The organism is Cognatiyoonia sediminum, from assembly GCF_900129845.1.
Lineage (GTDB): Bacteria > Pseudomonadota > Alphaproteobacteria > Rhodobacterales > Rhodobacteraceae > Cognatiyoonia > Cognatiyoonia sediminum.
The window spans coordinates 1-55,304 of record NZ_FQXB01000004.1; the positions used below are offsets into that span (position 1 = coordinate 1).

Annotated in this window: 63 protein-coding genes (1 of these 63 running past the window's edge); 33 read left to right on the forward strand and 30 right to left on the reverse strand. The window is 55.4% G+C overall.

Translation table 11 applies throughout. The annotated features are described in order from the left end of the window. A partial coding sequence (locus BUA85_RS12210) for an integrase core domain-containing protein (protein WP_131802810.1) occupies positions 1-210 on the forward strand: 210 nt, incomplete at its 5' end. A 386-nt stretch (positions 211-596) separates the two neighbouring features. On the opposite strand, the gene BUA85_RS12215 is transcribed toward BUA85_RS12210, so the two are convergent. Next, complete coding sequence (locus tag BUA85_RS12215) at positions 597-1,280, reverse strand: VPLPA-CTERM sorting domain-containing protein (RefSeq protein WP_072901536.1); 684 nt, start codon at positions 1,278-1,280, stop codon at positions 597-599. A gap of 320 nt (positions 1,281-1,600) precedes the next feature. On the opposite strand from BUA85_RS12215, the gene BUA85_RS12220 reads away from it, so the two are divergent. After that, a complete protein-coding gene (locus tag BUA85_RS12220; RefSeq protein WP_131802811.1) occupies positions 1,601-1,954 on the forward strand; it encodes a hypothetical protein in 354 nt (117 codons plus the stop codon). On the opposite strand, the gene BUA85_RS12225 is transcribed toward BUA85_RS12220, so the two are convergent. Both BUA85_RS12225 and BUA85_RS12230 read right to left on the reverse strand, forming a co-directional pair. Beyond that, entirely contained in the window at positions 1,938-2,636 is a 699-nt protein-coding gene (locus tag BUA85_RS12225) for a winged helix-turn-helix domain-containing protein (RefSeq protein WP_423219910.1), read from the reverse strand. The genes BUA85_RS12220 and BUA85_RS12225 overlap by 17 nt on opposite strands. Further along, complete coding sequence (locus tag BUA85_RS12230) at positions 2,614-2,895, reverse strand: hypothetical protein (RefSeq protein ID WP_072901540.1); 282 nt, start codon at positions 2,893-2,895, stop codon at positions 2,614-2,616. The genes BUA85_RS12225 and BUA85_RS12230 overlap by 23 nt, the downstream gene beginning before the upstream one ends. Before the next feature lie 163 nt (positions 2,896-3,058). On the opposite strand from BUA85_RS12230, the gene BUA85_RS12235 reads away from it, so the two are divergent. From BUA85_RS12235 to BUA85_RS12255, 5 genes are all read left to right on the forward strand, one after another. Continuing rightward, positions 3,059-3,505 carry a hypothetical protein gene (locus BUA85_RS12235; protein ID WP_072901542.1) on the forward strand — a complete coding sequence of 149 codons (447 nt, stop codon included), beginning with the start codon at positions 3,059-3,061 and terminating at the stop codon, positions 3,503-3,505. A gap of 127 nt (positions 3,506-3,632) precedes the next feature. Beyond that, positions 3,633-4,271 (forward strand): ribonuclease HII, encoded by a 639-nt coding sequence (locus BUA85_RS12240; protein WP_072901876.1) that lies wholly within the window; start codon positions 3,633-3,635, stop codon positions 4,269-4,271. Positions 4,272-4,359: 88 nt separating this feature from the next. After that, a complete protein-coding gene (locus BUA85_RS12245) occupies positions 4,360-5,472 on the forward strand; it encodes a site-specific DNA-methyltransferase (RefSeq protein WP_072901544.1) in 1,113 nt (370 codons plus the stop codon). A 144-nt stretch (positions 5,473-5,616) separates the two neighbouring features. Next, positions 5,617-6,177, forward strand: coding sequence for a TetR/AcrR family transcriptional regulator (locus tag BUA85_RS12250; protein WP_072901546.1), 561 nt, complete (start codon positions 5,617-5,619; stop codon positions 6,175-6,177). Positions 6,178-6,180: 3 nt separating this feature from the next. Beyond that, positions 6,181-6,843, forward strand: coding sequence for a cupin domain-containing protein (locus BUA85_RS12255; protein ID WP_072901548.1), 663 nt, complete (start codon positions 6,181-6,183; stop codon positions 6,841-6,843). Here the strand turns inward: BUA85_RS12255 and BUA85_RS12260 are convergent. Together BUA85_RS12260 and mutY are read right to left on the reverse strand one after the other, a co-directional pair. Beyond that, complete coding sequence (locus tag BUA85_RS12260) at positions 6,840-7,982, reverse strand: alkane 1-monooxygenase (RefSeq protein ID WP_110559098.1); 1,143 nt, start codon at positions 7,980-7,982, stop codon at positions 6,840-6,842. The genes BUA85_RS12255 and BUA85_RS12260 overlap by 4 nt on opposite strands. Positions 7,983-8,031: 49 nt before the next feature. Further along, positions 8,032-9,084: an A/G-specific adenine glycosylase gene (gene mutY / locus BUA85_RS12265; protein ID WP_072901550.1), complete on the reverse strand. Its 1,053-nt coding sequence runs from the start codon at positions 9,082-9,084 to the stop codon at positions 8,032-8,034. Positions 9,085-9,152: 68 nt separating this feature from the next. On the opposite strand from mutY, the gene BUA85_RS12270 reads away from it, so the two are divergent. The 3 genes from BUA85_RS12270 to BUA85_RS12280 are packed head-to-tail and all read left to right on the forward strand — an operon-like array spanning position 9,153 to position 11,460. Further along, the gene (locus BUA85_RS12270) at positions 9,153-9,671 is read left to right on the forward strand and encodes a DUF721 domain-containing protein (protein WP_072901880.1); all 519 of its coding nucleotides are present in this window, start codon (positions 9,153-9,155) and stop codon (positions 9,669-9,671) included. A 2-nt stretch (positions 9,672-9,673) separates the two neighbouring features. Continuing rightward, a complete protein-coding gene (locus BUA85_RS12275) occupies positions 9,674-10,339 on the forward strand; it encodes a DsbA family protein (protein ID WP_072901552.1) in 666 nt (221 codons plus the stop codon). Further along, entirely contained in the window at positions 10,339-11,460 is a 1,122-nt protein-coding gene (locus BUA85_RS12280) for a CaiB/BaiF CoA transferase family protein (protein WP_072901554.1), read from the forward strand. Before BUA85_RS12275 ends, BUA85_RS12280 begins: the two co-directional genes overlap by 1 nt. Here the strand turns inward: BUA85_RS12280 and lpxK are convergent. From lpxK to BUA85_RS12310, 6 genes are all read right to left on the reverse strand, one after another. Then, complete coding sequence (gene lpxK / locus BUA85_RS12285; protein ID WP_072901556.1) at positions 11,457-12,416, reverse strand: tetraacyldisaccharide 4'-kinase; 960 nt, start codon at positions 12,414-12,416, stop codon at positions 11,457-11,459. The two genes, BUA85_RS12280 and lpxK, sit on opposite strands and share 4 nt — an antisense overlap. Further along, positions 12,409-13,497 carry a 3-deoxy-D-manno-octulosonic acid transferase gene (locus BUA85_RS12290; protein WP_072901558.1) on the reverse strand — a complete coding sequence of 363 codons (1,089 nt, stop codon included), beginning with the start codon at positions 13,495-13,497 and terminating at the stop codon, positions 12,409-12,411. Before BUA85_RS12290 ends, lpxK begins: the two co-directional genes overlap by 8 nt. A 26-nt stretch (positions 13,498-13,523) precedes the next feature. Next, positions 13,524-13,766, reverse strand: a complete 243-nt coding sequence (locus BUA85_RS12295; RefSeq protein ID WP_207548156.1) for a DUF4170 domain-containing protein — start codon at positions 13,764-13,766, stop codon at positions 13,524-13,526. 61 nt (positions 13,767-13,827) lie between these two features. Beyond that, positions 13,828-14,601 (reverse strand): 3'(2'),5'-bisphosphate nucleotidase CysQ, encoded by a 774-nt coding sequence (locus BUA85_RS12300; RefSeq protein ID WP_072901561.1) that lies wholly within the window; start codon positions 14,599-14,601, stop codon positions 13,828-13,830. Further along, complete coding sequence (locus tag BUA85_RS12305) at positions 14,588-15,934, reverse strand: TldD/PmbA family protein (RefSeq protein ID WP_072901562.1); 1,347 nt, start codon at positions 15,932-15,934, stop codon at positions 14,588-14,590. The genes BUA85_RS12300 and BUA85_RS12305 overlap by 14 nt, the downstream gene beginning before the upstream one ends. A 106-nt stretch (positions 15,935-16,040) precedes the next feature. After that, positions 16,041-17,540 (reverse strand): DUF2125 domain-containing protein, encoded by a 1,500-nt coding sequence (locus BUA85_RS12310; RefSeq protein ID WP_083526281.1) that lies wholly within the window; start codon positions 17,538-17,540, stop codon positions 16,041-16,043. A gap of 116 nt (positions 17,541-17,656) precedes the next feature. On the opposite strand from BUA85_RS12310, the gene BUA85_RS12315 reads away from it, so the two are divergent. From BUA85_RS12315 to BUA85_RS12325, 3 genes are read left to right on the forward strand one after another with little or no spacing between them, the layout of a single operon-like run. Continuing rightward, the gene (locus tag BUA85_RS12315; RefSeq protein ID WP_072901565.1) at positions 17,657-18,415 is read left to right on the forward strand and encodes an SDR family oxidoreductase; all 759 of its coding nucleotides are present in this window, start codon (positions 17,657-17,659) and stop codon (positions 18,413-18,415) included. Continuing rightward, positions 18,412-19,014 carry an enoyl-CoA hydratase/isomerase family protein gene (locus BUA85_RS12320; protein WP_072901567.1) on the forward strand — a complete coding sequence of 201 codons (603 nt, stop codon included), beginning with the start codon at positions 18,412-18,414 and terminating at the stop codon, positions 19,012-19,014. The genes BUA85_RS12315 and BUA85_RS12320 overlap by 4 nt, the downstream gene beginning before the upstream one ends. 47 nt (positions 19,015-19,061) lie before the next feature. Then, complete coding sequence (locus BUA85_RS12325) at positions 19,062-20,222, forward strand: TIGR03862 family flavoprotein (RefSeq protein ID WP_072901569.1); 1,161 nt, start codon at positions 19,062-19,064, stop codon at positions 20,220-20,222. Here the strand turns inward: BUA85_RS12325 and holA are convergent. From holA to BUA85_RS12350, 5 genes are all read right to left on the reverse strand, one after another. Further along, on the reverse strand, positions 20,219-21,241 hold the full coding sequence (holA, locus tag BUA85_RS12330; RefSeq protein ID WP_072901570.1) for a DNA polymerase III subunit delta: 1,023 nt from the start codon (positions 21,239-21,241) through the stop codon (positions 20,219-20,221). The two genes, BUA85_RS12325 and holA, sit on opposite strands and share 4 nt — an antisense overlap. Beyond that, positions 21,238-21,744, reverse strand: a complete 507-nt coding sequence (gene lptE, locus BUA85_RS12335; protein WP_165611618.1) for an LPS assembly lipoprotein LptE — start codon at positions 21,742-21,744, stop codon at positions 21,238-21,240. Before lptE ends, holA begins: the two co-directional genes overlap by 4 nt. After that, on the reverse strand, positions 21,734-24,268 hold the full coding sequence (leuS, locus tag BUA85_RS12340) for a leucine--tRNA ligase (protein ID WP_072901574.1): 2,535 nt from the start codon (positions 24,266-24,268) through the stop codon (positions 21,734-21,736). The genes lptE and leuS overlap by 11 nt, the downstream gene beginning before the upstream one ends. 70 nt (positions 24,269-24,338) lie before the next feature. Next, positions 24,339-24,770, reverse strand: a complete 432-nt coding sequence (locus BUA85_RS12345; RefSeq protein WP_072901576.1) for a DUF3576 domain-containing protein — start codon at positions 24,768-24,770, stop codon at positions 24,339-24,341. 131 nt (positions 24,771-24,901) lie between these two features. Further along, positions 24,902-25,978 carry a porin gene (locus BUA85_RS12350; RefSeq protein WP_072901577.1) on the reverse strand — a complete coding sequence of 359 codons (1,077 nt, stop codon included), beginning with the start codon at positions 25,976-25,978 and terminating at the stop codon, positions 24,902-24,904. A gap of 233 nt (positions 25,979-26,211) precedes the next feature. On the opposite strand from BUA85_RS12350, the gene BUA85_RS12355 reads away from it, so the two are divergent. After that, positions 26,212-26,865: a YggS family pyridoxal phosphate-dependent enzyme gene (locus BUA85_RS12355; protein ID WP_072901579.1), complete on the forward strand. Its 654-nt coding sequence runs from the start codon at positions 26,212-26,214 to the stop codon at positions 26,863-26,865. Then, on the forward strand, positions 26,862-27,509 hold the full coding sequence (locus BUA85_RS12360; protein WP_072901581.1) for an RluA family pseudouridine synthase: 648 nt from the start codon (positions 26,862-26,864) through the stop codon (positions 27,507-27,509). The genes BUA85_RS12355 and BUA85_RS12360 overlap by 4 nt, the downstream gene beginning before the upstream one ends. A gap of 12 nt (positions 27,510-27,521) precedes the next feature. Here the strand turns inward: BUA85_RS12360 and BUA85_RS12365 are convergent, their stop codons facing one another. Next, complete coding sequence (locus BUA85_RS12365) at positions 27,522-28,889, reverse strand: MmgE/PrpD family protein (RefSeq protein WP_072901582.1); 1,368 nt, start codon at positions 28,887-28,889, stop codon at positions 27,522-27,524. A gap of 4 nt (positions 28,890-28,893) precedes the next feature. Beyond that, positions 28,894-30,333, reverse strand: a complete 1,440-nt coding sequence (locus tag BUA85_RS12370) for an aldehyde dehydrogenase family protein (protein WP_072901584.1) — start codon at positions 30,331-30,333, stop codon at positions 28,894-28,896. Between the two features lie 122 nt (positions 30,334-30,455). Here BUA85_RS12370 and BUA85_RS12375 point away from each other — a divergent pair, with 122 nt between their 5' ends. After that, positions 30,456-31,109 (forward strand): peroxiredoxin, encoded by a 654-nt coding sequence (locus BUA85_RS12375; protein ID WP_072901586.1) that lies wholly within the window; start codon positions 30,456-30,458, stop codon positions 31,107-31,109. A gap of 55 nt (positions 31,110-31,164) precedes the next feature. Here the strand turns inward: BUA85_RS12375 and BUA85_RS12380 are convergent, their stop codons facing one another. After that, on the reverse strand, positions 31,165-31,716 hold the full coding sequence (locus BUA85_RS12380; protein ID WP_072901881.1) for a L,D-transpeptidase: 552 nt from the start codon (positions 31,714-31,716) through the stop codon (positions 31,165-31,167). A gap of 132 nt (positions 31,717-31,848) precedes the next feature. On the opposite strand from BUA85_RS12380, the gene BUA85_RS12385 reads away from it, so the two are divergent. Then, positions 31,849-32,682: a glycosyltransferase gene (locus BUA85_RS12385; protein ID WP_072901588.1), complete on the forward strand. Its 834-nt coding sequence runs from the start codon at positions 31,849-31,851 to the stop codon at positions 32,680-32,682. 58 nt (positions 32,683-32,740) lie between these two features. Here BUA85_RS12385 and pnp read toward each other — a convergent pair whose 3' ends face one another. The 3 genes from pnp to BUA85_RS12400 form a co-directional block, all read right to left on the reverse strand. Then, positions 32,741-34,876 (reverse strand): polyribonucleotide nucleotidyltransferase, encoded by a 2,136-nt coding sequence (gene pnp, locus BUA85_RS12390; RefSeq protein WP_072901590.1) that lies wholly within the window; start codon positions 34,874-34,876, stop codon positions 32,741-32,743. Positions 34,877-35,039: 163 nt separating this feature from the next. Beyond that, complete coding sequence (locus tag BUA85_RS12395) at positions 35,040-35,996, reverse strand: isopenicillin N synthase family dioxygenase (RefSeq protein WP_072901592.1); 957 nt, start codon at positions 35,994-35,996, stop codon at positions 35,040-35,042. Between the two features lie 150 nt (positions 35,997-36,146). Then, positions 36,147-37,040, reverse strand: coding sequence for a LysR family transcriptional regulator (locus BUA85_RS12400; RefSeq protein ID WP_072901593.1), 894 nt, complete (start codon positions 37,038-37,040; stop codon positions 36,147-36,149). A 105-nt stretch (positions 37,041-37,145) separates the two neighbouring features. On the opposite strand from BUA85_RS12400, the gene BUA85_RS12405 reads away from it, so the two are divergent. The 7 genes from BUA85_RS12405 (at position 37,146) to BUA85_RS12435 (ending at position 42,452) form a co-directional block, all read left to right on the forward strand. Beyond that, complete coding sequence (locus tag BUA85_RS12405; protein ID WP_083526282.1) at positions 37,146-38,087, forward strand: haloalkane dehalogenase; 942 nt, start codon at positions 37,146-37,148, stop codon at positions 38,085-38,087. Between the two features lie 62 nt (positions 38,088-38,149). Then, positions 38,150-38,542 (forward strand): hypothetical protein, encoded by a 393-nt coding sequence (locus tag BUA85_RS12410; protein ID WP_072901595.1) that lies wholly within the window; start codon positions 38,150-38,152, stop codon positions 38,540-38,542. Positions 38,543-38,705: 163 nt separating this feature from the next. Beyond that, on the forward strand, positions 38,706-39,368 hold the full coding sequence (gene zrgA / locus BUA85_RS12415) for a zinc uptake protein ZrgA (RefSeq protein ID WP_072901597.1): 663 nt from the start codon (positions 38,706-38,708) through the stop codon (positions 39,366-39,368). Position 39,369: 1 nt separating this feature from the next. Then, positions 39,370-40,062, forward strand: a complete 693-nt coding sequence (locus BUA85_RS12420) for an ABC transporter ATP-binding protein (RefSeq protein ID WP_072901599.1) — start codon at positions 39,370-39,372, stop codon at positions 40,060-40,062. Continuing rightward, on the forward strand, positions 40,059-41,309 hold the full coding sequence (locus BUA85_RS12425; protein WP_072901601.1) for an ABC transporter permease: 1,251 nt from the start codon (positions 40,059-40,061) through the stop codon (positions 41,307-41,309). Before BUA85_RS12420 ends, BUA85_RS12425 begins: the two co-directional genes overlap by 4 nt. Before the next feature lie 13 nt (positions 41,310-41,322). Continuing rightward, a complete protein-coding gene (locus BUA85_RS12430) occupies positions 41,323-41,823 on the forward strand; it encodes a DUF3299 domain-containing protein (RefSeq protein WP_072901603.1) in 501 nt (166 codons plus the stop codon). 146 nt (positions 41,824-41,969) lie between these two features. Then, on the forward strand, positions 41,970-42,452 hold the full coding sequence (locus tag BUA85_RS12435) for a hypothetical protein (protein ID WP_072901605.1): 483 nt from the start codon (positions 41,970-41,972) through the stop codon (positions 42,450-42,452). A gap of 60 nt (positions 42,453-42,512) precedes the next feature. Here the strand turns inward: BUA85_RS12435 and rpsO are convergent, their stop codons facing one another. The 7 genes from rpsO to rbfA all read right to left on the reverse strand — a co-directional run bounded on the left by rpsO (position 42,513) and on the right by rbfA (position 46,362). After that, positions 42,513-42,782, reverse strand: a complete 270-nt coding sequence (gene rpsO / locus BUA85_RS12440) for a 30S ribosomal protein S15 (protein WP_072901884.1) — start codon at positions 42,780-42,782, stop codon at positions 42,513-42,515. Between the two features lie 135 nt (positions 42,783-42,917). Next, positions 42,918-43,322, reverse strand: a complete 405-nt coding sequence (locus BUA85_RS12445) for a calcium-binding protein (RefSeq protein WP_083526283.1) — start codon at positions 43,320-43,322, stop codon at positions 42,918-42,920. After that, positions 43,273-43,794, reverse strand: a complete 522-nt coding sequence (locus BUA85_RS12450; RefSeq protein WP_072901609.1) for a calcium-binding protein — start codon at positions 43,792-43,794, stop codon at positions 43,273-43,275. The genes BUA85_RS12445 and BUA85_RS12450 overlap by 50 nt, the downstream gene beginning before the upstream one ends. An 89-nt stretch (positions 43,795-43,883) precedes the next feature. Then, positions 43,884-44,393: a DUF1643 domain-containing protein gene (locus BUA85_RS12455; RefSeq protein ID WP_072901610.1), complete on the reverse strand. Its 510-nt coding sequence runs from the start codon at positions 44,391-44,393 to the stop codon at positions 43,884-43,886. Further along, positions 44,390-45,304, reverse strand: a complete 915-nt coding sequence (gene truB, locus BUA85_RS12460; protein WP_072901612.1) for a tRNA pseudouridine(55) synthase TruB — start codon at positions 45,302-45,304, stop codon at positions 44,390-44,392. Before truB ends, BUA85_RS12455 begins: the two co-directional genes overlap by 4 nt. 52 nt (positions 45,305-45,356) lie before the next feature. Further along, positions 45,357-45,938, reverse strand: coding sequence for a dimethylsulfonioproprionate lyase family protein (locus tag BUA85_RS12465; RefSeq protein ID WP_072901613.1), 582 nt, complete (start codon positions 45,936-45,938; stop codon positions 45,357-45,359). 28 nt (positions 45,939-45,966) lie between these two features. Then, positions 45,967-46,362, reverse strand: coding sequence for a 30S ribosome-binding factor RbfA (gene rbfA, locus BUA85_RS12470; protein WP_072901615.1), 396 nt, complete (start codon positions 46,360-46,362; stop codon positions 45,967-45,969). A gap of 97 nt (positions 46,363-46,459) precedes the next feature. On the opposite strand from rbfA, the gene dapB reads away from it, so the two are divergent. Further along, complete coding sequence (gene dapB, locus BUA85_RS12475) at positions 46,460-47,269, forward strand: 4-hydroxy-tetrahydrodipicolinate reductase (RefSeq protein WP_072901886.1); 810 nt, start codon at positions 46,460-46,462, stop codon at positions 47,267-47,269. Between the two features lie 50 nt (positions 47,270-47,319). After that, positions 47,320-47,685 (forward strand): dihydrodipicolinate reductase, encoded by a 366-nt coding sequence (locus BUA85_RS12480; protein WP_072901617.1) that lies wholly within the window; start codon positions 47,320-47,322, stop codon positions 47,683-47,685. Positions 47,686-47,700: 15 nt separating this feature from the next. On the opposite strand, the gene BUA85_RS12485 is transcribed toward BUA85_RS12480, so the two are convergent. Next, complete coding sequence (locus tag BUA85_RS12485) at positions 47,701-47,877, reverse strand: DUF1674 domain-containing protein (protein ID WP_072901618.1); 177 nt, start codon at positions 47,875-47,877, stop codon at positions 47,701-47,703. Positions 47,878-47,947: 70 nt separating this feature from the next. On the opposite strand from BUA85_RS12485, the gene BUA85_RS12490 reads away from it, so the two are divergent. The 7 genes from BUA85_RS12490 to BUA85_RS12520 all read left to right on the forward strand — a co-directional run. Next, a complete protein-coding gene (locus BUA85_RS12490) occupies positions 47,948-49,222 on the forward strand; it encodes an RsmB/NOP family class I SAM-dependent RNA methyltransferase (RefSeq protein WP_072901620.1) in 1,275 nt (424 codons plus the stop codon). A 114-nt stretch (positions 49,223-49,336) separates the two neighbouring features. Continuing rightward, complete coding sequence (locus BUA85_RS12495) at positions 49,337-51,049, forward strand: heparinase II/III family protein (protein WP_072901622.1); 1,713 nt, start codon at positions 49,337-49,339, stop codon at positions 51,047-51,049. A gap of 19 nt (positions 51,050-51,068) precedes the next feature. After that, a complete protein-coding gene (gene purH / locus BUA85_RS12500) occupies positions 51,069-52,658 on the forward strand; it encodes a bifunctional phosphoribosylaminoimidazolecarboxamide formyltransferase/IMP cyclohydrolase (RefSeq protein ID WP_072901624.1) in 1,590 nt (529 codons plus the stop codon). A gap of 6 nt (positions 52,659-52,664) precedes the next feature. Beyond that, entirely contained in the window at positions 52,665-53,150 is a 486-nt protein-coding gene (gene lspA / locus BUA85_RS12505; RefSeq protein WP_072901627.1) for a signal peptidase II, read from the forward strand. 62 nt (positions 53,151-53,212) lie between these two features. Further along, positions 53,213-53,713: a DUF3035 domain-containing protein gene (locus BUA85_RS12510; RefSeq protein WP_072901629.1), complete on the forward strand. Its 501-nt coding sequence runs from the start codon at positions 53,213-53,215 to the stop codon at positions 53,711-53,713. An 89-nt stretch (positions 53,714-53,802) separates the two neighbouring features. Next, complete coding sequence (locus BUA85_RS12515; protein WP_072901630.1) at positions 53,803-55,134, forward strand: M16 family metallopeptidase; 1,332 nt, start codon at positions 53,803-53,805, stop codon at positions 55,132-55,134. Next, on the forward strand, positions 55,134-55,304 hold the start of the coding sequence (locus BUA85_RS12520) for a M16 family metallopeptidase (RefSeq protein WP_072901632.1). The gene runs 1,140 nt beyond the window's last position; 171 of the gene's 1,311 nt are visible here — the first part of the coding sequence; it begins with the start codon at positions 55,134-55,136; its stop codon lies off the right edge, out of view. The genes BUA85_RS12515 and BUA85_RS12520 overlap by 1 nt, the downstream gene beginning before the upstream one ends.

Here is a 55,304-nt window from a genome sequence, read left to right on the forward strand (position 1 = left end):
TGGGAAAACGGATATTGCGAAAGCTTCAATGCACGGCTTCGGGACGAGCTGCTTAACGGCGAGGTTTTCTACTCGCTCAGGGAGGCGCAAATCCTTATCGAAGAATGGAGGAAGCACTACAACACCAAACGACCACACAGTGCCTTAGGCTACCGCCCACCGGCCCCGGAAACCATCGTCCCGATGGAACCCAGGCCAATAATGCACTAACATTTAAACTGGCCCAATTAGGTGGGGCTGATCAGTGCCGTCTACCACATAAAGCTACGCCACTAAATTGTCGCCTACTTCATTTAACTCTGGTTTTTGCCTCCGTTTCTGGGTTTCAGTCATCGAATACTGCCGGGGTCGCCACAGTACAGATGCCTATAGAAACCACATTTCTCATTCGTACTTTGGTCAAAAGGTCCGAGCCGTTCATTTAAGCCTATGTTGGGTCGGTTCGGCGGCAATGGGAGGTCATTTAAGTCTCAATCCTTAAGGACTAGGTTACCGGTAACGGACGATTGCGGCTTTAACGTCAGAGGCTATACAAAAAAAGGCCGCCTAAGAAGGCGGCCCACAAATTCTAACAGGTCATCTTCAGGAAAGACCGATCATTCCTTCGACTTGCGACGACGACCAACGATGGTCATCCCGCCGACGCCAGCAAGCAACATCCAACCGGCCGCTGGGAGTGGAACAGGGTTTGGCTCACCCACGATGTCGGGACGAAGAACCACGTCAATACCGGCCAATGCACCGTCTGCTTGTCCTGCGTTGTCGTTCGTCAAACCTGAAGTAAACACGAACGAAGAACCGATGAGGGTCAGTCCCGTCAACTCTGCATAACCACCGTTCGCTCCCGCATCAAAGGAGACACTATCCGTTCCACCGCCGCTTGCAGTTACGATGCCGGTTTCTCCAGATCCATTGCTGTTAGGGAAAAGGTCAAGGAAGGCAAATGCTTGAAGCACAACTTCTACGAGGTTGTTCGTTCCGGCTTCAAAAAAACTTACGGTGATTGAATCAGATGTCGCTGTAATTTCATCGTTGTCCACACCGAACCCGTCAGCCACGAAATCCAGCCCCAGACTGTTTGTTGGGGCTGCTCCACCGAAACCTTCGTTGTTGTTTGGAGCGCTTGGGCTTCCAGTTACTACGTAGTCTAGCCCCAAGATGCTTCCAGAAAGAGCCGGGCTTCCTGTCGGACCTTCAGTAAAATCGATAACAGCTGCTTGTGCTGTTGTGAACGGCAATGTGCAAATCGCTGCTGCTGCCAAGATAGACTTAGTCTTCATGCTAATCTCCCACTCACTACCAAATTCGGCTCGTTAACGCTCACAAAACTTGGATTTGTACACAGAATTTCAAAGCTAGCGACTCGCGGCCGCCAAACAAATGCCCTTTTAATGACACATTTCCGCCCCATTTGGAAGGGCACTGATTTCCACCTTGAGAAGGATTAGAATCGATTGCGGTCGCCAAAGCCGAAACGGTAAATTCTTCGTTTGACGGAACGAAATTCAATTTTCCGGCTGGATCGGAGATTCGACGCAAGCTAGACTCATGACACGCACACGGGAGATAAGTGCGGTGAGGTTAGAGTAGTACAATGTGGATGAGTGATCTCGATCATATGATCGCATACTCTGTGGCCGCGCTTGCGAGCGGGGACCAGAATAGAATTCAGTCCTTGGTGAGGGATCTGGCGGAGGATTGGCCAGCCCAATCGGCTTTGACGGTGAGCTTTGCGTTGACATCTGCAGCGGCGGAACTTGAAGGGCCGTCGATCGAAGATCAAGATGCGGCGAATTCAGCTTACCGTTTGGCGGCGTTGGTTGCGGCGGATGTCATGGCGATTGAAGCCATGGGGCAGTCGAACGCCAAGACAACGCATCTCTTGCAGTTTTGGCAGCGGGTTGATCCCTATTTTATCAAAACCGCTGGGCCGCAATTCATACCATCTTTATGACATCTTTATCGATGGCCAGAACATAGCCTTTACGGGCGACGTTCTTGACCAGCAGTTCGCTGACCATCTGATTACCTAACGTATCGCGGAGGCGTTTGATCCGAGTGGCTCCAGCGGCTTCATCGCAATCGGCGGCATTGCGGCCGGATATCACGCCTTCGATCTCGGCACCCGTCATCATTTCATCGTCCATGCGCGCTTCGGCCAGAACGGAGAGCGTTTCCATCGCTGCATCTGTCAGCTTGAATTCAAAGTCGTTGAGGTAGACGGCTTTCTGATCTCGGCTGATTGTCAGCGAATTGACCTCAATCCCCTGCCGTTCGATCCGGCTCAGGCGGCGGTTCATCGCGATCAGCATCACCAGGAAGGCAATGGCTGCGATCAGAAGTGCGGTCGCAAAGACCAACAAAACGAAAATCACGAACCGGTAGGAGGACAGCGTATCCGAAAACGCGGTGCCGGATTGGGCGAGGATTTCGAGCAATTTGATCTCGGCATTGCCTGTTAGGGTGTCGTTCTCGACAAACAACTGTTCGACCCGCGCGTCAAAGGCGTTGGCGTCAGGTAGGTTGATGAACAAAAGGACCGCCGCGACCAACAGGATCGCCACGATGGCGGCGATACCAGTAACAACAGTGCGGTTTCCGATTTCGCGGGATTCAGTAGCGGAGGTAGTTGTCACCGGCGCTATCCTTTCTTTCGTCCAAGCCTGCGTCATCAAAGACTGATAATACATTCAAGAGCGTCCAACCTTGGCTGGCGAGGCGACCTTGCAATTGCCGTTCGGCAGAGCGGACCGTGCAATCGCCTGAAATCTCGGCCACGCCGTAGTGCAGGCGCAGCGGGTCATCTTGCTTGGCCTTATAGTCCGCATAGCATGCCGCTTGCGCAGCCGTGGCTGACAAGCCTGTGACCAGAATGGAAAAAAGAAGCTGTTTCATAGGGATCAGATGACCTGTGACGGGCGTGTTATTCAATATCCGCTGATCCTATCGCGCTTGCCATCGCATAACCATCCCCCGTTATTGAGTGGCAGAGCGGGCGAGCCGCATCTTCATCCCATGACCCAAACGCACATGGTGCCCGAATAGGAAAGGTATTGGGATGTATAAGACGATGATTGCAGGTGTGACTGCGCTTTCACTCACTGTCGCCAGCGCTCAGCCCGCGCAGGCAAACGGATTTTCGGATGAAGATGTCGGCAAGCTACTGTTCGGTTTGATCGCTACATACGCGATTGGATCAGCGATTAAGAACCATAATGATCGTTCACGTTCAGAGCCGCAGCAAGTCGAACGCGCGGCGCCTGTTCATCAGGGTTGGGTGCATCGCCCAAATAGGAACGTGCTGCCTCGGCAATGTTTGCAGCGCGTCGGTACTAATTTTGGTGAACATCGGATTTTCAACCGCCGCTGCTTGCGACAGGAGTACGCCTTTGTATCCGACTTACCGCGCCGCTGCGCTGTTCGGTTGTTCACTTACCGTGGTCCGGTGCGCGGCTACGACCCTAGGTGCCTGAGAGAGAGCGGCTTCCGCGCGCGTCGGCACTAACCGTTGCGAGGAGGGGCGCGGCTCAATGCCCCAGTTGCCGCGCCCGAACTGGGCAGAAGGTTGAGACATGGCCTTCTGCCCCTTTTTCTTGTCTTGCGTCTGGCCACTCAATCTGGTGACAAAAGGTATGGCAGCCACCACACCGACCTTTGACTATGAATATGCCGCGCAACAGCGGGGTTTCCTACGGATCGCAGGTTTGGATGAAGTGGGTAGGGGGCCATTGGCCGGGCCTGTCGTGGCCGCCGCCGCAGTGCTTGACCCTGACAATATCCCCGACGGTTTGAACGACAGTAAGAAATTGTCAGCCAAACGTCGGGATGTCCTTTTTGATGAGTTGATGGATTGCGCAGACATTTCCATCGCAGAAGCAAGCGTCGCTGAAATAGACGAACACAACATCCTTCGGGCGTCCCACATTGCGATGGTCCGCGCGCTTGGCGGTCTGAAATCCCCAGCCGAATTTGTATTGATCGATGGCAATATGATCCCGCGCGGTCTGAACACCCCATCAGCGACCTTGGTTAAGGGTGATGCCAAATCACTTTCGATTGCTGCGGCTTCAATTGTGGCGAAAGTGTGGCGTGACCGTTTGATGGTGGATTTGGCGCAACAGCACCCCGGCTACGGATGGGAAAGAAACGCGGGATATCCGACAAAAGAACACAAAGCGGGACTCAAAAGCCACGGTGTCACTCCACATCATCGGCGTAGTTTCGCACCCGTACACAATATCTTGTATCAAGACAAAATCGTAACCGATTGATTCAATAAAGTTATTTACAGCGAATCGCCTCTGACTCACATTGGGGTCAACGAACGAGCGGTAAAGGCCGCCGGGACAGAGGCATAAGATGGTTACGAAAACAAAAGCGGCGAAGGCGGCGACGCTTCCGCTCAACCAAATTTTAGACGGTGACTGCATTGAGGTCATGAACAGCCTTCCGGCTGAATCCATTGACCTGATCTTTGCAGACCCTCCTTATAACTTGCAGCTACGTGGCGATCTGCATCGCCCCGACAACTCCAAGGTCGACGCGGTTGATAACGACTGGGATCAGTTCGACAGCTTCAAGATTTATGACCGCTTCACAAAGGATTGGCTGGCCGCTGCGCGTCGACTGTTGAAACCAAACGGTGCGATCTGGGTAATCGGCAGTTATCACAATGTCTTCCGCATGGGGGCAGAGCTACAGAACCAAGGGTTCTGGATCCTCAATGATGTGGTTTGGCGCAAGTCGAACCCGATGCCGAACTTCCGTGGCAAGCGTTTTACGAATGCGCATGAGACAATGATCTGGGCGTCGAAGCAGGAAGCCAGCAAATACACCTTCAATTATGAAGCACTCAAGGCTTTGAACGAGGGTGTGCAGATGCGGTCTGACTGGGTGCTGCCGATTTGTACGGGCCATGAGCGTTTGAAGGACGAAAACGGCGACAAGGCGCATCCGACGCAGAAGCCTGAAAGCCTGCTGCATCGCGTCTTGGTTGGGTCCACCAACCCTGGCGATGTGATCCTTGATCCGTTCTTTGGCACAGGCACCACGGGTGCTGTGGCCAAGATGTTGGGCCGTGATTTCATTGGGATCGAGCGTGAAGAAGCCTACCGTAAAGTCGCGACAAAACGTTTGTCGAAAATTCGCAAGTTTGACAAAGAAGCGCTTGAGGTAACGCAATCCAAACGCGCCGAACCCCGCGTTGCGTTCGGTGTACTCGTCGAGCGCGGCATGCTGCGCCCAGGTGAAGAGCTTTGGTCTCAGAACGGCCGCCACAAGGCAAAGGTACGTGCGGATGGCACGCTAATTGGGGATGACATCAAAGGATCGATCCATCAGGTCGGGGCGCATCTGGAAGGCGCGCCAAGCTGCAATGGCTGGACCTACTGGCAGTTCAAGCGTGATGGGCAAAAGGTGCCAATTGATCTGCTGCGCCAGCAGATCCGTGCAGAGATGGCTCAGCAACACTAAACTTTTTCGAATACCGCCGGTGCCTGTGGTCCGCCTGTCCGCTGGACAGGTCCACATGCACATAACTTCACCCCGCCCATTGTGGCGGGGTTTTTTCTCGTCTCAGAGGTTGCATACTGCCAATCTACCTACTAGTTGGTAGCCATGAACACACAAGACTTACTCCTAATCGAAGCCGAACGCCTTGTTCGAACCCGCGGATTTGACGCGATGAGCTTTGCTGACCTCGCCACAGCTGCCAACATCCGCAAAGCCAGCGTGCATTATCATTTCCCAACCAAGGCCGATCTCGCCGTGAAAATGATCAGTCGGTATCGGACGGATGTAGCAAAAGAACTGGAGGCGATTGCAGATGCGGCCGCCACCTCTGCTGACCGTGCAACTGGCTTCCTGACGCTCTACTTAGTTGCGTTGCAAAAGGGGGAGGCGGTCTGCCTTTGCGTCGCGATGAGTGCTGGGAAGAATAGTTTCGATAGCAAAACCTTGACCGAACTCGATGCGTTTCAGGACATGGCACTGCGCTGGCTCATCGAGATGTTTCGTACCAACGACGGCACGATCGCCGATGTTCAAGACCCAGAAAGAGAAGCAGACGCGCTGTTTGCCCTCGTTGAAGGCGCGCAATTAGTCGCGCGATCTCACACCGACGTTTCAAAATTCACCGACGCGACCGCGCTTTTTGCGACTCGTCTAAGAAAGGAATAACCCATGCGCCTTAGAGATAACTTTGCCGAACGCGTTGTTGTCACTCCGGACGATTACGAATGGGTCGCGTCGCCCGCGAACGGCGTTGACCGCATGATGCTGGATCGGATCGGGGATGAAGTGGCCCGCGCCACAACGATTGTGCGCTTTGCCCCGAACAGCCAGTTCGATACCCATGAACATGGCGGGGGTGAAGAGTTTCTGGTGCTCGAGGGCGTGTTTTCCGACGAACACAACGATTATCCCGCGGGTACTTACGTCCGTAATCCGATTGGGACGGCCCACACGCCTCACATCGGGCCAGAAGGTGCGACGATCCTCGTCAAACTGCATCAGTTCGATGAAGACGACACCGCGCATTTCCATATCAATACGCGTGAGGCTGAGTTTCGTCCCGGCGTTGCACTCGGCCTTTCAGTCCTGCCGTTGCACAGCCATACTTCGGAAAACGTGGCCCTTGTGCGCTGGGCGCCGGGTACGAAGTTCTCAGCCCATCAACATTGGGGCGGGGAAGAGATTTTCGTGATTGAAGGCACGTTTCAGGATGAGCACGGCGATTATCCGGCGGGAAGCTGGATCCGCAGCCCGCACATGTCGAAACATGATCCTTGGTCAGATGAAGGGTGTTTGATCTACGTTAAGACGGGTCACTTGCCGCAGGCTTAACGCGGCATAGGATTAGCGGCTGTTTTGTACGGCGTCCAATCTTCTATCTCGGGATAGTACCGTGCGCGCCACGCCTTGACCTTTGGGTTCATCACCTTGCGCCACAGGGTTGGGGAGAGGGCTGCGATTGTCATCACAGGGTAGCCGAAGGGCAGTTGCGGTGCTTCATCCTCATCATAGGTTTGCAGCAACGGAAACCGCCGGTCCGGTTTGAAGTGATGATCGGAATGACGCTGCAAGTTGATCAGGAGCCAGTTCGATGCCCGATGAGCAGAGTTCCACGAATGGTGTGGCTGGACGTGTTCGTATTTGCCGTCACCGAGGTGTTTGCGCGTCAGGCCATAGTGTTCGATGTAGTTGACCAGTTCCAATTGAAAAAACGCGACAAAGGCTTGCGTTGCAAAGAGCAGAACACCCCACCAGCCGGCGATCAAAACGGATAGGACTAGGAAGGCAGCCTGTAACCCCCAATAACGCCAAAACGGATTGCTGCGGTCGGTCCAAGGCAGATTCTTCCGCGCCAGCATCGCTTTCTCGGCATTAAACGCCGAAGCGTAACATTGGCACAGGACGCGGGGGAAATAGCGCCAGAAGCCTTCGCCATAGCGGGCGGTGACAGGGTCTTTGGGCGTGGCGACATAGCGGTGATGCACCAAAAGATGCTCTGACCGGAAATGAGAATAAAGGACGGAGGCCAAAAGAATGTCTGCCATCCAGCGTTCCAACTTCGGTCGCTGGTGCATCAATTCGTGGCTGTAATTGATGCCGATCGTACCCGAAATCACGCCGATCCCGATGAAGAGGCCCCATTGCTCCCAACCGTTCAGATGATCTGTCGAGGTCGCATAGATCATTGCGCCGAAAATGGTCATCACTTGGACAGGTGCCCAGATGATTGTGATGGCTTTGTACCAGAAGAGCTCTGTCTCTGGCGTCTGCGGATCCGCGTTTTCCTTGTAGAGACCGACGATCAGATCGAGGACGGAGAAGAGATACCACGTTGCGACAGGCACCAGAATGAGTGTCCAGCCACCGTTGATAGCGCTTATCATCACCAGGGGAATGAGGGCCAACGACAACCAAAACGGCGCTGCACTGGCGAGTCCGGAGTATGGTCTTGTCGATGGCATAGATGTCATTGGTTGACTTCCCTGATTATCGAGAGGCTACGATCAAACGTTCATTCACTCAATCAGGGCGTAACGTCACATGCGCCAGATCGAACACCTTGCGCATCACGGTCGGGAGGGCCGAAGGTGCAAACTCTGTATGTGGGATGAAATGGCCCATCGTTGGTTTTGCATCGGAAGGTGCCCATCCAACCATGATTTTCAGACGCAAATGAAAATGTGTGAAGGTATGGCGTGCTTCTTCGCGAAGTTCCGACCACTCCAAATCTAACGGCGGGTTAAGGCTTGGGTCTTCGTTCCACTCAGACCCCGGCCAACCAAGCATGCCGCCAAGAAGGCCCTTCTCCGGTCGGGTCTCTAGCAACCAGGCTCCATCCTCACGTCGCGCTACATAGGCGATGCCAAGGCGGATTGGCTTTGCTTTTTTTGGTAGTTTTCTGGGTAGCTCCGCAGCGGTGCCAGCAAGCCGACCTTGGCAATCATCCCGCCACGCGCAAATCCCACAAGCGGGGTTCTTGGGTGTGCAGATCGTAGCACCCAGATCCATGACGGCTTGCGCGTAGTCGCCGGGGCGTTCGTTTGGCGTATAGCTTTCTGCCAAGGTCATAAGTTCTGGTTTTGCGGTCGGTAGGGGTGTTTGCACGTTGTGCTTGCGCGCCATGACCCGCTCGACGTTCCCGTCCAACACGGTCTCTGGCAAATCAAAGGCGATGGCACTGACAGCGGCGGCGGTATAGGGGCCGATGCCGGGCAGTTTGAGCAATTCCGCATGGTCCGCTGGAAATTCCCCTCCATAATCTGCGACAACCACCCGCGCGCATTTCAGAAGGTTCCGCGCCCGCGCGTAGTATCCAAGACCGGCCCATGCCGCCATGACATCTGCATCTTCTGCCGCCGCCAAATCCTGAACCGTTGGCCAGAGGCGGATGAATTTCACAAAGTAATCCTTCACGGCTTTGACGGTCGTCTGCTGCAACATGATTTCGGACATCCAAACGTGATAGGGGTTCGGACGGATCCCCTTCTTGCGTTCCGATGGCCCCACACGCCACGGCATGACCCGCGCATGAGTATCGTACCAACTTAAAAGTTCAGCAGTCTGGTCACGCAATCTTTACCGGTCCTTCGAAACTGCCGCAGTGGCTTGGCGTCCTCTCTGCCTTAGACTAGAACAGAATGATGCGTTCGCCACGTCATAACGGAACCACGTACGGGTTTTCTCGTGCGGTGACGCTGATGCAATCCCGCATTCGCAAGGCGAGTGAGGGTCGGGGGTTTTCTGAATCTCGGCTTCTGACCCATTGGGCAGAGATTGTGGGCGAAGACACGGCCAAAGTGTCTAATCCAGTGGATATTAAGTATTCCCGCGGCGGAATGGGTGCCACTTTGACCCTTTTGACCACGGGGGCATCTGCCCCGATGCTTGAGATGCAAAAGGAGCAAATCCGCAAAAAGGTGAACCGATGCTACGGCTACAACGCGATTTCGCGCGTTCGGATTACGCAATCCGCGCCGACAGGATTCGCCGATGGTAAGGTCGCCTTTCAACACGCGCCCAAGGCTGCTAAAGCGCCCGATCGAGAGGCTGAGGGCCGCGCGCGCGAGGCCACGACTGGCGTTGAAAGCGAAGAGTTGCGACAGGCGCTTGAACGGCTCGGCGCAAATGTTATTTCAAAAGATAAGACACATAAGAGGTAGAGATGGATCGTAGAACTCTTTTAGGCACTGGCGCTGCAGCGATTGCCCTTGGCGGCGGTTTTTTGTGGACCCAGCGCGGCCAGCAAGGCGCAGGATCGAACCTTCTGGTTGGCATGGCCAACGCGCAAACGGCTGAGGCTGTTGAGATTCCGGATATGGTTCTCGGTTCTGCCGATGCGCCGGTGGAAGTGATCGAATACGCGTCATACACTTGCCCGCATTGCGCTTCCTTCCACGCCAATCAGTTCAAGCAGTTGAAAGAGAATTATATCGACACTGGCAAGGTTCGCTTCGTTTATCGCGAGGTTTATTTTGACCGCTTCGGCCTTTGGGCGTCGATGGTTGCGCGCTGCGGCGAGGGCGCTCGCTTCTTTGAGATTTCAGATATGATCTATGAAAAGCAGCGCGAATGGACGGCGTCAGGTGATCCGGCGACCATCGCAGATGAGCTGCAAAAGATCGGTAAGATCGCAGGTCTGGATCAAGCGACACTCGACGCTTGCATGCAAGACGGCGCATTCGCACAGAGCCTTGTTGGCTGGTTCCAGGAAAACGCGGATCGCGACGGGATCAACTCGACACCAAGTTTCCTGATCGACGGCGAAAAATACGCAAACATGTCATACGCTGATTTCGCTTCTGTTCTTGATGGAAAGATCAACGGTTAATGCGACCACTCGCCGGTCTGAAAGTTGTTGAACTGGCACGTATTCTGGCCGGCCCTTGGGCCGGTCAAACTTTGTCTGACCTTGGCGCTGAGGTCATCAAAGTGGAAGCACCTACAGGCGACGATACCCGCCAATGGGGCCCGCCTTTCATAGAACGGGACGGCGATACCTCTGCTGCCTACTTCCACAGTTGCAATCGCGGCAAAGCCTCCGTTGCGATTGATTTTCGGACGGATGAGGGCAAAGCTCAGCTGATCGAACTGATCAAAGACGCCGACATTCTGATCGAGAATTTCAAAGTTGGCGGGTTGAAGAAATATGGCCTCGACTACGACAGTTTGGCAGCAGAAAACCCAAGGCTGATTTACTGTTCGATCACGGGTTTTGGGCAGGATGGCCCCTATGCCTATCGGGCGGGGTACGATTACATCATCCAAGGCATGTCTGGCCTCATGTCTGTGACAGGTGAACCAGATGGCCAACCGCAAAAGGTTGGCGTCGCGGTGACGGACATATTCTCGGGCCTCTATGCGGCGACGTCGATTTTGGCTGCCGTTCAACAACGGAACGCAACCGGCAAGGGGCAGCATATTGATGTTGCGCTTTTTGATGTGGCCACTGCTGTGATGGCCAATCAGGCGATGAACTACTTGGCCACAGATGTTGCCCCCAAACGGCTCGGCAACGCGCATCCGAATATCGTTCCCTATCAGGTGTTCGATTGCAAAGACGGCTTTGCCATCGTGGCTGCGGGGAATGACGGCCAGTATCGGGCGTTTTGTGACCTGCTGGGTGTTAATGACTTGGGTACCGATGACCGTTTCGCAACCAATCCAATGCGATTGGAAAACCGCGATGCGCTGACGGATTTGTTGACGGTTGAAACCCAAAAGATCACGCGTGATGATCTTCTCTCGCGGTGTGAAGCGAATGGCGTTCCTGCGGGGCCGATCAACGATATGGCGGACGTTTTCGCCGACCCTCAAATCCAGCATCGTGGCTTGCGTTTGGAGTTGGATGGGGTGCCTTCGGTGGCGTTCCCAGTGAAGTTTTCGGATGCTGATGTCAGTCGTGAAAAAGCGTCACCCAAGATCGGTGAAGACCAGCATCTGCTAGATTAAAGGCCTTCTTGCTGGAATGCCGAATCCAAAGACGACCAATCTTCGACCTCCAACCGAATGGGAACCGTAAGCACTTTTGACCGGAAGTCGTCTGGCAAGCGAACGGCGTCTTTCTCGGTTGTCACCAACTGGGCGACCTGCGCTTTTGCTTCGGTCTCTAGTCGACGCATCAAGGCAGGCGTTAGAGGTTGGTGGTCGTCGAGAGGTTCGGACTTGATGATCTCAACGCCTAATTCGCGCAACGTGGCAAAGAACTTCGACGGGTTACCAATGCCTGCAAAGGCCAAGACCCTTAGGCCTGTCCATGTCATGCCTGTTTGCAGAGGGATCAAATGGCCTTTGGCAACGGGTTTCCCTTCCAAACCGTCGATTTCGCCTTTGCCAATGGTGAGAACTACATCGGCGCGTCTCAAACCTGCCCCTATCGGTTCCCTCAACGGGCCAGCCGGAATGACGCGCTTGTTCCCAAAACCACGGGTCGCATCAACGACGACGATGCTGATGGCTTTGGCAACGGTTGGGTTTTGAAACCCGTCGTCCAGCAGGATCGCTGTGGCGCCCGCCTCTACTGCGGCTTGAACTCCCAGCGCCCTGTCTTTGGCAACCCATGTTGGGGCGAAGGCAGATAAAAGCAAAGGTTCATCGCCGGTTTGGTCCGCGCTGTGGGTGCCTTCTTTAACCAAAACGGGGCCGGCGAGCGACCCGCCATAGCCGCGGCTGACGATATGAACGACGTGTCCCCGTTTTTGGAGGTGCTGAGCGATTGCGATGGCTGTCGGAGTCTTACCAGTTCCACCCGCATTGATGTTCCCAATGCAGATCACTGGAACTTGGGCAGTATATTGCGGCTGTTGCGCAACCCGACGGGAAGTGAGCGCCGCGTAAATCGACCCCAGCGGGGCCAAGAGCGCACTTTGCCAGCCCGGAGCGCGATACCAGAAATTCGGTTCACGCATCCAGAATGCTCCCAAGGTGTGACCTGATCTGGTTCATGACATCTGCCCCGCGAGAGGTGACTTCCCATCCGTTGCGGGCGCAATGGGCCGCCCGGTCTGCGGAGAGCATAACAGAAATAGCCGAGCCTAAGTCTTTAGGCGAATTGCATATGACGGATGCGTTGGCGTCGACCAATTGCTCAAAATGATTTGCGAAGTTTCCATAGTGTGACCCGTGGATCGAAACGGATCCAACGGTCGCCGCTGAAAAAGGGTCAATTCGGGCTCCTTCGTCGAAGCTTCCACCTATGACAGTTAGAGGCGCCATCCTAAACCAGAGCCCAGCTGTCTCGCACCCGCTTGCCACGTGGAATTGAGTGCTTTCAGTTGGCATTTCACCATCAGATTCCACTGTTACAGCGAAGCTTGCCGATCTGAGTAAATGCGCAATGCCGTCTGGGTTGTCGCTTGGAATGACGATCCCCAGCAATCGGTGCGCGCGTTTGGAGGCTTCGCGTTGCGCCGCGGCAAGTGTGTTCACTTCCGCCTCGCCAACGTGTGCCGCCACCCACATAGGACGCGGGCCAAGGCGTTGTGACAGCTCATGCCGCTGTTCCTCGTCATGTGGCAGCACATCGCCAGAGGATTGTAGCGGCCCGCTTGCGGTAATTCGGTCTTCGCGGACGCCAGCTCGGGTCAGGCCTTCTGCGGATTCTGACGTTCGAGCGAAAACATGGGAGAACTGAGACAACAGCGCTCTTGTTTTGCCGGGAAACCAGCCGCGGCCCATTCTTGGTAGCATCGCGATGCCTGCATCAGCGACGACGACATTAATGTTCCGCGCAAGAGCGGCGGCTAGGGTCGTCGGATCAAATTGTCCTCCAACCCAAAACAAGGCCCTTGGTTCAAGGTCATCCAAGAAGCGAGCGACGTCCTTGCTACGAACCGGATGCCCCATTGAGGTACCGGCTGAGTTTGGGAGCGTGACTTCAAACCAGACGGGATAACCGTCCTCTTGTAGTGCTTCCTCAAGCTCAAGCAGAACTGGAAGCTTGGTGGCGTCGTTACAACGGACCCATATTGCGAAACGGTCAGAAGACATTTTTGACGCTACTCAAGCTAATAGCTTTAACCTAATTCTTCGGTGGAGGATGCCGCCGCTTCTTCATCCCGCAAGCGGTGCAGGTGCGCAATAAAATACCGCATATGTGCGTTATCAACGGTGCGCTGCGCGGCCCCTTTCCAAGCGTTATAGGCCGCTTCGTAGTTCGGGAAAATGCCGACGATATCGATGGCGTCGACATCTTTGAAAGCGTTCTTTGTTGGGTCGATCAGCTCTCCGCCGAACACCAGATGAAGGCGTTGTGTCATGTTTGGCCTCATGATTGGACTGTTGAGGGTAAGTTAGACTTTGGCCATAGATGTCACAAGCTCAGACCAGTTGTGAGACCAATTTTGGAACGACCGGACCGCCTGCAAGCACGCCAGAAAGTTTCGGCTGTGGGTTGTTGTAGATGAGGGCGGAACCGGTTTGATCGAATGCTTGCCCGCCTGCTTCTTCGACAATCAAAGTGCCTGCCGCCACATCCCATTCCCATGTTGGCCGGAGGGTAATCATGGCATCAAACCGACCTGAGGCAACCGCGCAAAGCCGGTAGGCCAGTGACGATCGAAAGCTGGTATTGAAGGGGGGTGCTTTGCCGCCGATCCAAAATTCGGGTCTTAGGTTTGGTTTGGCGGTGAGGACGGTTGCGTCTTTGATCCGGTCAACTGGCGCAACTTTGATGGGTTTCCCATTCAGAAATGCGCCACCGCCCTTTGTCGCCCAAAACGTGAGCCCCTTCTGAGGCATTTCCACCACGCCAGCGGTTGGAGTGCCATTCTCCACAATCGCCAACGAATGCGCCCAATTTTCGGATCGATCGATAAAGGCGCGGGTGCCGTCGATTGGATCAACGATGAACAGCTTGTCTTTGGCGAGACGCTCTGACCCGTCTTCGGTTTCTTCGGACAACCAACCAAAGTCAGGGCGAGCGGAGGTTAGGGCAGATTGGAGGTGGGCATTCACCGAAAGGTCCGCTTCCGTAACTGGACCTGCGTTGTCGTCTTTTTCCCAGATCTTCGGGTCCGCACCGAAATGCGATAGCGCGATCTCTCCCGCTTCTTTCGCAGCACGCAACAGAAGGTCGAGATCACTCTCCGGCAAGTGTCAACCCTTCGACCAGGATTGAGGGAACCACACGTGACAGGTGAGGTTGCGCGTCATTGGCAGGCGTGATGTTCATCAGCATATCGCGCAGGTTTCCGGCGACGGTGCATTCGTTCACCGGATAGGTGATCTCGCCGTTCTCCACCCAAAACCCGCTTGCGCCTCGAGAATAGTCGCCGGTGTTCGGGTTGATGGTTGAACCGATCATACTGGTGATCAAAAGGCCGGTGCCCATCTCAAACAGCAATTCTGACCTGCTTTTGTCGCCTTGGGTCAAAGCAATATTGCTGAGGCCCGGGCTAGGCGGAGAGCCGGTTCCGCGCACGGCTGAGGCTGTGCTGTCCATTCCCAATTTGCGTGCATTGGCAAGGTCGAGTGTCCAACCTTGAAGGACGCCGTTTTTCACGACTGCCCGCCGCTGTGTTGGCAATCCTTCCGCATCAAACAGGCGCGATGAAAACGCGCGGACGCGATGCGGGTCTTCGATGATGGATAGCTCTTTCGGTAAAACCTGTTCACCCAAGGCATCACGCAACCAGCTAGACCCGCGGGCGATGGCGGCACCATTCACGGCTTGTAGGAGATGCCCTACCAAAGAGGAGGCGATCCTTTCATCGAACAAAACGGGATAGGCTCCGGTTTTGGGTTTCCTTGCGCCGTACCGTTCTACCGCGCGAGCAGCGGCGCGGGTTCCGATTTCTTCCGCGTTGCGCATATCGGCACGAAAGACGCGACTGTCGTAGTCGTAGTCCCGCTCCATCGCCGTTCCTTCGCCACTGATCGCAACGCAGGATAGGCCGCTGTCAGTGCGCGCATAGCCTGCTGAAAAGCCGTTGCTGGCGGTCATGTGCACGCGACGTCTGCCATAGCCAGCGGAGGCCGATTGTACTTGTGAGATACCATCGTTCTTTAACGCCGCAGCTTCTGCACGCAAGGCGAAGTCTTGCAGTTGTGCGGGGTCAGGCTCTTCGGATGGATCGAAGAGTTCCAGTGTGTCGGTGTCCAATGAAGTTGCCAGTTGCGAGGCGTCGGCCAAACCCAGATTGGGATCATCGGGTGCTTCTTTCGCCATCGCGACCGCGCGTTCCGACATTTCAGAAATCGTTTCTGGATTCACATCTGAGGAGGACACGTTTGCTTGCTTTTGACCGACAAGAACACGCAACCCAATATCGATTCCCTCCGACCGTTCCGCGTGCTCCAACGCACCGTTGAGCACAGAAATCGAAACTGAAGTGCCATCGACGGCCAAAGCGTCGCAACTATCAGCACCGGCCTTCAACGCGGCGTCGATCATGGATTGGGTAATGTCAGAGAGGCTTCGTGTCATAAGGCGTCCTTTGTTCCCTTAGGAGGTAGTCCGCCGTCAACATCTGCGCAAGCCTTAGCGCTAGCGAATGTAACCCCCGCCCCAAATGAGGCGGAGGTCTGTTTAGTTATTGAATGCGCTGACCATTGGCCAAGATGTGGCCTTGCTCATTCACTTCGATGGTTGATGTCAGTTCATCTTCACCAACTGTGCGAGCGAACATGCCCATCATCATGCGACCCATCATCGCCTGATCTTCTGGCAAGTAGCCCATAGCAACGAGTGTATCGATCAACTGGTTCGCGCCCTTCAGATTAACAGTGACCGACCCTTCTGGACGTGGAACGCCAGGGATTGTGGACAGGTCTGAATTGTCGAAGGTAAAGGCCCCTTCACCAGTCAAGAGCGCACCTGCAGCTGATAGCGTCAGGTCGTTCAGGTTCAGCGAGTAAATCTCACCTGGAACGGCTCCCATCGCCATCGCCTCAGCCTGTTCTGGATCGGTGAGGTCGAAGAAGAGTTTTGCTTCACCGGTGACATCAACGCTCACAGTCACAGGGTCGTGTGACAGCGAGTTGGTTGGGTCTGCGAGCATCCAGATTTCGTCGTTCACGGCCAGATCGGTGATGTTGAATTGAAGGCCAAAGTCAGCAGGCTCTTCTGTTTCACCCAAAGGCATTTGCAGGCCCACTCCATAGCCGCCTAATGAGACATTGATCGGGAAAGGGAAGTCAGGTGAGGTGACGGAAACTGCAATATCACTTGCCGCAACACCGTAGCTCAATGCTTCTTCATCGACGGAGAATGTCACTTCGCCTGGGCCGGTGCCAACGGTGCCGTTCGCGGAGTCAGGACCATCTTGCACATCAAACAGCAGGGTGGTGCCGTCGTAGTTATATGATCCGGCCATCTCCAATCCTTTGGCGAAGATGTCTTCTGGGTTCTCCAGATCGATGTCCGTTGGGATTGCTAGATCAGCCTGCGCGCCAAGGCCATCGATCTTACCGCTCATCAGGAATTTGCCGCCCGTTTCTGGATCGGTTACGTCCACGAGGATATCCAAGGCAGTTGCGGATAGATCGTAAGTGATGTTGTTGATATCACCTGAGGTCGTTGAATAGTTGCCAGCCAGCCCGTTGGCTACAAACCGCATGTCGCCTTCAATCACTTCGCCGTTGTCTTCGATCTGATCGATCTGGACTCCATATTGGTCGGCAGTTACCGCGTAATTTATTGCGTCGGGGTCGCCACTTGCCACCATCTGAAAGCCATTTTGTACGATGGACATGTTAACAGTGGTGCCGAACTCATCTGTGATGACGAATGGGAAGTTCTCAGACATTGTGATGAGGACCGTACCGTCACCTTGTTCAACCAGTTCGATCGAGTCCAAAGTTCCCGTGACTGACGATTGCCCGTCGTCCATGCTGAACGTTAAATCGGATATAGACACCGTCCCATCGGATTCGGTTTCGCTGCCGATTGTGACGCCGCCCTCACCGTAAAGGGTGAATTGTTCTTGCCAGTCGGCCCATACTTCGGCCGCGGTGACATCGGCGACAGCAGCGCTGCCGGTTAAGAGTGCTGCCATGCATACGGAGGCCTTTAGTGCTTTGAAATGAGTCATTTGAATATCCCTTACTCCAACTGCTGAACATCGTTTCCTGCCTTGCCTATTTGGTCAAGGTACGAAATTCTTGACCCCGACTTATGCAGTAACTGTGCAGATCAAAAGGCAAACAGATGAAAAACTTCGGATTGAACGGCAAAACGGTGGTCATTACGGGGGCCAGCAAAGGGATCGGTGCATCGGCTGCAAGGGCCTTTGCAGACGGGGGTGCAAACGTTGTTTTGTTGGCCAGATCGACGGATTTGATCACCGCACTGGCTGGTGAACTTGGCGAAAATACGATGGCGATTGCCTGCGATGTTTCGGACTATGCGTCCGTTTCATCGGCGTTTGCGTCGGCGAAGGACAAGTTCGGCCAGATTGATATTTTGATCGGGAATGCAGGTGTCGTCGACCCAATTGGCCATCTCGCTGATACGGACCCCGCTGCTTGGTGCAAGCTGATCGACATCAACCTTAAGGGTGTGATGCATGGTATGCATGCGGCGCTCCCTGATATGGTGGCGCAGGGAGGTGGGACGATCATCACGGTGTCCTCCGGCGCTGCGCATGGTCCTGTAGAGGGATGGACAGCCTACTGTAGTTCCAAAGCTGGCGCCTACATGCTGACTCGCGCGGCAGATAAGGAATACCGTGAACGGGGTATTCGTGTCTTGGGCTTGTCACCTGGAACGGTCGCGACAGACATGCAACGCGAGATCAAAGCTTCGGGAATCAATCCGGTCAGTCAATTGGACTGGTCCGATCATATTCCACCAGAATGGCCTGCGAAGGCTTTGATGTGGATGTGCACATCTGAGGCTGACGGTTTCTTAGGAGATGACGTCAGTTTGCGGGACGAGGACATCCGCCGTCAGGTGGGTTTGGTGTGATCAAACAAGAGATTGAGGGCAACCTGACGATCCTCACCTTGGATCGACCAGATAAAGCCAATGCCCTCACAGCAGATATGCTGGCCGCGTTAAGGGACGCCGTGCGCGCCGCCTCTGACCAGAATGCGCTGATCCTTACGGGCGTGGGTAAAGTGTTCAGCGCAGGCGCAGATTTGGAGGCGGCCAAGGCGGGATTGGCCACTAGCCCCCTTTGGGAAGAGCTGTCGGCAGCCATTGCAGAGTACAGGGGTCTCAGCATTGCCGCTTTGAACGGAACTGTTGCGGGTGGTGCCTTTGGTATGGTTCTGACCTGCGATCTGCGGATTGCTGTGCCTTCGGCGAAGTTTTTCTACCCCGTGATGAAACTTGGCTTTTTGCCACAGCCGTCCGATCCGGTTCGGCTGCGCATGCTCGTTGGCTCGCAATCTGCAAAGCGTATTCTGATGGCGGGGGAAAAGCTCACCGCGCAGGAAGCGCTGGACATCAACTTGGTGGATCACCTCGTTGAGTGCGATGTAGTTGCTAAAGCGAAGGATTTGGCATGTGACGCCTTGGCCGCCAAACATAGCCATGTGGCGGCCATCAAAGCCATGATCTAACGCACGCGGAAGTGACAAATTTTGGCGCCTTTGCGCCCTGAGAGGGAATGTTGCGACAAAAGTCAGCCTTGATCATTGGCGGCGGGCCCGCTGGTCTGATGGCAGCAGAGGAACTCTCGACTGCTGGTATCGCTGTGACCATCGCCGACGCCATGCCCTCCATTGGGCGCAAGTTTTTGATGGCAGGGAAATCGGGTTTAAACCTGACGAAATCAGAAGATTATGACAGCTTCCTTGCGGCTTACGGCGACGCAAATCAGACTCTCGAAAAGGCGATCCAAGCTTTCGGGCCAGACGATGTGGTTAGCTGGGCGGAAGATTTGGGGCAGGCGACATTCACTGGCTCAACAGGTCGTGTGTTTCCGAAAGCGATGAAGGCATCGCCCCTTCTGCGCGCTTGGATCGCGCGCGTCGGGCCTACGATCCTTACCCGACACCGGTGGGTTGGCTTTGATGGAGATGCAGCCCTTTTTGAAACGCCCGAAGGCCCGAAGGCAATCGCGGCTGATACCACGATCCTTGCCATGGGCGGAGGCAGTTGGGCGCGGCTTGGGTCTGATGGTAGATGGGCGGATCAATTTGAAGGCCTCATGACACCATTCCGACCGTCCAACTGCGGCTTCATCGTTGATTGGTCGCCGCATATGACCAAACACCTTGGCACACCGATCAAGGGAACGAAGCTCACTTCCGGCGCGCTCACCAGCCGTGGCGAGTGGGTGATTTCGGAACGTGGTATCGAAGGGGGTGGGGTCTATACGGTTTCGCGGGAAATGCGTGACGGTCATTCGCTTACGGTTGATCTACTGCCAGATAGAAATGTCGATGAAATTCGTTTGGCGCTCAGCAAAGCCCGTTCGAAAGACAGTCTGACCACGACACTTCGAAAGGTTCTGAAATTAGACCCCGCGAAAATCGCGCTCTTTTCTGAATTTGGCAGACCTTTTCCTGATGACATCGCACCGCTGCTAAAGTTTTTGCCGATCCAGCATTTAGGTCCAAGACCAATAGACGAGGCCATCTCCACCGCCGGCGGGCTTAGGTTTGATGCGTTGACCGATGACCTGATGCTCAAATCCCGTCCGGGCGTATTTTGCGCCGGTGAGATGTTGGATTGGGATGCGCCCACCGGTGGCTACCTTTTGACCGCCTGTTTCGCGACGGGGCGAATGGCGGGGCGGGCTGCTGTGAGCTACTTGAAGGGCTAGCGGCGGCCCATCATTGCGAGCCGGATCAACGTCCGTTCCATCAAGGCCAGCTGTGGCGCCGTGCTCGCTGATCGCAATTGCAAGTCGGTATCGGTCAAGGCAGTCAACGCCCGCTCCAACCGATCACGGCCCCAATTCCCCGCCTGTCGCGCGATCTTGTCACGACGTGGACCAAAGACGGGAGGCCGCAGCTTCCCGGCACCAGACCCCGGTCCGCCGGGATCAGAGGCCACTACGTGCAAACGCCGGAAATGCCGCATCGCCCCGATACACAAGGCCACCGGCGTCACGCCCTGCGCATAAAGGTTGCGCAGCGCTGGGCCGATTTGATCGGACCGGCCAAAGGTCACAACGTCCAGCACATCATCAATGTCGACCTCCGCCCCAGATGGCGCGCAGGCGGTGATGTCTTCAACTGTCAGCTCGCTGGTATCGCCACGCTTATAGAGTGAGACTTTCTCCATCGTTTGACGGAAATCACCGGGTTCAAGGCTTTGCGATAGAACCATAATCGCATCCATCACATCGCGATTGGGTACGCTCAAACCATTCTCTGCCAACGTGGCCTCAATCTCATCCCGTGTCGGTGGATCGTCGTAAATCCCAATGGCGACGGCGTTTGAATGGCCTTCAACAACCTTCCGCAAGGCCGATTTTGCTGTAAGTTGCCCTGCAGTGATGAGAACCTGCGCATCCCCCGCCTGCCAATCCGCCAAAGCGGCATCGATGATCTTCGAAAGGCCATCGGTTGCGTCCTCGACAAAGGCCACGCGGTGGCCGGGAAAGAACCCCTGCGCTTTAATTGCGTCGCTCAACAAGGCGGGGTCTTTGCGCAAGTCGGCACCGTTGATCCGCGTCAAACGCATCTCTTCGTCGCCATTGGGCCCAACCAAGGCTGAAATCACATCCTGCCGCTTGGTCGCGACCCGCATCGGATCAGCGCCAAAGATGAGAATGGCACTATGGTCTGGATTTGGGGTTTTCAGATACCCCGCGGCCTCTCTTCCAGTCAGCTTCAAGGCAGCGACCCCGAAGCCAGAATCAAACCTGCCGCGATCCTGTCGGCCAGAATTTGTGCCAACCTCTCCACCGCATCGCGTTCAGCGGCTTGGGTGGCGACAGTTGTGCCGGTCGCGGAGTAACTTGTCGTCGCTCTCACATCGTCGCCGGTTGAGTAGGTTTGGTCTGCATTCGTCAAATCCCAGCGCGCGGTTCCTTGAATATCCAAACGGGTGATATCGCCTGCTTCATTGATCGCTGCTGAGCCTTGGCTTGATGAAAGGTCGATATTTACGGAGTAATTTTCGGCTGAACCGCTCACTGCCCCAAAACGATCCTCAAGCGTTGTCCTGACGCGGAAACCCAGCTCGGTCGCGGGCGCGGTGAACGCAACAGAGTTTTGTAGCTTTCCGCCTGATCCACCTGGGCCATAGACGGGCGTAAACCCACATGCCCCAAGTGCGAGAACCCCGATCAGAAGGCCGCGCCGTAAGGCGAAAGGGTGGGTTCGGTTAGATGACAATATTCACAATCCGTCCGGGCACTACGATGATCTTCTTCGGCGTCGCCCCATCCAAGGCACGCACCACACCTTCTTGTTCCAGCGCGAGTTTTTCAATCTCTTCCTTTGCCAGATCCTTTGCGACGGCGATTTCTGACCGACGTTTGCCGTTGACCTGAATTGGCAACGTCACGGTGTCCTCGACCAACATCGCCTCATCCGCAAAAGGCCAAGGCGTGTTTGCAATCAGGCCTTCACCGCCGAACATCTGCCAAATTTCTTCGGACAAATGCGGTGTGAAAGGCGACATTAGATGTGCCAAGGTCACCATGGCCTGACGCTTCGCATCACCACCAGCCTTGGCCTTTTGAACCACGTTTGCATAGGCGTAAAGCTTTGCAATCGCTGCATTAAATCCGAAACTTTCAACGCCGTTGGTGACGTCTTGGATGGCTTTGTGCATCGCCCGCAGCAACTCTTCATCATCAGCCCCCGCGCCGCCATCAAGTGCCGCGATCTCTGTCGCCATGCGGTGAATGCGATTGAGGAACTTAAAGGCTGCGTCTGCGCCGGATGCCGTCCACTCCACGTCCCGTTCCGGAGGGCTGTCGGACAAAACAAACCAGCGCGCGGTATCTGCGCCGTAGGCGCTGATGATGTTCACCGGATCGACGACATTCTTTTTTGACTTCGACATCTTGGCTGACGGGATGATCTCCACCTCTGACCCATCTGCCAATTTTCCGTCCGTCACATCTTTGGGCAGATGGTAGACAGGCCGGTTTTGGTCGTCGCGGGTTTGGTAAATCTCATGCGTGACCATCCCTTGTGTAAATAGCGCATCAAACGGCTCTGACGCTGATGCGGGCAAATGCCCAGTCACATTCATCGCCCGCGCAAAGAATCGTGAGTACAGAAGATGCAAAATCGCATGTTCGATGCCGCCGATGTATTGATCGACGTTCATCCAATACTCTGCCTCTTCCGCCACGGTCGGCGTATCGGCCCAAGGGGCTGTGAACCGCGCATAGTACCACGATGAATCCACAAACGTGTCCATTGTGTCGGTTTCCCGACGCGCTGCATTACCGCATTTCGGGCACTGGACTTGTCGCCAAGTGTCATGTCGGTCCAACGGGTTGCCCGGTTGATCGAAGCTTACGTCATCTGGAAGTCTTATTGGCAGGTTTTCTTTCTTCTCCGGCACCACGCCACAGCTGTCACAATGCACCACTGGGATCGGACAGCCCCAATAGCGCTGACGGCTCAAGCCCCAATCGCGCAATCGGAATTGAGTTTTGCCCTGACCCCATCCAGCCTTTTCGGCAAAATCGATGGTGGCATCGATGGCCTCTTGTCCGGTGGCTTCGGACAGGCCAGCGAAATGATCAACCCAACGGACAACTTGATCTTTTGGCGGAACAAAAGCTTCTATTGCGACGGGCGTGTCGTCATCCAACGCAAAGAAGGTGTCGATCACGGGAAGATCGTATTTCCGGCAGAAGTCCAGATCTCGTTGATCATGGGCGGGGCAGGCAAAAATTGCGCCGGTGCCGTAGTCCATCAAAATGAAGTTTGCGATCCAAATGGGCAGGTGCCAATCAGGATTCAGCGGATGCTGGACGGTCAAACCCGTGTCGAACCCGAGCTTTTCGCCAGTTTCCAGTTCTTCGGCTGTCGTCCCACCTTTCGCGCATTCCGCACGGAAGGCTGCAACCTCTGGATTGTTCTCTGCCAGCTCCTTCGCCAATGGGTGATCCGGCGAAATCCCAACAAAGGACGCGCCATTCAAAGTGTCGGGACGTGTTGTGTAGACCTCAATCGGATCACCGCCATCGGTGCGGGCAAAGCTGAACTGCAAACCGCGGGATTTCCCGATCCAGTTCTCCTGCATCAAGCGCACTTTGGCAGGCCAGTTTTCCAACCCGTCCAACCCGTCCAACAGCTCTTCGGAATAGTCTGAAATCTTGAAGAACCACTGCGTCAGCTCGCGCCGTTCCACATCCGCGCCAGAGCGCCAACCCTTGCCATCAATGACCTGTTCGTTGGCCAGAACGGTCATGTCGACCGGATCCCAGTTCACCACGGCGTTCTTGCGGTAGACCAATCCTTTTTCCCACATATCAAGGAACATGGCTTGCTGTTGACCATAGTATTCAGGGTCGCAGGTCGCAAACTCACGGTTCCAATCTAGCGACCAACCCATCGGCTTCATCTGTGCTTTCATGTCCTCAATGTTTTGGTAGGTCCAATCCTTCGGATGCCCTCCACTCGCCATCGCCGCGTTTTCCGCTGGCATCCCGAAAGCATCCCACCCCATCGGATGAAGGACGTTGTGGCCCGTCGAAATCTTATACCGCGCGATCACGTCGCCCATGGTGTAGTTGCGCACGTGCCCCATGTGGATACGACCCGACGGGTAGGGGAACATCTCAAGCACGTAGTATTTTGGTTTGTCGTCGCTACGTGTGGCTTTGAACGTCTCGGCCGCGTCCCACGCGTCCTGCCATTTCGGTTCGATTTCGGAGGGTGTGTATGTCGACATGTCTCAGGTCTCAAAGGCAAACGCCGGGCATCGGGCCCGGCGGTATGGTCAGGGCAAGGGCTGCGTTATTCTATAGTTGTCCATCGCCGGAACGCAGCTGGCGCGCACGGGACAGGATAGCGTCTTCGACGGCGCGTTGCGTTTCCGCGGCTACGGGTCCGCTGCGCGTTTGGAGCGCAACGTTTAGGGCGCGCGCATCAAGTGCAGGATCGGTGATGTAGACTGTGGCGCGATATGCGCGTGATCCACCTGGCGGGGTGCCATAACCAGTTGAAATCACGCCGGTAAAGGGGTCGACGCTTTGGACAGGAAGGAAGTTTAGAACATCCAATGCTGCGGCCCAAAGATAGCGGTTCACAGCGACGGTTTCGGCACCGCTGACGCGGCTGGCTTGCTGCGTTGCGCTCTCGGTGCTCGAGCTACCAAACAAGCTGCAAGATGGAAGGGCCAATAAGGCAACGGCGGCTGCCGCTACGGTTATTTTTCTAGGTGCAAAGGTCACACAACCCCCCCGACTTCAAACAATTGCAAAATATCTAACGAAGCTGGGTGTCAGCCACAAGAGAAACGATTGTTCCAAAAAGAAAGAGCGGCCCCGAAGGACCGCTCTAACATCTGTTCTTTCAACTTCAATTAGAAGGAGAAGGAAACTTCTACAGTTGCACCAGCGTTGTACTCTGGATCACCGATTTCGTCGTTTGCGCCGTTGTTGTCGTCGTCAGCGTAAGAAACGAGAAGTGTTGCACCGGAACCGAGGTCCAGTTCACCAGCTACGTAGTAAGCGTCACCGCTGTCTACGAGACCAGCAAGAACTGTCAGGCCGTTACCTACGTCGTAGGAACCTTCAACGGAGAAGCTGTCGCCACCGTCTGTGCCATCGTCGTCATATGCTGCAGAAACGGAGATTGGGCCGTTTACATAGTCAGCAGATACGCCAAACTCGTCTGTGCCACCGTCGTTCATTGTGTAGTAACCACCAACAGTCACTGGACCTACTGGGTAGGATACAGAGATACCTGTGGATGTGATTGCTGGACCGTCGATGCCCGCATCACGATCTGCGTAAGCGATAGTGATGTCAGCGCCACCGAGAGATGTGCTTCCGGAAATACCGAAGATTGTTGGTGTTGGACCAAACTCTTCCTGGTATGCGAAGTCGATTGTGAAGCCGCTAAGAGCGCCGTTCACGTGGATCTGCATCGCGTCGATCTGCTCACCTGTCAGGTCGTTGCCAGCACCGTTGTCAACACCGTAAGAAATCTGAGCTGTGAACCCAGCAACGGTTGCCGACCCGACCAGCATGGCTTCGAAGCCAGCTACGTCAAAGTGACGATCCTGATCATTGAACGATACAGCTTGCATGCCAGAAACGTCAGCAAAATTTGCTTCTGCAACAGGATCTGTGTCACCGAAAGTCAAGCTTGCGCCGCCACCAGCGATTGTCACTGTGAAGTCAGATGCCATGACGTCGCCGCCAAGGTTGCCGTCAGCAATGTCCAGACCGAAAGATGCAGTTGCTGTCAGACCGTTGTCCAGACCAGCTGTGCCAGTTACGTCAAGGCTGGAATCCCAGTAGAAGCCGCCTTGTGCTTCGTCGTTGTAACCAAGTGTTGCTTCGCCAGTAAAGCTGATTGGCGAGGCATGACCGCCTGCAGATGCAGCGCCAGCAAAGGCGACAAGTGCAGTCGATGTAAGAAGGATGCTTTTCATGGATTTTTCCCTCGTGTTTGCATTCCCAAAGATACCGGTAAGTCCGGCATTGAGTGTTTACTGATCCCTAAAGCCCGCACACTCAAGTGAATTACGGAGTCTTTTTTCCCGTCCGAGTTAAATGGTGCACGAAGGTCACACACAATTTTCAAAGGATTTACCGTCAATTCCGCTAGACATTTGCAATTTTTGAGGCATTTCAGGAATCAACGTTTAAAAACAGGAGCCTGCAGGTGCCGCTCAAAGATATACAGGAACGTATGAAAGTCGCCGCCCAATCTGCGGGTCGGAAAGTGGACGACATAAGGTTGATTGCAGTTTCTAAGGTGCAACCGAATGAACGGGTCGAATCCGTGCTGGAAGAAGGGCACCGGGTCTTTGGAGAGAATCGGGTACAGGAAGCGGCCTCCAAGTGGCCAGATTTTTGTGAGCGGTATGACAATATCGATTTGCACCTTATCGGGCCGCTGCAATCTAATAAGGTCCGGCAGGCGATGGAGCTGGCCAATGCGATCCATACGTTAGACCGCCCGAAGCTCGCAAAAACCATTGTGCGGATTGCTCAGGAGACGGGCAATTGCCCAGAGCTCTTTATTCAGGTGAACACGGGCGAGGAGCCGCAGAAAGCAGGCATTGCCCCAAAAGAAACGGATCAGTTTGTCGCCGAATGTCGCGGTCTGAACCTACCCATCGTCGGTTTGATGTGCATCCCACCAATTGATGAAGAACCGAGCCTGCATTTTGCATTGCTTGCGAAAATTGCAGAACGCAATGGGTTGACTGGCCTGTCTATGGGGATGAGCAGCGACTTCGAACGCGCCATCGCTTTGGGTGCGACTCATATCCGCGTCGGTTCCGCCATCTTCGGGGAACGCGTTCCTACATGAGCGACGCATACAATCCACCCGGTGACCCACTTGTCCTTCTACATGATGATCACGAGGTTTTGCTGGTGGATAAACCCTCCGGTCTTCTATCGGTCCCGGGCAAGGGCGCGCATCTACAGGATTGCCTGATCATGCGCGTTCAAGCAGTCTTTCCTACGGCCCTTTTGGTGCACCGATTGGACCGCGATACCTCTGGCGTGATGATTTTTGCGCTGACTCCCCATGCGCAACGCCACCTTGGTTTGCAGTTTGAGAAGCGCCAGACAAAGAAAACTTATGTTGCGCGCGTCTGGGGGTGTCTGGAGGAGGAAACCGGAACAGTCGATCTGCCCTTGATCGTCGATTGGCCTAACCGTCCAAAACAGATGGTCGATCATGAGAACGGGAAACAGGCCGTGACCGACTGGCGCGTGATCCGATATTCAGCCGAGGAAACTCGTGTGCGGTTGATGCCGAAAACCGGCCGGTCCCACCAATTGCGCGTGCACATGCAGGCCATCGGCCATCCGATTCTGGGTGATCCGTTCTATTCCGAAGGCGCGGCACGTGACCATCCTCGCTTGATGCTCCATTCCGAAACCCTGCAATTCCGCCATCCCGACGGTGGCAAGGGGATGCGGATAACTGCGAAGTGTCCGTTTTAGAAAGTGCAGTCGTTAAGCTGTGGGGGCGTTTATCGGCGTCAAACAAAGCTCAAACAGCTCATCGACCCCCGCAGCATCCAAATCTGCAAACCCGAAGCACAGCTCCTCTAACCGTTCTGCACGCGGCGTGCCCAGATGCTTATTTGCCAACAGGTGAAACTTCGCCCCTATCTCTTGATCGCTCAGGGGCGCATCCAGATCTCCGCGCGGTGTCCGCTCCGGCGCGTCCAACCGTCGCCCATCCTTCAATACCAATGACACCTGCGCCCATCGTTGGGCGACGCTGCGCTCGGTCAATTCTGGATCGTCGATCAACTCTGTCGCATGGCTGACCCGTAAAATATCAGGATCGCAGAGCGTTTCTGGCGTCAGCTCGTCCGGCCCCATCTGGCCGCGCACGATGATCGCTGCGACTGGGAAGGCAATGGAGTAGGCCAGTTCGTCAAGCGTTTTCGGTTCATGACCGGCCAGCCGCGTGGCGTAGTGGAAAGTTCTGATCTTCGCCTGCGCCACATCATCATGGCTCAGTGCATTTTCATCCATCAACTCTTTTGCCGCATCCATCGAAGCGTGCGCCCAACGGCAGCAGGGATATTGCTTATAGTGCGTATGCGCGAGCGTCAGCCAGTTCTGACCCAAACCGTCCCAATAGGGAGCGGCCTCTTCCCCCTCACATGTCAAAGCCGGCGCGCCTGTAAATCCATCGCGCGCAAGGTAGGTGGCCGTGACTCCGGTTGGCGCACCCCAACCCACGCCGTCCCGCACGTTTGTTGGGTGATCAATGCAGCGCATCATCTGACTGCGCGGCCCGTGGTATTCCGCGATGCCCGCTGCCTCGCGGATTTGGGTGGGCGACAGGCCCAACATGCGCGCAGCGGCAACCGCGACCCCCACAGCTGTCCATGATCCAGAGGTGTGATAATCGGGGCAGGTCGCGTGCTGTACCTGACCGGTGCGATAGCTGACCTCATAGGCAATAGCGAGCCAAACCGCCAAGTCGCGTCCATTGATGGACTGACCACTTCGTCGCAGACTATCCGCAACCGCAAAGACACCTGGAAACACAGCCGACCCAGCATGTCCTTTGTTCGGCGTTGTCCCGTCGTGGGCGTCGATACTATCGACGGTGAACCCACCGGCCATCGCCGCGCCAGCGGGGCTGACCAAAGCGCCATTCATCAAAATGCGGGCGGCACCTGATGTGCCCACACCGAACATCGCCTCGGCCCCGCGCCGAGCAGATGCGGCCATTTGTGTCGAAGCGCCAATCGCCGCAACACCCATCGTGTCCAAGAGGCTGCGGCGCAACAGATGAACCAGATCGGACGGCAGATCATCGAATGAAACATCTGCTGCGAAGTTCTGAAAGGTGACGCTCATTCGATTAGTCGTTTGACCACCCAGAAATCGCTTTCACTTCCAAAAACTCTTCGATGCCAAACAAACCGCCTTCACGAGCGCGCCCAGACATTTTCATGCCGCCAAAGGGGCTGCCCTGTCCACGAGACTGGCCGTTCATCTCCACCATGCCGGATTTCAGGGCCAATGCCATGCGATTGCGTTTTGCGCCGTCCTGCGACTGCACATAGTTGGTCAATCCATATTCTGTATCATTGGCGATCTGGATCGCTTCGGCTTCATCCTTGAAGGGGATGATCGACAGGACAGGGCCAAAGATTTCTTCTTGCGCGATCCGCATATCGTTGGAGACATCCGCAAAGACAGTGGGCCGCACATAGTATCCTCGGTTCACGCCTTCGGGCAGGCCTGTGCCGCCGGCGACCAGCTTCGCGCCTTCGTCGATGCCCACTTGGATCATGTCTTGAATTTTGTCCCACTGGGTCTTGTTCACCACCGGCCCGATGTGGCGACCTTCTTCGGATGTCGGCCCGACAGTCACGGCATTTGCGGCTGCAACAGCTTTTTCGACGGTTTCGTCATAGACCGATTCTTCGACCAGCATCCGCGTCGGCGCGTTACAGGATTGCCCTGTATTCTGCATACAATGCAGCACACCGCGCTTCACCGCCTTTTCATCGGCGTCGGCAAAGATCACATTGGCACCTTTACCGCCAAGCTCCAGCGTTACTCGTTTCAATGTCTCAGCCGCTGCCTTTGAGATCGCTTTGCCCGCACGTGTTGAACCGGTGAAACTGATCATCGCCACATCGCGATGCTCTGACAGCTGCGAGCCGACGCCAACACCATCCCCGTTCACAAGGTTGAAGACGCCGGCTGGGACGCCTGCATCATGCACAAACTCGGCGAACAGCAGCGAGGAGAGAGGCGCTTCTTCCGATGGCTTCAAGACAATCGTGCAGCCGGCCAAAAGTGCAGGGATCACTTTCAAGGTGACTTGGTTCATCGGCCAATTCCACGGTGTGATCAGCCCAACGACACCAATCGGCTCCATAACCAAACGATCGTTCGGCGCGTGATCCCCCAAAGAACGCACCCATTCAACACTATCTACAGCGCCGAGGAACCCTTCCAAATGCCACGGCAGGCAAGGCGCTTGGCTGTTTCGGGCCAGATCAATTGGCGCGCCCATCTCGATTGAGATTGCCTGCGCCATTTCTTCGGCACGGGCGTTGTATTGTTCTAAAATCTTCGCAACATATTCCGCTCGCTCGGCAGGCGGCGTCGCAGCCCAAGAGGGAAACGCGGCTTTCGCGGCTGCGACGGCCTTATCCGTATCGGCCTGATCGCCCAGCGAGATAACAGCGCAAACTTCTTCGTTTGAGGGGTCAATCACGTCATGATCCCGCGCCTCTACCGGTGCGGCCCACGCGCCATCAATATAGAAATCTCTCTTCTCGATCATGTCCGACTCCCTATTCCGTTGGCAAAGTCTTGCATTCTAAAATCTGACCCACAAGTGATGTGGAGCCTCTTTGAAAAAAGAAGTATCCTTCGATTGAACCCAACATTATTGGAGACGCACCAATGTCCTTGCGCATTAACGACACAATCCCGAATTTAACGGTCGAAACTGACCAAGGCACATTCGCCTTGCACGATTGGATTGGCGACAGCTGGGCCATTCTGTTTTCGCACCCGAAAGATTTTACACCGGTTTGCACGACGGAATTTGGAGCGGTCGCGCAGTTGTCTGAGGAATGGGCAAAGCGTGGGACTAAGGTGATCGGCGTCAGCGTTGATGGTGTTGAGGATCACAAGAAGTGGAAAGGCGATATTGAGAAGGTGGCAGGCACGGCCGCTGGGTTCCCAATCATCGCAGACGACGGCTTAGAAGTGTCAAAGGCGTTCGATATGTTGCCAGCGGAGGCTTACCTGCCCGATGGCCGGACACCCGCTGACAGCGCGACTGTCCGTTCTGTTTTCATCATTGGTCCCGACAAGCAGTTGAAACTGTCGATGACCTACCCGATGACCGTTGGTCGCAACTTCGCTGAAGTGCTCCGCGCGCTTGATGGTTTGCAAACGTCAACAGGAAAAGGCGTTGCAACGCCTGCCAATTGGAATGTCGGGGACGATGTGATCATTCCGGCGACTGTCAGCAATGAAGACGCGGCGGAAAAGTTTGGTGAGTTTACGACTGTTCTGCCCTACCTGCGGACCACGAAACTCAAAGACTAGAAACAAAAAAGGCCCGCGAAAACCGCGCGCCTTTTTTGCATAATGTCTGTCTTTATTAGAACAAGAACACCTTCGTTCCGACCGGCACCATATCATATAGTTCAGCCACATGTTCGTTGGTCAGACGGACACATCCGGATGAGAAGGCGGTGCCAATGGTTTCCGGCTGCATCGTACCGTGGATGCGGTAGTAGGTATCGCGGCCACCTTCATAAAGATACAGAGCACGGGAGCCCATCGGGTTACGCGGATGGCCGCCAGGAAGCCCACGACGGTACGGGCCGTAAATCTCTGGTTCGAGCCGCACCATATTCGCTGTTGGGATCCAGCTTGGCCATTCAGCTTTGCGGCGGATGGTCAGAACGCCAGTGTAGTTGCGGCCCTGATCGCCGATCGCAACGGAATAACGACGCGCACGGCCTTTGCCTAATGTCCAATAGAGGTGGAAGTCATTTTTGATGACGTGAATTTGCCCAGCTGGAAGGTCTGGATTCACATCCACCTCAACCGGAAGGTACTTCCGAGGAAGTTGGTACGTATTGGAAAGCGCTGGTGTCGCCAAAGCGGACGCAGCTGCGCCCGCAACAAAGTGCCGTCTGTTGATCATGTCTTCTGCTCGATCCCATTTTTTTGCAGCCTCTACCGGAATTCTGCTATCGGGCAAGTCTAAAATTATGATTGATGAAAGTGACGTTGTTCCTCTTGCAACAGTCAGTCAACCAAGGGTTTATGGGTTCGAATGAAGACGGAACTGATCATAACAACCTACAATAGTGTCCGCGCGCTAGAGCTCTGCTTGGTCTCGGTCGCGCGGCAATCTCTGCTACCCGATACCATCTGTATTGCGGACGATGGGTCTGGCCCTGAAACTAAAGAATTTATTGACGGTCTTGGTGCGACATATCCAAATCTAACCTTCCGTCATGTGTGGCATGAAGATCAGGGATTTGAGAAATGCCGCATCCTCAACAAAGCGATCGAAAGTTCCGAAGCTGAGTTTCTTTTCTTTTTGGACGGCGATGTGATGATCCATCCGAATTTTTTGAAGCGGCACTTTGATCTGGCGCAGCGAGGTCGCTTTTCGACGGGCAGTTTGATCCGCCTTGATGAGACCGCCACTGAAGCAATGACGTCAGAGATAGTCACGTCAGGTGATGCTTTTGATCGGTCTTGGCTTCGTGAAAATCGTGCGATTGATCGGCTTGGGACATGGCTCAAAACCATGCCGTTTCCTTTCGCCATTCAGAACCTGCTCGATGTGACCACACCCGTGCAAAAGGCGCTTTGCGGTGCGAATTGGTCTGCTTTTAGAGAGGATATTCTCAAAGTGAACGGCTTCGATGAAACCCTCAAATACGGCGGCCTTGATAAGGAATTCGGGATCAGATTGATCAATGCAGGTGTGAAGGGCCGCCACCTGCGCTACACCGCTCCGCTTGTGCATCTGGACCACCCCCGCGGGTATCGCGACCCTGAAAAGGTCAAGCGGCACAAGGCGATGATCAAAGAGGTCCGCACCAGTGGCCGAAGTTGGACGGAAGATGGCATCATCAAAGGGCCAAAACCGGTCTAGCCAAAGAAAAAGCCCCACCGGATCAGGTGGGGCTTTCTTGTTTCGATAAAGCGCGGACTTACTCCTCCGCAGCTTCCTCTTTCTTGATCTCTTCGCCAGTTTCCTGATCGACGACTTTCATGGACAGGCGCACCTTGCCACGATCATCGAAGCCCAACAGCTTGACCCAAACCTCCTGACCTTCTTTCAGAACGTCAGATGGGTGGTTCAGGCGGCGGTTTTCGATCTGGGACACGTGGACCAAACCGTCGCGCTTTCCAAAGAAGTTCACAAAGGCACCGAAGTCGACAACTTTGACGACTTTACCTTTGTAGATCACGCCTTCTTCTGGCTCTGCGACGATAGAATGGATCATGTCGTAGGCTTTCTTGATCGCGTCCGCATCGGAAGATGCAATCTTGATCGTGCCTTCGTCATTGATGTCGACCTTCGCGCCGGACACTTCAACGATCTCGCGGATGACCTTACCGCCGGATCCGATGACTTCTCGGATCTTGTCGGTTGGAATCTGCATGGTTTCGATCTTTGGTGCGTGTACGCCCAGATCGTTCGCTGTTGTGATCGCTTTAGACATCTCATCAAGGATGTGAAGACGGCCTTGTTTCGCCTGCTCCAGAGCCTTTTTCATGATCTCAGGTGTGATACCTGCAATCTTGATGTCCATCTGTAGGGAGGTGATCCCTTCCGCAGTACCCGCAACCTTAAAGTCCATGTCACCAAGGTGATCTTCGTCACCCAGGATGTCGGTCAGGATCGCGTAGTCGCCATCGTCTTCCATGACGAGGCCCATGGCCACACCCGCAACTGGGGCTTTCAACGGCACACCAGCGTCCATCATGGACAGGGAGCCACCACAAACAGACGCCATAGAAGACGAACCGTTTGATTCAGTGATCTCTGACACCACTCGGACAGTGTAAGGGAAGTCAGTTGCCGCAGGCAGAACCGCCTGAAGCGCACGCCATGCCAGTTTCCCGTGACCAATCTCACGACGGCCTGGAGGGCCCACGCGACCAGCTTCACCAACAGAATATGGAGGGAAGTTGTAGTGCAGCATGAAGTTCGACTTATACATGCCTGACAGTGCGTCGATCATTTGCTCATCGTCGCCAGTACCCAAAGTGGTCACAACCAGGCCTTGCGTCTCACCACGCGTGAACAGCGCAGAGCCGTGTGTCCGTGGCAGGATGCCAGTCTCAGAAACGATTGGGCGCACTGTATCCAGTGCACGACCATCGATCCGCTTGCCGTTTTTAACAACGTCACCGCGCAGAACGCCTGACTCCAGCTTCTTCATGGCAGAGCCGAGGTTTTCATCCTCTGCCTGCTCTTCTGACAGCGTCGCCATGATCGCTTCGCGAGCGGCGGCAACAGCGGCTGTGCGCTCTTGCTTATCCGTGATTGCGAAAGCGGCACGCATCTGATCTTCGCCTGCGGCCTTCAGCACTTCGTAGAGTTCAGAATAGTCAGGTGCTTCAAACTCAAACGGCTCTTTCGCGGCGTCTTCGGCCAGATCGATGATCAGGTCGATGACCGGTTGGATCTGCTCGTGGGCAAATGTCACCGCGCCTAGCATTTCATCTTCTGTCAGCTCGTAAGCCTCGGACTCAACCATCATCACGGCGTCTTTTGTACCGGCTACAACAAGGTCCAAACGCTGCTCTGGGTTCATGCGCAGATTGTGCATGTCGTCCATTTCAGGGTTCAGGATGTATTCGCCATCCTCAAAGCCCACACGGCAGCCCGCGATCGGGCCCATGAACGGTGCGCCAGACAGTGTCAGAGCCGCAGAGGCCGCGATCATCGCCAGCATGTCTGGGTCGTTGACCAAGTCATGAGACAGAACCGTACACATCACCAAAACTTCGTTTTTGAAGCCAGGGACGAACAGCGGGCGGATTGGACGGTCGATCAAACGCGCTGTCAGTGTCTCTTTTTCAGTTGGACGTGCTTCGCGTTTAAAAAAGCCGCCAGGGACTTTACCGGCGGCGTAATACTTTTCTTGATAATGAACAGTCAGGGGGAAGAAATCCTGACCCGGCTTTTGTTTTTTGGCGAATGTGACGTTTGCCATGACGGATGTTTCACCCATCGTTGCAATGACTGATCCGTCTGCCTGACGGGCAACCTTGCCTGTTTCAAGTGTCAGCGTTTCCTCGCCCCACTTGATTGATTTTTTCACTTCATTGAACATGTGTTTTTCCTTTTGGCCAGGTTGGCCATTGTCGTAGAGGGCGTATTCCCCCTGACCCCGGTATCTTCTTTGGTCGGCGCTGAGGTCCGGGCGCCGGCATTCAGATGCGCGGGCTTTATAGGAAAAGGTGTGGGTTGGGAAGGGGGTGCGCGTTTTGCCCGAATTAGGTCTGCTCACCCTCCCCCTGATGCGCATCATAACTCGCCTCTAGCTCGCTCCTCAGAAACGCCCCGAAATTCAACGGCTCAAACGCAGGAACGCCCGTTCCCGGAAGCGGTTCCACTTGTGTCAACACATGCGGATCAAAGAAGAACGGTACGGAGTATCGCTCCCGACCCGAGGTGTTGATCACGCGATGCGGCGTCGATAGCAGTTTGCCGTTCGACATTCGATGCAGCATATCGCCAACATTCACGATAAACGCATCCTCCATCGGCGGCGCGTCAACCCATTCGCCATCGGGCGTTTGCACCTGCAAGCCGCCAACATTGTCCTGAGCCAACAGCGTCAGGCAGCCGAAATCCTTGTGCGGGGCTGATCCGTAAAGATCCTCGGGCGATTGCGGTGGCATCTGGGGGTAGTGCAGCAACCGCAACCACGTGGTCGGCGTGTCAAAGGCCTGCAATATCGACCGGTCTTCAACCCCGATGGCCTCCAATGCCAAGTTCATCAACTGCTGACCTAACCGCGTCATAGCGCTGACATAGGCCTCGCACACTTCGCGAAATTCGTCCATCTGAGGCCATTGGTTTGGGCCAGACAAATAGACGTTCGGGTCCGATTTGGCGTCTTCGCGCATGATCATGAAAGACGCTGATTGGTTCGGTTTCGTCACCTCGGCCAAATCCGTCGTCACATCGGTCGACGTATTGATCGCGATGTAGCCGCGATGCGCTGCGTCTAAGGCTAAGGTGTTCTTCTCATCCGCAGGCAAGGCGTGAAACCGCTTCGATGCGTCAAACACGGCCGTCCGCAAGGCCGGATCAACGCCGTGGTTGATGATATAGCCAAACCCGGTTTCGCCATAAGCTTTCGCAAACGCCCGCGCCAATTTTGTCGTGTCATCACCCGCGATTAAGGGCGCCAAGTCCAACACTGCAATTTCTGTAAATTCTGTCATCTCAGGTCTCCAATCCGTTTCAAGTGTTTGAAAAAGAGGAGCCTAGCTATCCGTGGAAGCGCTTCCGCCGATGCGCGCTATGGCGCTCTAGCACGATGTGAGATTGACCCTTTGGCATGATCGGAAAACTAGGCGGACGATTACACAAGTTCAAGCGGTCCGAACACCTGCTTGCAACAAAGGTTTGAGGTCGATCAGTTCTTTGCTCAGGAAGTCGATAAAACGCCTCACGCGTATCGTTCTGCGCAGTTCATTGTGAAACAACAGCCATAGATTTCGGTCAAGTACTGGCTCAACCCCTGGCACCGGAACCAACTCAGGGTAGATCGTTGTAAAATAGACCGATGAATTGACAATCCCAACGCCTTGCCGCGCGAGAGACAATTGTAGGATCGGGTCCGTGGTGGCGTGCCGCACCTCTGCTCCGGGAAAAGGGGTATCGGCCAACCAATCTGGTCGTCGATCAATGGCATCCCACCCCAACCAACTGAGCCCTTCACCATTTGGGCCGGCGAGGGGCAGGTGTTTTTCCAGATAACTCCGGCTTGCCATCGGGACGAGCGCCAAGGGGTAGAGCTTTCTGGCAATGACGTCGTCTTGCACATCATGCGCAAACCTGAGCGACACATCGGTTTGCAGGCGATTGATGTCTTCAAATCGGTCTGAGACGCGAATGTCTAAGTCGATATCAGGATAGGCTTTGGTAAAACGCCCAAGGATTGGGGATACGATTTCATAGACCAGAGTGCCGGTCGTCGAAAAGCGGACAGTTCCGGTTTCCTCCTTATCAAGCCCCTGCACGCGCCGTTTGGCTTCATTCACCTTACGTTCGGCCTCTTCGACGACCGGCAAAATATCTCGCCCCGCTGAGGTCAGTTCCAAACCGCGGCGCGTACGTCGGAACAATCGTACGCCATAGCTGTTTTCAAGCACCTCAATGTGACGGTTGACCGTCGCGTGAGTTGACCCCGTCGCTTCTGCCGCGCCGCGCAGCGTACCCGTCCGCACTGCGGCCAAAAAATAGGGAAGTGACGTCCAGTCCATAGCAACAGTGGTTAGAAAATTGACCAATATGGCTATTATGGATCGTTTTTTGGATCACTGTCTAGCCGTATCTGTTCCCCATGCTCCAAACGAAAGGGAACTGAAATGAAACGTAGAACTTTCCTCCAAACAACAGCGGCCGCAGCGACGATGGCGGCCTTTGGCACGACGGCATCCGCGGCTGCGCCATTTGAAAAGAAATACGCAAATGTCCTCGGTCATAAGATGGCCTATGTCAATGAAGGCGAGGGCCGTCCGGTTGTCTTCCTCCATGGCAATCCTGCGTCATCATATTTGTGGCGCAACATCATTCCTTATGTCACCGACCGCTACCGCGCGATTGCGCCAGACCTGATGGGCATGGGCGACAGCGACAAACCTGCCATGACCGAGACTTATCAAGAAAGTGCTGAGTATCTACACGCCTTCCTCGATAGTCTTGATCTGCAAGATGCCATCTTGGTCATCCATGATTGGGGTTCCGCGCTTGGCTGGCACTATGCTCGAACGAGACCTGACCGCATTTCTGCTGTGGCTTTTATGGAGGCAATGGCGCCACCGTTTATGCCTTTGAACGATGTCAGTGTTCTGGCGCCCGAAATGGTGGAGTTCATGATGGGCATCCGGACCCCCGGCATCGGCGAAAAGATGATCCTCGAACAGAATCTGTTCCTTGATGGGTTCATGCGCCACGACTCAGGCGGGATGAGCGAAGAGACGATGGCAGAATACAATCGACCTTTCCCGACACCGGAATCGCGTCAGATTATCCTCGATTGGCCACGTGAAATTCCGATGGGCGGTAGCCCAAGCGATGTTCATGCGATTGTGCAGGCGAACTCGGACTTTGTGGCACAAAGCACGTTCCCGAAATTGATGTTCCACGTCACGCCTGGCGCCGTGATCACTGAATACGCCGCCAAATGGATCAAGAAAAACCTGACCAATATTGAATCGATTTACCTCGGCGAAGGCGGTCACTTCATCCAAGAACAATACCCGGACGAAATCGGACGTGGCCTCGCAGACTGGCTGTTCCGCGTTTGATCGAAACGTTGGCGCAGGGAGCCTGGCCCTGCGCGGCACCCCTCATTTGAAAGGACACTAAAATGACTACTCTCGACACAAACATTGGCAAAAACAAACCTGCATTACTTCGCGTTATCTTCATCTTGAATGCGCTGAAAATCCTGCTCTCCTTTGGGCTCTTTATCGGGTTCAGCTACTACGGCCTGGAAGTTGGAGACAAAGGTGGGGATGGCATGGCGACCATCATCCTTTGGACGACGCTGGGCTACATCGTAACCTTCGCTGTCATGGTGGCTTCGATCCTCAAGAGATCGATTTTAGGCGCGCGTTTGGCATTCGTAGCTGACGTATTGATCTCACTTCCAGCGCAAGCCTTCATCGGCATTGTCGTTGCGATCATCAGCATTGGTCTAAGCTTCACAGGACCGGTCAAAGCTTTTTTCCTGGCAGAAGTCATAAGTGCCCGTGACTAATATCCAGTAATGCTCACTGATTAGAAATGCAGAACTCGCCTCTTGGCGGGTTCTTTCGCATCTGTAGTCGGACTTCTTGAGAAATGTTATATTATAACGTAACACTTCTTCCAACCGCGCTTGGACTGCGCGCGACACCATCTTAATCTGGAGTATGTTACCCATGAAACCCGCCATTTCCCTTCTTGCCCTTCTGGCCGTCAGCCCGGCCCTTGCCGATGGCACCAGAGAAGTTGACGCCCACGTCCATGGTGTAGGTAAGCTGAACATCGCGATTGATGGCACCACTGTCGCAAAAGAATTCCACGCCCCCGGCGCCGACATTGTTGGCTTTGAATACAAAGCGGAAAACGATGAAGACCTAGCGGCGATTGAAGCTGCACTCCAAACACTCTCTGACCCGCTCAATCTATTCGGATGGCCTGAAGCTGCGGAGTGTACAGTAACCTCAGCGAGTGCCGAATTGGAAACTGAGGAAGAGCATGATGATCATGGGGACGACGACCATGATGATCACGATCATGACAAAGAAGACGATCACGGTGATCATGATGAAGACCACGATGAAGAGGACAATCATGATCACGACGAACATGCGGATCATGACGACCATGACCATGCCGAAGAGGCAAGCCACACAGAATTCCACGCAGAATATAGGTTCGACTGCGCCAACCCTGACGCGCTGACTGAATTGAGCTTTACCTACTTCGACGTTTTCGACAACGCGCTCGAAGTGGAGGTTCAAATCATCACGGCTTCCGGTGCGAGCGCATTTGAAGTAGAACGCGACGCACCAACACTGGATCTATCAAGCGCGTTCTAATTTGACCGAAACGGTTCTACAGCTGAAGGACGTCCAATTCGACTGGACCAAACGGGCAGAGTTTTCTCTGTCCGTTCCTGATTTTGCCATGCGCAAGGGCGAAACCGTGTTGCTGTTGGGCGAAAGTGGGTCTGGAAAGTCGACGCTGCTGTCTTTAATCTGCGGAACACTGGTCCCCCAAGCGGGGAGCATCAAAGTTGCCGACGCCGATATGACCACTCTCTCCGCGAGCGCGCGTGACCGCTTTCGTGCTGAGCGGATTGGGGTAATCTTTCAGCAGTTCAACTTGCTGCCGTTCGGAACCGTGGCAGACAATATCCAACTTCCGCTCCGATTTGCGCCCGAGCGTAGGCAAAAGGCAGGAGATGTGGGGAATGCCACACAAAACTTGCTGGATGCGTTGGGCCTCTCGCGTTCTGTGATTATCGCCAAGGCCAGTACGCTCAGCGTGGGTCAACAACAACGCGTTGCCGTCGCTCGCGCGCTCATCGGTCAACCTTCGCTTATCATCGCGGATGAACCTACCTCTGCTCTCGACGCTGCCACGCAATCGGCTTTTCTCGACGTCCTTTTCGAACAAGTCGCCGCCAGCGGAGCGAGTTTGCTCATGGTCAGCCACGATGCCCGTCTCGCAGATCGTTTTGACCGCACCGTCACGATGGATGATCTCACCAAACCCAAGGTGGCGGTATGATCCTCCGCCTCGCCATCGCCTCGCTCGCCGCCCGCGCTGTTACGGTTTGCATGACGATCCTCGCCATCGCCTTATCTGTCGCCCTCTTCCTCGGCGTCGAGAAGGTGCGTACCGGCGCAAAAGGCAGCTTTGCCGATACAATCTCCGGCACTGACTTGATCGTCGGCGCGCGCTCTGGCTCCGTGCAACTGTTGCTCTATTCCGTCTTTCGCATCGGCAACGCTACCAACAACATCACATGGGAGAGCTACCAAGACATCGCCGACCGGCCAGAAGTGGATTGGATCGTCCCGATCTCTCTCGGTGATAGCCATCGCCAATTTCGCGTAATGGGCACGACGTCCGAGTTTTTCGACCATTACAAATACCGCCAAGGGCAGTCGCTTGCGCTGCAAGAGGGGGCATTGATGGGCGATCTCTTCGATACAGTCATAGGTGCAGATGTGGCCGAGACTCTGGGCTATTCGGTTGGCGACCCCATCGTCGTCTCTCATGGCATTGCGTCCTTCGCGGACCACAAAGATCAACCCTTCCGCATTTCTGGCATTTTGGAAAAAACTGGCACGCCCGTAGACCGCACCGTTATTGTCAGCCTAGAGGCGATTGAGGCGATCCATGTTGATTGGCAAAACGGCGCTCAAATCCCGGGTCAATCCACGCCGCCCGATGTCATCCGCCAGATGGACCTGCAACCCCAAGCCATCACCGCCGCTCTCGTTGGGTTAGAAAGTCCGCTGCAAACCTTCGCCCTGCAACGTGCGATCAATCAATACCCTGAGGAGCCACTCCTCGCCATCCTACCCGGTGTTGCTCTGCAAGACCTGTGGGCCATCGTTGGTGTTGCTGAAACGGCGCTGCTCGCTGTCTCTGCCATGGTTGTCGTCACAGCCCTCATCGGCCTGATGGCCACGATATTTGCGAGCCTCACCGAACGCCGCCGCGAAATGGCGATCTATCGCGCAATGGGTGCACGCCCCTCCACCATCTTTGGGCTGCTGATTTTAGAGGCTGTTCTCGTAGCCGCCGCCGGTGCCATCTTCGGCCTGATCTTCCTCTACTTCGGCCTGTCCATTGCCCAACCGCTGATCGACCGCAACTTCGGCCTATGGCTCGACATTGCGCCCCCAGGGGGACAAGAGGCGCTGATCCTTCTCGCCGTCGTCGCTGCTGGCGCAATTGTGAGCATCCTTCCAGCATTGCGCGCCTATAAATTGTCGCTCGCCGATGGTATGATGGTCAAAACCTGAGGACGATGCCCCGATGCTGACCCGAAGATCCGCCCTAACCCTTTTGGCCGCGACCACAGCCGCGCCAACAGCCACCTTCGCCAGCGCCCCGCGCGAAACATGGTGGGAAGACCTTATCCCGCCGGGCGTGCCCTATTCCGAAATTATCGGAGAGGGGGATATGGACGTGGAGAATGACACATGGGCGCCGATCTACGATGCAAATGGCGTCAAGCTTAACGAAGCTCTCGACGGTGTTTACATCAAAATGCCCGGGTTCATTCTGCCCTTGGATGTGACCTCCGAAGGCGTGAAGGATTTCATCCTAGTCCCTTACGTCGGGGCCTGTATCCACGTCCCGCCGCCACCCGCAAACCAACTGGTTGTCGCCAGCGCGCAAACAGCGTGGCCGAGCGATCAGCTATGGGATGCGGTTTGGGTCACGGGTACGATGCGGACGCAACTGCAATCGACTCAGTTTGGCCAGACCGGTTATTCCATCTCAGTTGATGAGATGGAGATTTATGTTTGGTGAGGTTTTGCCTCGCGGAATGACAACGCTTTCAACCTAGATCGATACCTGTCCAAAATTTCTTGCAGCATTTCTGTAATGATCTGCTAGCTTTTCCATGAATTTACGGCCTAATCGGCCTTTTTTGGAAATTGTATGGGACAAATAATATGAGCGATAGTTTTGTAAGACGGCTGGGCCGCACGCTGGGACAACTGGCATTGGCGCTTTTGAACGCCACTCTTCTTCTTATCGTAGCGGCCTTGGTCCTTAGTTGGCTATTGGCGGACAAGGTTGAAGATGTAGCCGAGACAACGATTGCCGCTGCTACCGAGCAGGTCGAACGCCTAACACCGGTCACGGATCAAGCAACTAGTTTGCGCGGACAACTGGCGGAACTGCGGGCTGACGTTGCCAAACTTGAAAATCTGGACGGTTCAGAAGCGACTGCATCCGCACAGGCTATTCTTGCGAAATTGGACGATCTCGAAGGATCAATTTCGGAAATGAATGCGACGCTTGAGCCGTTCGTTGAGCAGATCACAGCAGAACCTAGTACATTGGTTGATCGCGCTGTTGAAACAGGCTTCGCAGAAGCAGGGACTTGGATCGCAACACTTCGCGATTGCCGTCTGGTTGAGGATGATGCCTAAACTGCAAAACGCCCGCCGGTTTGGGCGAGCGTTTCAGAATGATCTGTTGGGGAAATGCGCTTAGCGGCGCAGGCCCAGACGCTTGATCAGGTCTTGGTAGCGTGCTTCGTCTTTGGCTTTTGTGTAATCCAAAAGCTTACGACGCTGTGCAACCATTTTCAAAAGACCACGACGACCGTGGTTGTCTTTCTTGTGGGTCTTGAAATGTTCCGTCAGGGTCGCGATGCGCGAGGACAGGATAGCAACCTGTACTTCTGGGGAACCTGTGTCGCCTTCTTTTGTGGCGAACTCTTTCATGATCCGTGCTTTTTCGTCAGCAGTAATCGACATCGGGGTCTCCTTCATTTTCAAAGGGTTATGGCGCAAGCCGGGATGTCGTCCAGCAAGGCCCGTGGAGGGTCCGGCACAGCGATTCTGTGCGCAGATGCGTGCGTTTAGACCTTTGCCTTTGAAAAGGAAAGAAATTTATGCCGCGATCAGCTTGATTTGGGACAGATCGATCGGCGTCCCATGCGAGAAAGTGGCCACGGTTTCATCTCCGGCGATCAGGCTGAGACCTTCGCTGTTGTTTTCAAGGTAAAGTGTCGGGGCTGTATCCACTACATAAAGCACCTCAAGCTGATCTTGTGTCGCATCGTAGTCATCTACAACCGCATCCGCTTTTATTGGGATGACAAAGACATCCGCGCCTGCACCGCCGTTCAGATGGTCGTTGGCGCCGGCTGTCAGAACGTCACTGCCGCTTCCTCCATTGAGGAAATCGCGATCCAGGTCATCACCGCCATAAAGCTCATCATGTCCAGCACCGCCGAAAAGATGATCAGCACCCGCGCCACCGTCTAGCGTGTCGTCCCCAAAAATTCCCTTCAATGGAATCAACACCTTCACCACCAAACAGCTGGTCATTCCCGCCACCTCCAATCAGTTGATCCTGACCCGCATCCCCATGCAAGACGTCATCACCGATGGACCCAAAGAGACTGTCACCACCCTCACCGCCAAGGAGCATATCATCGCCTTTGCCGCCTATCACCTCGTCGTCGCCATCGCCACTTTCAACGCGATCATTCCCTTCTTCAACATCCACATAGTCCGCCTCGCCGCCAGTCAGCACCGTATCATCTCCATCCCCAGAGAAGATCACCGATCGACCTTCCGCACTCTTGTCGATTACCTCTCCTGATGCATCCAAAATACTCGCCACATTGCCAACGGGCGTGAGCCCCATCCCAACGGAATTCTCTCCGTCAGAAACGCCTTCATCGGTGAATTCATCGTCCTCGGTGCCCGTCAGAACCAGAACTGAAAGCCCAAATCCCATCAACGCAAGTATAGCCAGCATGGCTGCCTATCCACATCCAAACGCTCCGACCCACGGCCAGTGTTTTAAAGGGTTTGCGCCGCGACCCCGAATGAATTCGGGTTAACTGGTTAAGGGTGCCAGCGTTCCGGTTGTTGAGCGTAGCTGATATAAAGCGGGTGTCTGGGGTGCCCTGCTTTGGTCAATCCCAGATGAAATATCGGTGCCTCGGTTCGGAACAAAAGGTCACGGACATAGATCCCTTGATCCCGATGCTCGCCATGCGCGCCCCATGCGGCGATGATGTCATCGGCCCACGCCGTGCCGTCGATCAAGGTCTGATCGTTGTCAGGCCCAACTGGCGTCTTTGCTTTGCGCATCGCGTGGGGATCGGTATCCCGCCAAGCGAAAATATTCGTCACTCGAAACGCGCCATATCCCAAAGCACGGGCACGTCTTTCGCAGCGTTCGACGGTTGGATCATTCGCAATTTCATTGGCTTTCGACGGGTTCAACATCACGAACATCACCCGCCTTGCATCAGCATCCCAAATGCGCGTCAGGGCGTAACGATATCGTTCGCAATCAGAATACACCGCCTCTGACCAAGTGCCGTCAGATTCATGCGTCCGCCGGATCATGTGCTTGGTGCGTTAAAGACCCGCGTTGGGTGGAGCAGCCCGCCGCGATAAGTTCCAACGGCAATGGCATGGCCCTCATAGGACGCCCAAGCTTCGTCACCGAATTCAACGTCGGAGCCAATGACCTCCGCCGGATTGCCATTGCGCAACTTGTTCACGCTTTCGGCCAAGCAACGCACCTCTGGCAGATCGTCGAGGCCAATCTCCAGCGACTGCAAATGGGCGTCCAACGCACCCGTCTTCGCGTTCGCGTCGATGGTTTCGATGGACAACCCATCCTCGGCCTGAAATGGACCAGACCAGATGCGCCGCAGCTCTCTGACATGTCCGAAACAGCCAAGTGTTTCACCCAAATCCCGCGCAATCGAACGGACGTACCCGCCCTTACCGCAGGTCATTTCCAAGGTCACATGGTCGTCGTCTTCGCGATCAACCATCACCAATTCCTCTACCCACAATGGCCGTGCAGCGAGCTCTATCTCCTCGCCATCCCGTGCTTTCTTGTAGGCCCGCACACCGTCAATTTTAACTGCAGAGAATTGCGGTGGCACCTGCATGATGTCACCGATGAAATCGCCCAAAGCCGCCTTGATGTCGTCATCGCTCGGACGAGTGTCCGAGCTTGCGATCACCTCGCCCTCGGCATCGTCGGTATTGGTGGCTTGTCCCAGGCGCACCGTAAATTCATAGGCTTTCAGCGCGTCGGTGATGTAGGGCACGGTCTTTGTTGCTTCGCCCAATGCCACGGCCAAAACGCCTGTGGCCTCTGGGTCCAGCGTCCCTGCATGGCCTGCCTTTTTGGCATCCATCGCCCAGCGCACTTTGTTCACGACAGCGGTGGAGGTCATGCCCGCGGGCTTGTCGACGATCAACCAACCTGAAATATCGCGGCCTTTGCGTTTCCGACCCATTTTGCCCTCTTTCTGCAGTAGGCGGCCCTGCTAACGGGCTTGCGCAACTCCGTCAATCAATCTGGGATTTTTCGACCGCGCCTGCGTTCCAAAGAAACCCCAGAACCAGCGGTTCCCCACAATCTGTGCACATCCCGTGCGGTTGCCATGGCGGATTGTGAATGACCTCACCCGCGGATTTCTGATGCCAGTCGCTGTTACCGATGGACCAGGATGCAGTGCCGGAAAGGATGACATAGGCCTCTTCCGCTGAATGCCTGTGAACGGGATATTCAATGTCGGGTCCGAGGATCAGGATGCCCGCCAAGATCGCATCGCTTTTGATTGGTGCATCGGGGCCCACAAGCATTGTCCAGCCGTAGCGTTCTAGAAATGGTGCGCCTATGTCTGTGGCGGTGTAGGTCTGTTGCCAATGCAAGGCGCTGGCAATGTCGCGAAGATCATTGATAGCTGGACCTTGAGAAGCGTCGTTGAGCCAGCCGGTAACAGGTAAAGTCGCGGGTGTTTCTGCGACCGCAACCACCGAAGACCTTGGCCACTTCGAAGCGATAGACCGAACCGCATCAATGCCGGACTCTGCGAAGTGATCGCGCAGAGCGATTGCGATGGAAATGATCTTATCTGCGTCCGTCAACGGCCATCACCCCAAGGCGACTCAACGCCTACTTATCCAAATCCTGCCGCACATGCGGATCGTTGAGCATCCGCGTTGTGGCGTCCATTCGGTCAAAGGTGTCATCAATCTCAAACCGTATTTCAGGCGCGAATTTGATCGACAGGGCTTTGCTGACCTCGCGCCGGATTTCGTGGCGGTTGTTGCGCAGCGCGGCAAGGCATTCTTCCTTTTGCCCGCCACCGAGCGGCAGCACATAAGCCGTTGCAACCCGCAGATCGGGGGAACATCTGACTTCGCCCACAGTAATGGACATACGCGCCAGATCAGGGTCGTTCACATCGCCCCGTTGCAGCATCTCTGACAATCTGCGGCGGATCAGCTCGCCAACGCGCAGTTGACGTTGCGACGGCGCGCGGCCTTCGGAATTTCGGTTCTTTGCCATAGGGCCGATGTAAGCCTTCGGGTGGCTCTTGCCAAGCAAGGCTTTGCTTTTTGGCCAATCGCGGCTAGTCGTGCGTCTGAATATTGAGGACGGACCAATGACAGAACTCCCTGGCATCGTGATCACCGGCGGCTCTGGCCGCATGGGGCAAATGTTGATCAACACGGTTTTGAATAGCGACAAGGCCAAACTGGTTGGCGTTGTCGATCGTGCTGGGCATGACTGGGTAGGTCAAGATATCGGGGTGGCCATGGGTGGCGCTGCTGTTGGCGTAACGGTCACTGATGACCCAGTGCAGGTTTTTGCGCAGGCGCAAGCGGTGATCGACTTCACCTCTCCGGCTGCGACGGTGGAGTTTGCAGGCCTCGCGGCGCAGGCTCGGGCCGTCCATGTCATCGGGACCACAGGCCTGACCGAGGACGACATTGCCGCGATCGGGCGTGCCGCGCGCCACACACGTATCGTGCGGGCAGGGAATATGTCTTTGGGTGTGAACCTGCTGGTGAAGCTGACACAGATGGTGGCAGAGGCGCTGGACGATGATTTCGATATCGAAGTGATCGAGGCGCACCACCACCACAAAGTTGACGCGCCATCAGGCACTGCTTTGATGTTGGGAGAAGCGGCGGCGAAGGGCCGTGGTGTAAACCTGAACGACGTCAGCGACAGTGGGCGCGACGGGATCACGGGTGCACGCACTAAGGGGGACATCGGGTTTTCCGCCATCCGCGGGGGCGACATTGTGGGGGAGCATGATGTGCTGTTTGCCGCCGCTGGTGAGCGGATTGTGCTGCGTCATCTGGCGACGGATCGTGCGATCTTTGCACGTGGTGCGGTGAAGGCCGCGCTTTGGGGTTTGGACAAAGATCCAGGCGAATATGATATGTTCGACGTTTTGGGTTTGTGATCCAAACGGGATGATTTCGCGTATCTCTCAAGGAACTTGGGAGATGTGCGATGAAACCTACCCTGACTTCGCTGACCTTTACGGCTGCACTGGCAGCGACGCCTGCCTTGGCCGACTATCGCCCGATTACAGATCAGGCGGAGTTCCTTGGGTTCTTGGCAACAAAGAACCTCTCCAATCGCCTATATGGTTTGACCCTCACGGTGTCGCCCGACGGAACTATCACCGGTCGTGCGGCGGGCTACGATGTGACGGGCACATGGGCGTGGCAAGATGGATATTTCTGCCGCCAAATGAATTGGGGTGGGCAGGATATTCCCTACAACTGCCAGCTGGTCGAGATTCGAAACGGCAATGAAATGCGTTTCACTGTGGATCAGGGTGCGGGTGACAGCGCGTCGTTTAAGTTGCGCTAGCGCTCATAGGCAACCTCAAAAATCCACCGCGATGCCCTTCTTTTCCCAATCGCCATAGCGAACGGGTTCGGGGCCGTCGCGACCGCCGAGTTCTTTTGGCGTCTCTATCTGCTTTGCGGCTTTGCGGCGCTCCTCTGCCTCGGCAAGGGCGCGTTTGGCGGCGGGGGGTAGGTCTTTTTGTGTTTCGCTCATCGAGGGTTATCCTTATGGCGTCTGGGTAGAGATATACAGCGACATCAAGCGCGAACAAGGGGCGTGAGCGATGGATCAAACAGGTTTGGCCGCACGGCGCACGGCGCATTTCATCCTCCAGCAGGTGACGACCGAGGGGCGTTTGATGTCAGAGGTCATTGGCGCGGGTGCTTTGAATGACCTTGCACCTGATGATCGGGCGCGTGCGCAGAGGTTAGCGACGGATGCGTTGCGTGGACTGGATCGCGCGGACAAGATGCTACGTCAGCATGTGAAGAAAGCACCCCCGATTTTCGTACAGAACGCTTTACGCTTGGCGGTTGTGGAACTGGCGACAGATGGCAGCGCGCATGGTGTTGTGAACAGCTATGTAGAGATTGTCGCCCGCAACAAACGGACTGAAAAGCTGAAAGGTTTGACCAATGCGGTGCTGCGCAAGGTCTCTGAGACGGCTGCCGCGCAATGGGGAAAATCTGCTGTGCCGGTGATGCCAAAGTGGCTGCGCGGGCCGCTGATCGAGGCTTGGGGACAAAAGGCCATCGCGGGCGTTGAACGTGCCCATTTTTCGGGCGCGCCGCTGGATTTGACACCGAAAACTGACGCAGACGCCGTCGCCCGTGCAACGGGTGGCACGGTTTTGCCGACGGGTTCGGTGCGGGTGCAAGAGGCGGGGCAGGTGTCGCGCATGTCCGGCTTTATCGAAGGTGAATGGTGGGTGCAGGATGCGGCGGCTGCGATGCCGGTGCGGTTGCTCGACCCACAAGAAGGGGATCGCGTGTTGGACTTGTGCGCGGCACCGGGCGGGAAAACCTTGCAGCTTGCGGCGATGGGGACGGATGTAACCGCGGTTGATGTCTCAGAAGGCCGGATGCGGCGGGTTCAGGAGAATTTGAAGCGCACTGGCCTTACGGCGGAGGTGATCGTTTCGGACGCATTCGAGTATCAGGAAACCGGCTTTGATGCGGTTTTGCTGGATGCGCCATGTTCGGCAACCGGCACAATTCGCCGCCATCCCGATCTACCCTATGCCAAGGACGGGTCGGAATTCGGCGCCTTGATCGGGCAGCAGGAGGCCATGATCGATCATGCGCTGGGCCTACTGAAACCTGGTGGTGCCATGGTTTTTTGCACCTGCTCGCTGTTGCCGGATGAGGGCGAAGTGCAGGTCGAAGAGGCGCTTGGACGTCACTCTGATCTGACCATTGATCGCGCGGCACTTGATAAGCCTTGGATCGAAAAAGATTGGATCACAGAAGAAGGTGGTTTACGCTTTCGCCCCGATTATTGGCCCGACATTGGCGGGATGGATGGGTTCTATATGGCGGTATTGCGAAAGGGTTCGTGACTTGTGGCCGGTCTGGGCGTAAACTCTAATCAACAACAAGCGTGAATCAACGCAGCCAGAGGCAGACCAACAGTGACCCAACCGCAGACATGGCGTGCCCGCCGCACGGCGTATATGCACCGCGTTCATGCCCGCCGCGCCGCTCGGGCCAAGCCCGCGACGGCCTTTGTGCAGCAACCCGAACCGCGCACAATTGGGCGCGTGGCGCGGGGTCGGCAGCTTCTTGCAGGGAATTTTCTGTTTGCCGGAACGCTGACTGAAGCGCCTAGCGCATCGCTGTGGGATGCGGGCAATCGCAGCGCTTTGGTGTTGGAGGAGATGCATGGCTGCACCTGGCTCGACGATCTGGCCGCGATTGCGGATTCGAGGGCCCGCGCCAAGGCGCAAGCTTGGGTTCAGGATTGGATCACACGCTATGGAAATGGCAAATCCGATGGATGGACGCCTGATCTTGTTGGACGGCGATTGATCCGTTGGATCAACCATGGGCTTTTTCTTCTGCGCGGTGCTGACACCGAGGCCTCGTTGCGGTTTTTCCGCAGTTTGGGGCAGCAGACGATTTTCCTCTCACGCCGTTGGCAAACGGCCACGCCGGGTTTGGCTCGGTTTGAGGCTGTGACGGGCATGATTTATGCCGGTCTGTCTCTCGAAGGTATGGAACGGCACGTTGAGCCTGCGATTGCAGCTCTGGCAAAGGATTGCGAGACAGAGATCGACGCGCGCGGAGGCATCGCAACGCGTAATCCGGAAGCCTTGTTAGAAGTCTTCACACTGCTGAACTGGGCGGTTCTGGCGATTTCGGAATCCGACATGACCCCACCGCAATCGGTTCATGACGCCATTGCCCGTATCGCCCCGACCTTGCGCGCGCTGCGCCATAGCGACGGTGGACTAGCGCGGTTCCATGGCGGTGGGCGCGGGATGGATGGGCGTTTGGACAACGCGCTTGCGCTCTCTGGCAACAAAGACCTGCCAAGCGAAGGGTTACACATGGGCTTCGCGCGCCTCAGCCCCGGCAGGCTCTCTTTGGTCGTGGATGCCGCTCCGCCGCCGCAGGGTGAGGCGTCGGTCAATGGTCACGCGTCTACGCTTTCTTTTGAACTGACGTCAGGGCGTCGGTCTTTGATCGTGAACTGCGGGTCTGGGGCTAGCTTTGGGCCGGAATGGCGTAGGGCGGGGCGCGCCACTCCCAGCCATTCGACATTGGGGCTAGAGGGGTATTCCTCGTCCCGCCTTGGAAAACCGAGCCGTATTCTGAACAGCGGGCAGGAATTGTTGATCGATCGACCCAAGCGCGTTCAGTGTGAGTTTAGCAAACTCGGAGACGGCGAACGGATCGAGCTTTCTCACAACGGGTATCAGTTGACCCATGGGCTGACGCACGCGCGCACCATTGACATCACCACTGACGGTCGCGGCCTAGTTGGCGAGGATCTGATAACTACACTGTCGGAGGATGACGAAGATCGTTTCGCCAAGGCTGTGGATCAAAGCAACCTTCTCGGCGTGCCTTTTTCCATTCGCTTTCACCTTCACCCTGATGTGGATGCGGTGCTTGATCTTGGCGGTGCGGCGATCTCGCTTGCTCTGAAATCTGGTGAAATTTGGGTCTTTCGGCATGATGGAAGCGCAGAATTAACGCTTGAACCCTCTGTTTATCTCGAAAACGGGCGATTAAAGCCGCGTGCAACCAAACAGATGGTTTTATCTGGGCGCACAATGAACTATGCGACCCGCGTTCGCTGGTCGTTGGCCAAGGCGCAGGATACGCCGGATGTGGTGCGTGACCTTGCGGTGGCAGAGGAGCCAGCGGCATTGGATGACTAGGTTTATCGGGGGATGATCCATGACCGACCTTCACCCAGTGCGCCGCGCACTGATTTCTGTTTCTGACAAAACCGGCATGATTGATTTGGCCAAAGCTTTGGCTGGTCATGGTGTTGAACTGCTCTCTACCGGCGGCTCGGCGCAGGCGATGCGCGATGCGGGATTGGATGTGAAGGATGTGGCCGAGGTCACTGGGTTCCCGGAGATGATGGATGGGCGCGTTAAGACGTTGCACCCTGTTGTGCATGGCGGGCTTTTGGCGCGGCGGGACAATGATGGCCATGTCGCCGCGATGGAGGAACATGGGATTGGCGAAATCGACCTGTTGGTCGTGAATCTTTACCCGTTCGAAGAAACCGTCGCCAAAGGCGCGGATTTTGATACCTGCATCGAGAACATCGACATTGGCGGCCCTGCGATGATTCGTTCTGCTGCCAAGAACCATGCGTTTGTGAACGTTGTCACGGATGTTGAAGATTACGCGGATTTGCTGGCTGAACTGGATGCGAACGGTGGTCAGACCACGCTAGCCTTGCGCCAGCGCCTAGCGCAAACAGCCTATGCGCGTACTGCGGCCTATGACACCGCCGTCAGTACTTGGATGGCCGGAGCCATCGGGGCTGACGCGCCTCGTCGTCGCAGCTTTGCAGGCTCCATCGCGCAAACGCTACGCTACGGCGAAAACCCGCATCAGACGGCGAGTTTCTATACGGATGGAACAGGACGCCCTGGCGTTGCGACTGCGGTACAGCATCAAGGGAAAGAGCTGTCGTATAACAACATCAACGACACAGACGCAGCGTTTGAGTTGGTGGCAGAGTTTGACCCAGCCGACAGCCCCGCCGTCGCGATTATCAAACACGCCAATCCTTGCGGTGTCGCTAAAGGTGTGACGTTGCTCGAAGCGTACCGAAATGCCTTTGACTGTGACCGCACCAGTGCGTTCGGCGGCATCATCGCAATGAACGTGCCGTTGGATGAAGAAACCGCGAAAGAGATCACAGGGATCTTCACCGAAGTGGTCATCGCCCCCGGTGCGTCCGACGCTGCAAAGGCCGTGTTTGCGGCTAAGAAAAATCTGCGTTTGCTGACAACCGAAGGTCTGCCTAACACACGGGAGGGCGGTTTGACCTACCGCCAAGTCGCTGGCGGCATGCTGGTACAGGACAACGACAACGGCTACGTCGGCATGGATGACCTGAAAGTCGTGACCAAGGTGAAACCGACGGCCGAGCAGATGGATGACCTTTTGTTCGCGTGGAAAGTCGCCAAACACGTCAAATCCAACGCTATTGTCTACGTAAAAGACAAAGCAACCGTCGGCGTTGGCGCAGGCCAGATGTCCCGCCTCGACAGTGCTTTGATCGCTGCGAAGAAGGCAGAGCGCATGGCGGAGGCGATGGACCTACCTGAACCGCTGACAAAGGGCTCCGCGGTCGCATCTGACGCGTTCTTCCCCTTTGCTGATGGCCTTCTCGAAGCCGCGGCAGCTGGGGCAACTTGTGTGATTCAGCCTGGTGGCTCCATGCGCGATGATGAGGTGATCGCTGCCGCAGATGAAGCTGGTATCGCGATGGTCTTTACAGGGATGCGCCATTTCCGGCACTAGGGCAGTATGCGATTACTTTACTGGACAGCGTTTTGGGTCTTTGCGGTCGATCAGCTCTCGAAATGGCTGATCGTGCAATGGCTTGACCTGCCAAACCTCACGGAAGGGCGGTTGACCGTTGTCCCCGGGTTTGTGGAGTTCCGCATGGCCTGGAACCGCGGTGTCAATTTCGGCCTATTCTCTGAATTTGACATGAAATGGGTTCTGATCGCCGTCGCATTGGCGATCACCGTTGGTGTCTTGATTTGGCTGCACCGATCTGGTGCGACACGCATGGGTTATATCGCGGGTGGCCTTCTGGTTGGCGGAGCTTTGGGAAACGTGATCGATCGATTGGTCTACGGTGCTGTCGCGGATTTCTTGAATGTGACCTGCTGCGGCATTGTGAATCCTTACGCGTTCAACGTCGCTGACATTGCGATTTTCGTTGGCGCGATTGGTTTGGCGTTTGCTCCTGACCCAAAGGACGCCTCAAAACCAAAGAAGACATAATCTCGCGCGTGACCTTAAGGCATGGATCGGTTATTGATGCTGAAAAAGAGTGAGAAGGCGTTATGCGGGTAGTATTTTGTGCCCTTACAGCGGTGGCATTAATGGGATGCGCGGGGGAGCGCGGTCTCCGCGATTTGCGGTCCAGTACAGGGGGTCCTGACGAGTTCTCCGTCGTGCCAAGCGCGCCTTTGGAAATCCCCGAAACGCTCGCATTGCCGACCCCGACCCCTGGCGGGAGCAATCGAACAGACATTAACCCAAATGCGAATGCGGTTGTGGCCCTTGGTGGTTCGCCAGCCAGAGCATTTGCAGGAGGAATACCAGCCAGCGATAGCGCACTCGTCGCCCGCGCCTCGCGCTACGGCACCCAAGCCGATATTCGGCCTGTTTTGGCCGCAGAAGATGAGGCGTTCCGCCAAAGAGGGCGGATTTTGAACGTCTTTAATGTGCTGGGCCGGGATCGATATTACCAAACCTACGCCAGCCAAGCCTTGAATGCATATGGCGAATTGGACCGTTTCCGCGCGGCCGGAGTGGCGACACCTTCCGCTCCGCCGCGTTAATCGCGCGCCCTCACAACCTCGTTGGTGCACTTGAAGGCTGCGTGATCTGACGTAAGTTCAATCCAAAGACAAACGTTCAAGGATTTGTAATGCGCAGATTACTTGCCGCTTTGGCATTGAGCGCCGCGCCCCTGACGGCTGCGGCAGAGGAAGTCACGACTTTTGATTTGGACAACGGCATGGAAGTCGTGGTGATCGAGGATCATCGCGCACCCGTTGTTGTTCATATGCTTTGGTATCGCGTCGGGTCAGCAGATGAGCCGGAGGGCGTTTCTGGCATCGCGCATTTTCTAGAGCATCTGATGTTCAAAGGCACCGATATGCTGGAGGCTGGTGAATTCTCGGCCACCGTTGCAGCCAATGGCGGATCGGACAATGCCTTCACCAGCTATGACTACACGGCTTATTTCCAACGTGTCGCCGCCGATCGGCTTGAGCTGATGATGGAGATGGAAGCCAACCGGATGAACAACCTTCAGATCACCGATGCAGATGTGATCCCCGAACGCGGCGTGATTTTGGAAGAGCGTAATCAACGCACTGAAAACAGCGCTGGGGCATTAGCGAATGAACAGTTCCGTGCGGCCTTGTACCAGAACCATCGTTACGGTGTCCCAATCATCGGTTGGCAGCACGAGATGGAGCAGTTGGACCTGCAAGACGTTCTCGATTTCTATGATCTCTACTATGCGCCAAACAACGCGATCTTGGTTGTCGCCGGCGATGTGGAGCCGGATGAGGTCAAAGAATTGGCGGAGAAGTATTATGGCGTCCTTCCTGCGGAGGCGAACCTGCCAGAACGTGAACGCCCGTCAGAGCCGCCACATCGGGCGGAACGTCGCTTAACGTATGTGGATCAACGCGTCTCGCAGCCTTACCTGACGCGCACGTACCTTGCCCCTGAGCGTGATCCGGGTGCACAGGAAGAAGCAGCAGCCTTGGTCTATCTGGCCGAACTATTGGGCGGGTCGCCCTTTACATCTGCGCTGGGTGTCGCTTTGCAATTTGATACAGATACGGCCGTTTATACGAATGCCGGCTATTCCGGCAGCTCGCTTGATACCAGCACGTTCGGACTGTCCATTGTGCCGTCCGAAGGTGTCACGCTTTCCGAAGCGGAGGCAGCAATGGATCAAGTGATCGCGGACTTTATGGAAGCTCCGATTGATCCGGAGCGGTTGGAGTCCATCCGCACTCAACTGCGCGCGTCAGAGATTTATGCCAAAGACAACGTACAGGGCCTTGCTCGCCGCTATGGTGCGGCATTGTCGCAAAGTCTGACAGTTGAGGATGTGCAGGCATGGCCGGACATTCTTCAAGCTGTGACCGAGGAAGACATCAAAGCGGTGGCTGAAAAGGTATTGGATAGAAAACGGGCTGTGACCGGATGGGTCGTGGCGACAGAAGAGGATGCGATTTGATGCGGCGTTTGTTCCTTTCCCTTTGCTTTGTCTTCGGTGCGACCACGGCGAGTGCTGCGATCGAGATTGAAGAGTTTACCTCACCCGGCGGCATCGACGTCTGGATGGTCGAAGAAGATTCGATCCCCTTCACAGCGCTGGAAATCCGCATTCGTGGCGGTTCAGCGCTG

What these genes read in the sequence shown, in the direction of transcription:
- BUA85_RS12295 (WP_207548156.1), bottom strand. Translation starts at nt 13,766, where the DNA reads ATGACACAACGCCTTCATCTGGTGTTCGGCGGAGAGCTGATCGACCCA.
- BUA85_RS12455 (WP_072901610.1), bottom strand. Translation starts at nt 44,393, where the DNA reads ATGATCCGGCGGACGCATGAATCTGACGGCACTTGGTCAGAGGCGGTG.
- BUA85_RS12370 (WP_072901584.1), bottom strand. Translation starts at nt 30,333, where the DNA reads ATGATCGAGAAGAGAGATTTCTATATTGATGGCGCGTGGGCCGCACCG.
- BUA85_RS12305 (WP_072901562.1), bottom strand. Translation starts at nt 15,934, where the DNA reads ATGACACGAAGCCTCTCTGACATTACCCAATCCATGATCGACGCCGCG.
- BUA85_RS12430 (WP_072901603.1), top strand. Translation starts at nt 41,323, where the DNA reads ATGCTGACCCGAAGATCCGCCCTAACCCTTTTGGCCGCGACCACAGCC.
- BUA85_RS12485 (WP_072901618.1), bottom strand. Translation starts at nt 47,877, where the DNA reads ATGAGCGAAACACAAAAAGACCTACCCCCCGCCGCCAAACGCGCCCTT.
- BUA85_RS12480 (WP_072901617.1), top strand. Translation starts at nt 47,320, where the DNA reads ATGAAACCTACCCTGACTTCGCTGACCTTTACGGCTGCACTGGCAGCG.
- dapB (WP_072901886.1), top strand. Translation starts at nt 46,460, where the DNA reads ATGACAGAACTCCCTGGCATCGTGATCACCGGCGGCTCTGGCCGCATG.
- leuS (WP_072901574.1), bottom strand. Translation starts at nt 24,268, where the DNA reads ATGTCGACATACACACCCTCCGAAATCGAACCGAAATGGCAGGACGCG.
- BUA85_RS12275 (WP_072901552.1), top strand. Translation starts at nt 9,674, where the DNA reads ATGGATCGTAGAACTCTTTTAGGCACTGGCGCTGCAGCGATTGCCCTT.
- BUA85_RS12350 (WP_072901577.1), bottom strand. Translation starts at nt 25,978, where the DNA reads ATGAAAAGCATCCTTCTTACATCGACTGCACTTGTCGCCTTTGCTGGC.
- BUA85_RS12220 (WP_131802811.1), top strand. Translation starts at nt 1,601, where the DNA reads ATGAGTGATCTCGATCATATGATCGCATACTCTGTGGCCGCGCTTGCG.
- zrgA (WP_072901597.1), top strand. Translation starts at nt 38,706, where the DNA reads ATGAAACCCGCCATTTCCCTTCTTGCCCTTCTGGCCGTCAGCCCGGCC.
- rpsO (WP_072901884.1), bottom strand. Translation starts at nt 42,782, where the DNA reads ATGTCGATTACTGCTGACGAAAAAGCACGGATCATGAAAGAGTTCGCC.
- lpxK (WP_072901556.1), bottom strand. Translation starts at nt 12,416, where the DNA reads ATGCGTGAACCGAATTTCTGGTATCGCGCTCCGGGCTGGCAAAGTGCG.
- purH (WP_072901624.1), top strand. Translation starts at nt 51,069, where the DNA reads ATGACCGACCTTCACCCAGTGCGCCGCGCACTGATTTCTGTTTCTGAC.
- BUA85_RS12405 (WP_083526282.1), top strand. Translation starts at nt 37,146, where the DNA reads ATGAAACGTAGAACTTTCCTCCAAACAACAGCGGCCGCAGCGACGATG.
- BUA85_RS12510 (WP_072901629.1), top strand. Translation starts at nt 53,213, where the DNA reads ATGCGGGTAGTATTTTGTGCCCTTACAGCGGTGGCATTAATGGGATGC.
- BUA85_RS12380 (WP_072901881.1), bottom strand. Translation starts at nt 31,716, where the DNA reads ATGATCAACAGACGGCACTTTGTTGCGGGCGCAGCTGCGTCCGCTTTG.
- BUA85_RS12435 (WP_072901605.1), top strand. Translation starts at nt 41,970, where the DNA reads ATGAGCGATAGTTTTGTAAGACGGCTGGGCCGCACGCTGGGACAACTG.
- lspA (WP_072901627.1), top strand. Translation starts at nt 52,665, where the DNA reads ATGCGATTACTTTACTGGACAGCGTTTTGGGTCTTTGCGGTCGATCAG.
- BUA85_RS12250 (WP_072901546.1), top strand. Translation starts at nt 5,617, where the DNA reads ATGAACACACAAGACTTACTCCTAATCGAAGCCGAACGCCTTGTTCGA.
- BUA85_RS12490 (WP_072901620.1), top strand. Translation starts at nt 47,948, where the DNA reads ATGGATCAAACAGGTTTGGCCGCACGGCGCACGGCGCATTTCATCCTC.
- BUA85_RS12310 (WP_083526281.1), bottom strand. Translation starts at nt 17,540, where the DNA reads ATGACTCATTTCAAAGCACTAAAGGCCTCCGTATGCATGGCAGCACTC.
- BUA85_RS12260 (WP_110559098.1), bottom strand. Translation starts at nt 7,982, where the DNA reads ATGACATCTATGCCATCGACAAGACCATACTCCGGACTCGCCAGTGCA.
- BUA85_RS12230 (WP_072901540.1), bottom strand. Translation starts at nt 2,895, where the DNA reads ATGAAACAGCTTCTTTTTTCCATTCTGGTCACAGGCTTGTCAGCCACG.
- rbfA (WP_072901615.1), bottom strand. Translation starts at nt 46,362, where the DNA reads ATGGCAAAGAACCGAAATTCCGAAGGCCGCGCGCCGTCGCAACGTCAA.
- BUA85_RS12395 (WP_072901592.1), bottom strand. Translation starts at nt 35,996, where the DNA reads ATGACAGAATTTACAGAAATTGCAGTGTTGGACTTGGCGCCCTTAATC.
- truB (WP_072901612.1), bottom strand. Translation starts at nt 45,304, where the DNA reads ATGGGTCGGAAACGCAAAGGCCGCGATATTTCAGGTTGGTTGATCGTC.
- BUA85_RS12375 (WP_072901586.1), top strand. Translation starts at nt 30,456, where the DNA reads ATGTCCTTGCGCATTAACGACACAATCCCGAATTTAACGGTCGAAACT.
- BUA85_RS12365 (WP_072901582.1), bottom strand. Translation starts at nt 28,889, where the DNA reads ATGAGCGTCACCTTTCAGAACTTCGCAGCAGATGTTTCATTCGATGAT.
- BUA85_RS12245 (WP_072901544.1), top strand. Translation starts at nt 4,360, where the DNA reads ATGGTTACGAAAACAAAAGCGGCGAAGGCGGCGACGCTTCCGCTCAAC.
- BUA85_RS12450 (WP_072901609.1), bottom strand. Translation starts at nt 43,794, where the DNA reads ATGCTGGCTATACTTGCGTTGATGGGATTTGGGCTTTCAGTTCTGGTT.
- BUA85_RS12215 (WP_072901536.1), bottom strand. Translation starts at nt 1,280, where the DNA reads ATGAAGACTAAGTCTATCTTGGCAGCAGCAGCGATTTGCACATTGCCG.
- BUA85_RS12255 (WP_072901548.1), top strand. Translation starts at nt 6,181, where the DNA reads ATGCGCCTTAGAGATAACTTTGCCGAACGCGTTGTTGTCACTCCGGAC.
- BUA85_RS12280 (WP_072901554.1), top strand. Translation starts at nt 10,339, where the DNA reads ATGCGACCACTCGCCGGTCTGAAAGTTGTTGAACTGGCACGTATTCTG.
- BUA85_RS12240 (WP_072901876.1), top strand. Translation starts at nt 3,633, where the DNA reads ATGGCAGCCACCACACCGACCTTTGACTATGAATATGCCGCGCAACAG.
- BUA85_RS12400 (WP_072901593.1), bottom strand. Translation starts at nt 37,040, where the DNA reads ATGGACTGGACGTCACTTCCCTATTTTTTGGCCGCAGTGCGGACGGGT.
- BUA85_RS12315 (WP_072901565.1), top strand. Translation starts at nt 17,657, where the DNA reads ATGAAAAACTTCGGATTGAACGGCAAAACGGTGGTCATTACGGGGGCC.
- BUA85_RS12360 (WP_072901581.1), top strand. Translation starts at nt 26,862, where the DNA reads ATGAGCGACGCATACAATCCACCCGGTGACCCACTTGTCCTTCTACAT.
- BUA85_RS12290 (WP_072901558.1), bottom strand. Translation starts at nt 13,497, where the DNA reads ATGTCTTCTGACCGTTTCGCAATATGGGTCCGTTGTAACGACGCCACC.
- BUA85_RS12495 (WP_072901622.1), top strand. Translation starts at nt 49,337, where the DNA reads ATGCACCGCGTTCATGCCCGCCGCGCCGCTCGGGCCAAGCCCGCGACG.
- BUA85_RS12425 (WP_072901601.1), top strand. Translation starts at nt 40,059, where the DNA reads ATGATCCTCCGCCTCGCCATCGCCTCGCTCGCCGCCCGCGCTGTTACG.
- BUA85_RS12270 (WP_072901880.1), top strand. Translation starts at nt 9,153, where the DNA reads ATGCGTTCGCCACGTCATAACGGAACCACGTACGGGTTTTCTCGTGCG.
- pnp (WP_072901590.1), bottom strand. Translation starts at nt 34,876, where the DNA reads ATGTTCAATGAAGTGAAAAAATCAATCAAGTGGGGCGAGGAAACGCTG.
- BUA85_RS12410 (WP_072901595.1), top strand. Translation starts at nt 38,150, where the DNA reads ATGACTACTCTCGACACAAACATTGGCAAAAACAAACCTGCATTACTT.
- BUA85_RS12325 (WP_072901569.1), top strand. Translation starts at nt 19,062, where the DNA reads ATGTTGCGACAAAAGTCAGCCTTGATCATTGGCGGCGGGCCCGCTGGT.
- BUA85_RS12515 (WP_072901630.1), top strand. Translation starts at nt 53,803, where the DNA reads ATGCGCAGATTACTTGCCGCTTTGGCATTGAGCGCCGCGCCCCTGACG.
- BUA85_RS12385 (WP_072901588.1), top strand. Translation starts at nt 31,849, where the DNA reads ATGAAGACGGAACTGATCATAACAACCTACAATAGTGTCCGCGCGCTA.
- BUA85_RS12235 (WP_072901542.1), top strand. Translation starts at nt 3,059, where the DNA reads ATGTATAAGACGATGATTGCAGGTGTGACTGCGCTTTCACTCACTGTC.